At 69.1% G+C, this 57671-nt stretch carries 41 protein-coding genes and 1 pseudogene (1 of these 42 running past the window's edge); 20 read left to right on the forward strand and 22 right to left on the reverse strand.

Annotation, left to right across the window (positions count from 1 at the left end; all coding sequences use genetic code 11):
* Window positions 1–110: pseudogene (locus tag PROPJV5_RS10015) on the forward strand (IS481 family transposase); the annotation flags it as partial.
* A gap of 1102 nt (window positions 111–1212) precedes the next feature.
* Here the strand turns inward: PROPJV5_RS10015 and PROPJV5_RS10020 are convergent.
* Entirely contained in the window at window positions 1213–3021 is a 1809-nt protein-coding gene (locus PROPJV5_RS10020; protein WP_119716221.1) for a tetratricopeptide repeat protein, read from the reverse strand.
* Window positions 3014–4819 (reverse strand): HSP90 family protein, encoded by a 1806-nt coding sequence (locus tag PROPJV5_RS10025; protein ID WP_182858681.1) that lies wholly within the window; start codon window positions 4817–4819, stop codon window positions 3014–3016. Before PROPJV5_RS10025 ends, PROPJV5_RS10020 begins: the two co-directional genes overlap by 8 nt.
* Window positions 4820–5007: 188 nt before the next feature.
* On the opposite strand from PROPJV5_RS10025, the gene malQ reads away from it, so the two are divergent.
* Window positions 5008–6936, forward strand: a complete 1929-nt coding sequence (gene malQ / locus PROPJV5_RS10030; RefSeq protein WP_119716223.1) for a 4-alpha-glucanotransferase — start codon at window positions 5008–5010, stop codon at window positions 6934–6936.
* Window positions 6937–7109: 173 nt separating this feature from the next.
* Here the strand turns inward: malQ and PROPJV5_RS10035 are convergent, their stop codons facing one another.
* The 9 genes from PROPJV5_RS10035 to rpiB all read right to left on the reverse strand — a co-directional run bounded on the left by PROPJV5_RS10035 (window position 7110) and on the right by rpiB (window position 18856).
* Window positions 7110–7883 carry a hypothetical protein gene (locus PROPJV5_RS10035; protein WP_119716224.1) on the reverse strand — a complete coding sequence of 258 codons (774 nt, stop codon included), beginning with the start codon at window positions 7881–7883 and terminating at the stop codon, window positions 7110–7112.
* Window positions 7884–7895: 12 nt separating this feature from the next.
* Window positions 7896–9980 carry an alpha-amylase family protein gene (locus PROPJV5_RS10040; RefSeq protein ID WP_119716225.1) on the reverse strand — a complete coding sequence of 695 codons (2085 nt, stop codon included), beginning with the start codon at window positions 9978–9980 and terminating at the stop codon, window positions 7896–7898.
* Between the two features lie 20 nt (window positions 9981–10000).
* A complete protein-coding gene (locus tag PROPJV5_RS10045; RefSeq protein WP_119716226.1) occupies window positions 10001–10972 on the reverse strand; it encodes an ABC transporter permease in 972 nt (323 codons plus the stop codon).
* The gene (locus PROPJV5_RS10050; protein WP_239018468.1) at window positions 10969–12480 is read right to left on the reverse strand and encodes a sugar ABC transporter ATP-binding protein; all 1512 of its coding nucleotides are present in this window, start codon (window positions 12478–12480) and stop codon (window positions 10969–10971) included. The genes PROPJV5_RS10045 and PROPJV5_RS10050 overlap by 4 nt, the downstream gene beginning before the upstream one ends.
* Window positions 12477–13640 carry a substrate-binding domain-containing protein gene (locus PROPJV5_RS10055; RefSeq protein ID WP_182858682.1) on the reverse strand — a complete coding sequence of 388 codons (1164 nt, stop codon included), beginning with the start codon at window positions 13638–13640 and terminating at the stop codon, window positions 12477–12479. The genes PROPJV5_RS10050 and PROPJV5_RS10055 overlap by 4 nt, the downstream gene beginning before the upstream one ends.
* A 381-nt stretch (window positions 13641–14021) precedes the next feature.
* Window positions 14022–15041, reverse strand: a complete 1020-nt coding sequence (locus PROPJV5_RS10060) for a LacI family DNA-binding transcriptional regulator (RefSeq protein WP_119716228.1) — start codon at window positions 15039–15041, stop codon at window positions 14022–14024.
* A gap of 321 nt (window positions 15042–15362) precedes the next feature.
* Window positions 15363–16751: an NAD(P)(+) transhydrogenase (Re/Si-specific) subunit beta gene (locus PROPJV5_RS10065; RefSeq protein ID WP_119716229.1), complete on the reverse strand. Its 1389-nt coding sequence runs from the start codon at window positions 16749–16751 to the stop codon at window positions 15363–15365.
* Window positions 16751–18304 (reverse strand): Re/Si-specific NAD(P)(+) transhydrogenase subunit alpha, encoded by a 1554-nt coding sequence (locus PROPJV5_RS10070; RefSeq protein WP_119716280.1) that lies wholly within the window; start codon window positions 18302–18304, stop codon window positions 16751–16753. The genes PROPJV5_RS10065 and PROPJV5_RS10070 overlap by 1 nt, the downstream gene beginning before the upstream one ends.
* Window positions 18305–18412: 108 nt before the next feature.
* Window positions 18413–18856 (reverse strand): ribose 5-phosphate isomerase B, encoded by a 444-nt coding sequence (rpiB, locus tag PROPJV5_RS10075; RefSeq protein ID WP_119716230.1) that lies wholly within the window; start codon window positions 18854–18856, stop codon window positions 18413–18415.
* A 125-nt stretch (window positions 18857–18981) separates the two neighbouring features.
* On the opposite strand from rpiB, the gene PROPJV5_RS10080 reads away from it, so the two are divergent.
* The gene (locus tag PROPJV5_RS10080) at window positions 18982–20574 is read left to right on the forward strand and encodes an FAD-binding protein (RefSeq protein WP_119716231.1); all 1593 of its coding nucleotides are present in this window, start codon (window positions 18982–18984) and stop codon (window positions 20572–20574) included.
* 141 nt (window positions 20575–20715) lie between these two features.
* On the opposite strand, the gene PROPJV5_RS10085 is transcribed toward PROPJV5_RS10080, so the two are convergent.
* Window positions 20716–21120 carry a winged helix-turn-helix transcriptional regulator gene (locus tag PROPJV5_RS10085; RefSeq protein WP_239018469.1) on the reverse strand — a complete coding sequence of 135 codons (405 nt, stop codon included), beginning with the start codon at window positions 21118–21120 and terminating at the stop codon, window positions 20716–20718.
* A gap of 252 nt (window positions 21121–21372) precedes the next feature.
* Here PROPJV5_RS10085 and PROPJV5_RS10090 point away from each other — a divergent pair, with 252 nt between their 5' ends.
* From PROPJV5_RS10090 to PROPJV5_RS10100, 3 genes are read left to right on the forward strand one after another with little or no spacing between them, the layout of a single operon-like run.
* The gene (locus PROPJV5_RS10090; RefSeq protein WP_220474410.1) at window positions 21373–22248 is read left to right on the forward strand and encodes an alpha/beta hydrolase; all 876 of its coding nucleotides are present in this window, start codon (window positions 21373–21375) and stop codon (window positions 22246–22248) included.
* A 19-nt stretch (window positions 22249–22267) separates the two neighbouring features.
* Window positions 22268–22630, forward strand: coding sequence for a tautomerase family protein (locus PROPJV5_RS10095; RefSeq protein ID WP_119716233.1), 363 nt, complete (start codon window positions 22268–22270; stop codon window positions 22628–22630).
* Window positions 22627–23511: a DsbA family protein gene (locus PROPJV5_RS10100; protein WP_119716234.1), complete on the forward strand. Its 885-nt coding sequence runs from the start codon at window positions 22627–22629 to the stop codon at window positions 23509–23511. The genes PROPJV5_RS10095 and PROPJV5_RS10100 overlap by 4 nt, the downstream gene beginning before the upstream one ends.
* A 170-nt stretch (window positions 23512–23681) precedes the next feature.
* Here PROPJV5_RS10100 and PROPJV5_RS10105 read toward each other — a convergent pair whose 3' ends face one another.
* Window positions 23682–28085: an acyl-CoA dehydratase activase-related protein gene (locus PROPJV5_RS10105; protein ID WP_119716235.1), complete on the reverse strand. Its 4404-nt coding sequence runs from the start codon at window positions 28083–28085 to the stop codon at window positions 23682–23684.
* Window positions 28086–28327: 242 nt separating this feature from the next.
* Between PROPJV5_RS10105 and PROPJV5_RS10110 the strand changes: the two genes are divergently transcribed.
* Window positions 28328–29170 carry a serine hydrolase gene (locus PROPJV5_RS10110; RefSeq protein WP_147385427.1) on the forward strand — a complete coding sequence of 281 codons (843 nt, stop codon included), beginning with the start codon at window positions 28328–28330 and terminating at the stop codon, window positions 29168–29170.
* 59 nt (window positions 29171–29229) lie between these two features.
* On the opposite strand, the gene PROPJV5_RS10115 is transcribed toward PROPJV5_RS10110, so the two are convergent.
* Complete coding sequence (locus PROPJV5_RS10115) at window positions 29230–30312, reverse strand: FecCD family ABC transporter permease (RefSeq protein WP_119716237.1); 1083 nt, start codon at window positions 30310–30312, stop codon at window positions 29230–29232.
* Window positions 30309–31271, reverse strand: a complete 963-nt coding sequence (locus PROPJV5_RS10120) for a FecCD family ABC transporter permease (protein ID WP_239018470.1) — start codon at window positions 31269–31271, stop codon at window positions 30309–30311. Before PROPJV5_RS10120 ends, PROPJV5_RS10115 begins: the two co-directional genes overlap by 4 nt.
* 91 nt (window positions 31272–31362) lie before the next feature.
* Between PROPJV5_RS10120 and PROPJV5_RS10125 the strand changes: the two genes are divergently transcribed.
* The 4 genes from PROPJV5_RS10125 (at window position 31363) to PROPJV5_RS10140 (ending at window position 35631) form a co-directional block, all read left to right on the forward strand.
* Complete coding sequence (locus PROPJV5_RS10125) at window positions 31363–32403, forward strand: iron-siderophore ABC transporter substrate-binding protein (RefSeq protein ID WP_119716238.1); 1041 nt, start codon at window positions 31363–31365, stop codon at window positions 32401–32403.
* Entirely contained in the window at window positions 32400–33257 is an 858-nt protein-coding gene (locus tag PROPJV5_RS10130) for an ABC transporter ATP-binding protein (protein ID WP_119716239.1), read from the forward strand. The genes PROPJV5_RS10125 and PROPJV5_RS10130 overlap by 4 nt, the downstream gene beginning before the upstream one ends.
* Window positions 33258–33544: 287 nt before the next feature.
* Entirely contained in the window at window positions 33545–34510 is a 966-nt protein-coding gene (locus tag PROPJV5_RS12575; RefSeq protein ID WP_182858683.1) for an AMP-binding enzyme, read from the forward strand.
* Window positions 34507–35631, forward strand: coding sequence for a thiolase family protein (locus PROPJV5_RS10140; protein WP_119716241.1), 1125 nt, complete (start codon window positions 34507–34509; stop codon window positions 35629–35631). Before PROPJV5_RS12575 ends, PROPJV5_RS10140 begins: the two co-directional genes overlap by 4 nt.
* A 229-nt stretch (window positions 35632–35860) precedes the next feature.
* Here PROPJV5_RS10140 and PROPJV5_RS10145 read toward each other — a convergent pair whose 3' ends face one another.
* Window positions 35861–37249 carry an MFS transporter gene (locus PROPJV5_RS10145; protein WP_119716242.1) on the reverse strand — a complete coding sequence of 463 codons (1389 nt, stop codon included), beginning with the start codon at window positions 37247–37249 and terminating at the stop codon, window positions 35861–35863.
* Window positions 37250–37289: 40 nt separating this feature from the next.
* On the reverse strand, window positions 37290–40358 hold the full coding sequence (locus PROPJV5_RS10150) for a glycoside hydrolase family 2 TIM barrel-domain containing protein (protein WP_119716243.1): 3069 nt from the start codon (window positions 40356–40358) through the stop codon (window positions 37290–37292).
* A 249-nt stretch (window positions 40359–40607) separates the two neighbouring features.
* On the opposite strand from PROPJV5_RS10150, the gene PROPJV5_RS10155 reads away from it, so the two are divergent.
* Window positions 40608–41630 carry a LacI family DNA-binding transcriptional regulator gene (locus PROPJV5_RS10155; protein WP_119716244.1) on the forward strand — a complete coding sequence of 341 codons (1023 nt, stop codon included), beginning with the start codon at window positions 40608–40610 and terminating at the stop codon, window positions 41628–41630.
* Between the two features lie 54 nt (window positions 41631–41684).
* On the opposite strand, the gene PROPJV5_RS10160 is transcribed toward PROPJV5_RS10155, so the two are convergent.
* A complete protein-coding gene (locus PROPJV5_RS10160) occupies window positions 41685–42122 on the reverse strand; it encodes a hypothetical protein (protein WP_119716245.1) in 438 nt (145 codons plus the stop codon).
* 356 nt (window positions 42123–42478) lie between these two features.
* On the opposite strand from PROPJV5_RS10160, the gene PROPJV5_RS10165 reads away from it, so the two are divergent.
* From PROPJV5_RS10165 to PROPJV5_RS10180, 4 genes are all read left to right on the forward strand, one after another.
* Entirely contained in the window at window positions 42479–43666 is a 1188-nt protein-coding gene (locus PROPJV5_RS10165; protein WP_119716246.1) for an AAA family ATPase, read from the forward strand.
* Window positions 43667–44162: 496 nt separating this feature from the next.
* Complete coding sequence (locus PROPJV5_RS10170) at window positions 44163–45032, forward strand: helix-turn-helix domain-containing protein (RefSeq protein WP_220474412.1); 870 nt, start codon at window positions 44163–44165, stop codon at window positions 45030–45032.
* A complete protein-coding gene (locus tag PROPJV5_RS10175) occupies window positions 45029–45664 on the forward strand; it encodes an alpha/beta fold hydrolase (RefSeq protein WP_119716248.1) in 636 nt (211 codons plus the stop codon). Before PROPJV5_RS10170 ends, PROPJV5_RS10175 begins: the two co-directional genes overlap by 4 nt.
* 90 nt (window positions 45665–45754) lie before the next feature.
* Window positions 45755–46546, forward strand: coding sequence for a helical backbone metal receptor (locus PROPJV5_RS10180; protein ID WP_119716249.1), 792 nt, complete (start codon window positions 45755–45757; stop codon window positions 46544–46546).
* 34 nt (window positions 46547–46580) lie between these two features.
* Here the strand turns inward: PROPJV5_RS10180 and PROPJV5_RS10185 are convergent, their stop codons facing one another.
* From PROPJV5_RS10185 to PROPJV5_RS10195, 3 genes are read right to left on the reverse strand one after another with little or no spacing between them, the layout of a single operon-like run.
* Window positions 46581–47159 (reverse strand): TetR/AcrR family transcriptional regulator, encoded by a 579-nt coding sequence (locus PROPJV5_RS10185; RefSeq protein ID WP_119716250.1) that lies wholly within the window; start codon window positions 47157–47159, stop codon window positions 46581–46583.
* 9 nt (window positions 47160–47168) lie between these two features.
* Window positions 47169–49100 (reverse strand): AMP-dependent synthetase/ligase, encoded by a 1932-nt coding sequence (locus tag PROPJV5_RS10190; protein WP_119716251.1) that lies wholly within the window; start codon window positions 49098–49100, stop codon window positions 47169–47171.
* Between the two features lies 1 nt (window position 49101).
* A complete protein-coding gene (locus PROPJV5_RS10195; RefSeq protein WP_119716252.1) occupies window positions 49102–49896 on the reverse strand; it encodes a deoxyribonuclease IV in 795 nt (264 codons plus the stop codon).
* Window positions 49897–50169: 273 nt separating this feature from the next.
* Here PROPJV5_RS10195 and PROPJV5_RS10200 point away from each other — a divergent pair, with 273 nt between their 5' ends.
* A complete protein-coding gene (locus tag PROPJV5_RS10200; RefSeq protein ID WP_182858684.1) occupies window positions 50170–53457 on the forward strand; it encodes a DEAD/DEAH box helicase in 3288 nt (1095 codons plus the stop codon).
* Window positions 53458–53469: 12 nt separating this feature from the next.
* Here the strand turns inward: PROPJV5_RS10200 and PROPJV5_RS10205 are convergent, their stop codons facing one another.
* Window positions 53470–54159, reverse strand: a complete 690-nt coding sequence (locus tag PROPJV5_RS10205; RefSeq protein ID WP_119716254.1) for a response regulator — start codon at window positions 54157–54159, stop codon at window positions 53470–53472.
* 244 nt (window positions 54160–54403) lie between these two features.
* Between PROPJV5_RS10205 and PROPJV5_RS10210 the strand changes: the two genes are divergently transcribed.
* The 3 genes from PROPJV5_RS10210 to pta all read left to right on the forward strand — a co-directional run.
* Window positions 54404–55597 (forward strand): sensor histidine kinase, encoded by a 1194-nt coding sequence (locus PROPJV5_RS10210; protein ID WP_182858685.1) that lies wholly within the window; start codon window positions 54404–54406, stop codon window positions 55595–55597.
* An 86-nt stretch (window positions 55598–55683) separates the two neighbouring features.
* A complete protein-coding gene (locus PROPJV5_RS10215; protein ID WP_119716256.1) occupies window positions 55684–56313 on the forward strand; it encodes a hypothetical protein in 630 nt (209 codons plus the stop codon).
* A 97-nt stretch (window positions 56314–56410) separates the two neighbouring features.
* A protein-coding gene (gene pta / locus PROPJV5_RS10220) for a phosphate acetyltransferase (RefSeq protein ID WP_119716257.1) crosses the window boundary here: on the forward strand, window positions 56411–57671 show its 5' portion. It continues 302 nt past the right edge of the window; only the first 1261 of its 1563 coding nucleotides appear in the window; its start codon is at window positions 56411–56413; its stop codon lies off the right edge, out of view.

Raw genomic sequence — 57671 nt, forward strand, 5'->3', positions numbered from 1 at the left:
CATGGACCCACCACTACAACTACCATCGACCCCACACCGCCTGCGGCGACCAGCCCCCGGCCACACGCCTCCACACCCACGTCGACAACGTCATGACCAACTACAGTTAGGGGCCCCGCCTCCAGGTACCCCCTGCGCAGCGTGGTGCTCTCGAAATCGTTCCCGTTTCGTGCATCGAAGGCAGCGGCCAGGTCGAGGGCCTGGCCCGACAGCTCGTCGTAGAGGGCCTGGTCGATGACGATCTCCTCGCCGGTGCGGGTGAGCAGACACTGGCCGGCCATGCCCTCGGCGAGACAGGCGCCGACCAGGCGGGCGGTCGCTGCCCGCAGGTTCATGCTGACGCTGGGCACGTCGAAATCACGCACCTGCTCCCAGCGGTGGGCCATCAGTTCCAGACCCCGGGACAGGGCGCCGGTGCGGGCGCACAGCAGGATGTTCCTCGCCACGTCCGAGGCGCGCCCCTCTTCGTCGCGGATCTCACGCCAGGCGCGCAGATGGTAGTCGGCGGCCTCGTCCATCCGGCCCAGCTCGGCGGAGCACACCGCGGCCAGGCTCAGCGAGGAGCCCGGCTCCTGGGCGCACGTGGCGTCGCCGCGCAGGGCGGGGGCGAGAAGCTCCAGGGCCCGCTCGTACTGGCCCTGGTCGTACCAGTAGCCGGCCTGGCCGCGGGACGAGCAGACCTGGCAGTCGCTCAGGTCGCAGCGGGGCAGGGCGGTCCAGGCGGCGAACTCGTCCGCTGCGCTGTCGTTACCGCGAGTGGACGAGGCGAGCTTGTAGGCACAGTGGGCGACCGGTTCGGGGCCGATTCCGGCCGCCGCGTAGCGCCGCCGCATATCTGCCAGCAGCGCCTCGATCTGGTCGAGCGGGATCTGCGGGTAGGCCGTGGCGTGATCGACCATCCACTTGTTGCTCCACAGAATGCGGTGGCGGTAGCGGTCGGTGAGGGCGGGCGAGTCGGCGTCGTAGCGCTGGACGAGCCAGGCGAACGGCACGAAGGCCTCCGAGACGCGACCGCCGAAGACGAGGGCCGAGACGAACGCCAGGCGCATGGCGATACCCATACCCTCATCGCCGATATCATCTGCCATTTCGACGGCCTGCCGCAGCGGCGCGATCCGCTCTGCGTAGGGGCGCCGGATCACCGCGTCGTGCAGCTGGATGATCCGGTCGCGGATGTCCTCGTCGCTCATGGGCGTCCTCCTGGGGGGTGTGTTACGACGTCTGGTCGTCGTTCCAGTAGCGTATGGCCTCCTCGTGACGGCCGTGCTCGGCGAGCCAGTCGCGGCCTGCGGCCAGCACCTGTCGGCGTGTCCGCTCGTCACCGCCGTGTTCGGCCAGCTGCAGGCAGCGGCCAAGGGCGGTGAAGGCGTCCTGCTCCATGTCGAGCTGCAGACACAGCCGGGCGCGCAGCCAGAAGCCGTCCAGGGCCAGGGCCCGGTCGCCGTGCTCGGCGGCCTGCTCCGGCAGCCCGACGAGCCAGCCGATGGCGTTCTCGTAGGCCTTGGAGGCCGCAATCAGCTTGGCCTGCTCAATCTTGACGCTCAGGACGAGCATCTCCCCATCGACCCCGCTGCTGCGGGCCAGTTCCGGGTTCGTGGCGAGGGTGTCACGCAGCTGCTCGGCGATCTTCAGGGCCCGCTCCTGCATCTGGGCGGCCTCCTTCATGCCGGTGCAGATGGCGATGGCCCAGGCCCGCCGGCGGGTCATCTCAAGGACGCGCAGGCCATCCTGGTCCTGGTGGGCCAGCCTGGCGGCCCTCTCGAAGGCCCGGTCGGACTCGGCGGCGTCAGTGGGCATGATCGCCTCGCCGACGAGCTCCCACATGACGGAGGCGCGGCCGGGATCACCGAGCTGCTCGGCGTCCTGCGCCGCCCCGCGGGCCAGGGCGCAGGCCCGGTCGGCGTGCTCGAGCTCGTAGTGGACGCGCGCCCCCATGTCGCACAGGGCCCAGTGGGCCTCGATGAGGTCCTCGCCGATGATGAGGTGGCGGGGCCCGTCGACGGTTGCGAGCAGGGCCAGTGCCTCGTCCACGACCGCGGCGCCCTCCTCGGCCCGGTCCTGGTTGAGCAGGCGCAGGGCGAGGCCCTTGAGCGCGTCCACCTCGTACTTGGTGACCCCGGAGGAGTGGGCAGCGGCGACGGCCTCACGGATCGCCTGCTCGGCGCCGACCGGATCGCCCAAGTCCTCCAGCTGGTCGGAGAGCCGGTGCATGACCCTGGTCAGCTCCACCGTCTCGCCCATCGAGCGCTGGCGGTCCGCCTCGGCGCGCAGGACGGCGACGGCCTGGGCGCCCTGGCCGGTCTGCTGGGCCAGCACCGCGCGGCGCCGCACCTGCATGGAGCGCAGCATGGGGAACTCGTCGTCGAGCAGATAGGCGTCGACGATGTCGGGCAGGTCGAGAACGCTGTCGAAGGCCGGGCCGAGGCCGAGGATCGCAAACCCCATCCGCAGGCGGGTCATCGGCTCGCTCGTCACGTCCACGGCCAGGGCGCGCAGTTCGGCGAGGCGGGCGCGCACCGCGTCGAGGTCATCGGCGGCGATCCAGCTGCGCGAGATCGAGGTGACCAGGGCGCGCGGGTCGCCGGTGGCGCGGATCCGGTCAAGCAACTCGCCGCCGCGCACCGGGTCGTTGTCCAGTTCGACAGCGAGCATGTGCTCCAGGTCGAGCGCGCGGGCGGTGTCCCCGGCGCGGGTGAACAGGTCGATCGCGGTCTCGATACGCTCCAGGTCACGGGCGTCGGTGGCCGCGTAATCGGCGATCTCGGTGTCCATCTCGAGGCAGGCCAACGCATGGAGCAGCCCGGGGTCCCCGGTGACCCTGGCCCATTCGATGGCCCCGTCGCGCAGTTCCTCCCAGCGTGCGATGACGGCCTGCTGGACATCATGGCCGCCCCAGCGGGTTGCGGTGATGAACAGTTCTGCGAGACGGCCGGCATCGGCCTGCGCCACCGCATCGAGAGGCGGGGCGAAGCGGTGCCGCGACAGGCCGCTGACCGGCCGGTGTGGGGTGTTCTCAGCCATCTCGGGCTTCCAGGGCGCTGGTGAGCAGGGCGAGGAAGGAGTGGTCGACGGCCGCCAGGTCGGCGGCGCGCAGCCGGTGTCCGGCGGCCAGCAGGGCACGGGCGTAGAGCGACTCGGCGGCGGGCGCGACGAGTTCGTCATCGCCCAGGTCGAGCACCCTGCGCACCAGTTGGTTGTCGTCGTTGAGCAGCAGCCGGGGCCGGGTCGGGGCAGGACGCATCGTCGCCAGCAGGGCCGCCCAGGTCTCGTCGGCCCCGGCGGCGACCTCGTCGGAGGCGGCCGCGGCGCGGGACCGTTCGTCGTCGAGGTAGAGCGCGGGCATCGAGGCGGGCGCGAAGGCGCGCAACTCGACGTCGACGTCGAGCCGCGTCAGCACGTGGCGGACGCGTTCCAGGCCGGGGCCGGCGGCCCGCAGCCGCTCCTCGGGGACGGCGCGGATGCTGGCGTCCAGGTCGTTCACGGACAGGGGTTTGGTCTGCAGGCCCGACATGACCTGCGGGGCGCGCAGCGCGAGCTCGGTGTCGTAGACGTAGCCGCCGTTGAGGATGTCGATGCCCTGGGCCGCGCCGACCGCGGCCACCTGGTGGTAGTCCTCGACGGTGCGGGCGACGTGGACGACGTCGGTGCGGCCGGCCAGCTCGGGCAGGGTCGCCTCGCCGGTGTTCGTCTCGAAGCGGAAGGCCGGCAGCAGGGTCTCGAAGAGCTCGTCGTCGTCCAGGGCCATCGCCTTGGCCGCCACGGCGTGCACCGACAGGAACTGGCCGATACGGGCCCGGTCGGTGGCGGCCAGGCGCAGGAGCCAGCGGCGGATCTGCTCGCCGAGCGCGGCCCGGACCGTCTCGAGCAGGTCGTCCTCGTAGAGGCCCTCGCGGCTGGCGGTGGGCGTCAGGCGGGTGGAGTCGACGACGGCGCGGGCGAAGAAGGCCCAGTCGGGCAGCAGGCCCGGCACGTTCTCGGAGGCGAGCATGCCGTGCAGGTAGACGCGGTGGCCGCCGCGCGAGCCGGCCTGCGCCTGCTGGCCGAGGATGACGACGACACCATCCAGGCCGGCCTCGGGCACGGCCACGGGGAGGGTGGCGAAGGGTTCGACGCCCAGCTGCTGGCGGGCGAGGTTCTCGCACTCGCGCCGGCGGGCGCGCCCGGCCAGGCGCCACGGCGGCGTGGTGGGTGCGACCGGCGACGTCGCACCGGCGCCCCGGGCGCTGACGATGCGGTAGGGAAGATAGGAGCCGAAGGTCTTGGCCAGTTCGGTGACGCGGGCGGCGGTGAGCCAGTGCGCGGTGCCGGTGGTGGGACGCAGGGTGACGCAGGTGCCGGGGCCCTTCGCGAGCCAGGCGGCGCGTTCGTCGTCGGCGACGGGCGGGTCGGCCATTTCGTGGGTGCCGTCCTCGTGGCCGATCCAGCGGACCAGGTGCCCGTCACCCTTGCGCGTGAGCACCTCGACCTGGTCGGTGACGACGAAGCAGCTGAGCAGGCCGATGCCGAAGCGCCCCAGCATCGTCTCGTCGTGGCCGCGCTTGGAGGAACCCCCGATGGTCGCCAGGAAGGTGCGCACGTCGTCCTCGTCGAGCCCGACGCCCGAGTCGAGGCAGTGCATGCGGCCGTCGGCCGAGACGTCCGAGCCGACGAGCATGATGCCGGGGCGCCGGTCGCCGGGCCGTGGGTCGGCGGCCGTCAGGGCATCGACGCCGTTCTGCAGGAGCTCGCGCACGAAGATGCGCGGGCTCGAGTAGAGATTGTGGCTGAGCAGGTCGACCAGACCGTGCAGATCGACCCGGAAGGCGTCGTTGCTGGACACGCGACCAAGCCTATGACCTGCCTCAGCACCCCCGCCTGGCAAACCGGAACCCCCTGAGCCCGTGGTTCAGGGACACCCGGGGAATCTCCCCGTCCCAGGGGCCTGCCGGGGGGCTCCAGGCCGTCTGGGAACCAGCCTGTGACAAGGCCAGTCCTCCACCGGCCCGGCTGGGCTTATAGCCTAGAGACGTGAGTTGGAACGAGAATGCTCACGCCGGTGGTCCCAGCGGCCAGGGTGCGGGCGCGGAGAGCATCGGGACACGTCGGCGTCGTGATGACCTTCTGAGGCGTCTGGAACCGTTGGGCGTGGCCGGCAGCTACCTCAGCGCGCGCGGCACCGTCGTCGAGGTCCCCACCGCCACGCTCGAACTCGTCAACGACCACTTCCACGAGGGCCTGCCCCCCGGTATCGGTGAACCGCTCGTCTGCACCCCGGGCCGCTACCACCCCGAACTCTTCGGCGACCTCGTCCTCGAGAGCGGGCACCACTACCAGGCGCACGGGGTCGTCGACGTGCCCGGCTACCACGTCCTCCGCACCGACACCGGTCAGCGCCGCTTCGTGATCGCGGCCCCCGAGCACCTGCGCACACCGGAGCGCAGCTGGGGCTGGCAGGTTCAGCTGTACGCAGCCCGGTCGAGGGACTCCTGGGGCATCGGCGACTTCCGAGATCTGGGCCGCATCTGCCGCATCGCCCGCGCCCAGCACGCCTACTGCGTCCAGGTCTCGCCGGTGCACGCCATCGCCCCGGTCAGCCACCCGCAGGACTCCCCGTATTCACCGGCCAGCCGCCAGTTCCTCAATCTTCTGCACATCGCGCCCGGCAACGCCCCGGGCGCCGAACGCGTCGACCTGTCCGACCTGTCGGAGGCCGGGCGGGCCCTCAACGAGGACCGTCTCATCAACCGGTCCGCGGTGTGGTCTCTCAAGAAGGAGGCCCTGCTGCGCATCTGGAACGTCGTGCGCGCCGAGGAGGACATCGAGTACCTCGACTACTGCCGGCACCGGGGCCGGGCCCTTCACGAGTTCGCGGTCTGGTGCGCCATCGCCGACGAACTCGACAACTCCAACTGGCAGCAGTGGCCCGACGAACTGCACCGCCCGAGTTCACCGGCGGTGCGCCGCTGGGCAGACGAGCACGCCGACAAGGTCGCCTTCTACTCGTGGTGCCAGTGGGTCGCCGAGGTCCAGTACGCCGAGGCCTGCACCTGCGGGGTCGACGTCGTCGCGGACCTCGCGGTGGGCTTCGACCAGGGCAGCGAGGACGCCTGGGCCTTCCAGGACTCGCTGTGCTTCGACTTCGAGATCGGCTGCCCACCCGATACCTACAACATCGAGGGCCAGCGCTGGGGCCTGCCGCCGTTCAACCCCCAAAGACTCACCCGCGCCGACTTCGGGCCGTTCATCGAGATGGTCCACGAGGGGCTGCGCCACGCCAAGGCGCTGCGCATCGACCACGTCATGCAGCTGTGGCGGCTGTACTGGATACCGAAGGACAGCACGGCCGCCGACGGCGTCTACGTCGACTACCCGGTGCACGCGCTGCTCGCCATCCTCAGGCTAGAGGCCATGCGCGCCGGCGCCTGGATCGTCGGCGAGGACATGGGGACCGTCCCGCCCGGTGTGCGCGAGTCGATGGCCGACATCGGCATGCTCGCCAACCGCTCCGCCATGCGGGCCGACACCGACGACTTCCCCGAGCTGGGCGTCGGCACCTCATCGACCCACGACCAGGTCACCATCGCAGGTCTCATCACCGGCGCCGACGTCGAGGCCCTGCGGCACATCGGCAAGAACGCCGACTGGGACCAGATCGAACACACCCGCCGCTCCCTGGCCGCCGATGCCGGTATCGACCCCGACAAGCCCTGCCAGCAGATCGACGGGCAGGAGATCCATGACGCCGTCCTGGCCCGCTATCGCCGCCTCAGCTCCGCGCCGAGCAGGGTCGTGCTGGCCGTCCTGGACGACGCGGCCATGGTGCGCGAGCGCCCGAACATGCCCGGCACCGTCGGCGTCTACCCGAACTGGCGACTGGCCCTGCCCGAACCGGTCGGCGCCACGATGCTGAGCCCGATGACACGCGACCTCGTGCAGCTGCTCGGTGAGAACCGCTGAAGCGCCACGGTCCCGTCCCGCGGCTGGCTGTCACGATCGGTGTCCGCCGGTCACGGGCTCGTGGCGGCTCCGGGGAAAGAATCTAGCGTTGTGCCGACGACAGACGGGTGTTCCCGGGCAGTTCCTGCCCGGGAACACCCGCTCATCCGGTCTGTTGGACGATCACCGAGGATTCATGGCGTGCGGACGGTGACCTCACCGGGGTGGGCAGCGATCACCCGCGCCTTGTCCGTGGCGGCCAGGAGCTCGGGCGCCAGCTGATGTTCGACGGACAGCGCGAAGCCGACCCTTCCGCCCTGCTGCCTCACCAGATCGATCAGCCGTTCGAGTACTTCCTCACGTCCACCGATCAGGTCGATCCGCTCGGGAGCCGCCGTCGTGAACAAGTCGACCTCAAGGTCTTCGTCGAAGTGGATGAGAAGACTTGCCACGAGCCGGTCGACGTCGTGGCTGCCCAGGACCAGCCAGGAATCCGGCGATATCGTCGAGGTCACCTTGGTGACGATCTCCTCATGGCCCCAGCCGAGTCGCCATTGCAGTCCCAGCTGGCCGCTTGCCGGCCCGGGATGCACCACGATCCCCTCGGGATCGTCGTCGAGGGCGGCAAACATGATCGTCACGAAATCGTCCAGATCGGTGTCGATCGTCCATGCCCCTTGGACCCGGGCGAAGTAATCATCGACGGCATCGCGTTCCATGACCATGACGAATTCGACCCGCCCGCTGAACTCGGCGAACAGTTCCGCGGCCGTCCGCCGGGGATCGGTGATCGAGGTCGGGGCATTGGGGAGGGGTTCCCCGTCGGAGAAACGCGCCTTCTGAACTCGGCCATGGTCGTGGATGATGACCAACCGGGGAGCAGCCTTCCCGGAATGCAGGATGAGGTCCTGGGCGGCGCGCCATTGATCGACGTCGATGTCAAGCATCTGCGCATTCGCGTGCAACATTGATGGTTCCTTTCAGTCCAGGGCGATGCGGAAGGCGTGGACGGTGTAGGGCGGGAGTTCGCACATGAGGGGTCCCGTGCTGGACAGCTGTTCACCCGACCACGCATCCTGGCATGCCACGATGGGGCTCTCGGCCGTGACCGTAGCGGTCTGCGGCTCGTCCGTCGGGTTCGCGATGAAGACGACGACATCCTTCGGGTTCGTCGAATTCAGATGGATCGTCGAGCGCAGCAGCGGGTTGTCGACTGTCACCGGGGTTTCCCCGAGATCGGCCAGGACCTGGCCCAGTACAGCTGCCATGTCACCGGGCGACACGACGACGTGAACGCTTCCCTCGCCGAGCCTCGCCGATCCCGCCGAATTGCCGCCCAGGGCGTCGGAAAGGATCGTGCACGGCTCCATGTCGGCGCCAAGAGTCGGGATCGTGGGGCCGAGGATCAGCGTCCCACCTTGGCGAACGTAATCGACAAGGGTCTGCTGGGTCTGCGCAGAGAGGAACTCGAAGGTGGTGAGGACAACGATCCTGCGCTGCGCGAGCTGCTCGAGATCTGCCTCCGTGTCGCTGATGACGAAGCCGGCACGTGACTGCTCCAAGTTCTCGTACCATGCCCCGAACCAGTCGCGCTTCGCCAGCTGGACGGGCTGCTGGAATCCGATGTCGCTCTCATCGACGGTGAGAATGTTCGGGTACTCGCTGAACGTGCAGGGGGTCTCCAGGAAATCGCCCGGGAACGACACGAGTACGCTGGCGGCCTCCAGCCTGTCATAGTCACGATTCGCCAGCAGGACGACCGGGGCGAGAAGATCCATGTGCTGCCAGTCGAGGCGGTCGAGCATTCTGTTGGCCTGCCCGAAGACGTGGGCCTTGTCCTCGCGCACGGTGCCGTCACGACGGATCGGGGAGTCGAGCCACCTGTCGCGTTCGACGAGCATGTACCTGCTGAACCCCTTGATGCCATGCATCAGTGCAGCCTTGGTGACGAATTCCTCATCGCGCAGGTCCCCGGGGTTCAGGTACCAGGCCCAGACACCTGCGATGAACTCCGGGATGTATGGGTACCGGCTCGACCCGGACACATAGCTCGTGACCGTTTTTACGTGCTGGAAGAGTTCCTTGCGGGAATAGACATCGAAGCCGACGAAGTCGACAACTCGCTCCAAGGCGATGAGATTGAATGGCGTCGTGAAGTTGGACGAGGCACCGCCCGGCCCAAGCGGGTGCGGGTAGTTGTGGAAGAGCGGGATCGAGGCCAGGCCACGCTCACGGAGCATGTCGGCGAGCCGGGCAATCGAGTCGACCAGATAGCTCTCCCGGTACTCCGCCCAGTCCAAGTAGACCGGCAAGTCGCCGGGCTGCCGTGCGCAGAACTTGCGCGGCGGATCCACGTCCTCCAAGGCGTCGTACCGGGTACGGTGGGCCTTGGAGATCTCGGCCAGGGAACCGTACTTCTCGGCGAGGAACGCGCGATACTTCTCGATCGAGGTCTCGGAGTAGTCCGACGAATAGTAGTTGAGTCCGAAGAAATAGGCCATCTCGTTGTCAACCTGGCAGGCGACGAGCCCGCCCTTCGGGTAGGCGTGCCGGGCGAGGATGGGGCAGATCGCGTCATACCACAACGCGGTCTCCTCGAAGAACTTGTCAGCGGCGTAGCTCAGGGCCGGGATCGGGCGGGGCGCCTGGGTGAGGACCACTCGCGTACCGCGTGCATTGCGGGCGTGCAGCGACTCATCAGCGAGGATACGCTGCGGGTACCCGAATCCGGTGAGCTCGGAATTGATTTGCGGCCCCGGCCGCACGACGATGCGAAGACCCTTCTCCTCACAAAGACTCAGGAAGGCATCAATGTCGTTCGCGGGGTTTACCTCACCGAAATCAAACCTGCCCCGTTCCAGCTCATGGACCTCCCACGGGATGTAGATGGAGATCATGCGATAACCCATGGCCACGACGGTGTCAAGAATCTCTGACCATTTCTCGGGGTCAAGCCGCCAGTAGTGGACGGCACCGCCGTAGAGCGCCCCGGGCTCACCCTCGATCCAGAATCTCTGGTTCGCCACCCCGAGCTGAGGCGTCTTTTCCAATGGAACGGTTCCCATGTTATTTCCTTTCACTTCTCTTATTTCTTGCTGCCCAGCGCCACGGCAAGGATGATGATGATCCCCCGGACGACCTGCTGCTGCGGGGAACTGAGACCCGCCAGAATCAGCCCATTGTTGATGAGGCCCATGAAGAGTGCACCGAACACGGTCCCGAGGACTGAGCCACGACCGCCTGCCAGGGCCGTGCCGCCAAGGATGACGGCCGCGATGGCATTCATCTCGTCACCCTGACCCCACTGATACCGCCCGGATTGCAGCCGCCCGGCGTACAGCATTCCGCCGAGCGCAGCGACGACCGAGGAGATCAGCATGACCAAGAATTTTGTTCGGACAACACTGATCCCGGTGTAAATCGAAGCAGTCGGATTGGCACCGACCGAGATGACATGACGTCCGAAGCGGGTCTTCTTGAGAACAAATGCACCGCAGCCCGCTATGATGAGGAACCAGATCACCAGACCCGGCACCGGGCCGATGTCACCGGAGCCGAAAGCCATGTTGTAGCCCTGCTTCAGGATGGGCTGGGGCGCAGAATCAGTGACCCATTGGGCCAGGCCGAACGCGATCCCCATCATTGCCAGAGTCACCAGGAATGACGGGATCTTCACGAAGGCCACCAGACTTCCGTTGACGAGACCGATGAGCATCCCGACCATGAGCCCCGCGACGATTCCGGCAAGAATGCCCCAGTGGGAAATCGCCATGGCAGTGACCACGGAAACGAGTCCGGCAACCGAGCCGACCGACAAATCGATTTCGGCATCGGCGATGACGAAAGTCATCCCCACCGCGATCACGCCGACGATGGCGCTCTGCCGGAGGATGTTCATGAGGTTTCCACTGGTGAGAAAACCTCGGTCGTCAAGCGCGACAGCGAACAGGATGAAGGTGACGGCGAACGCCAGGTATATGATGTACTGCCCAAGGTTCACCCGGCTCAACAGGCCCTTGGCCCGGGAATGCGTTCCCTCGATTCGTAATTCGGTCATTGCTCAACTCCTTGCACCCACATCTCCAATGTGGTTTCGTCCCGCACCGCATCCGCCGGAAGACTCCGGATGATGGAGCCACCTCGCATGATGAGATACCGATCACTCATGGCGATGAGTTCCTGGTATTCACTCGAAACAACAAGGACGGCACCGCCGTTTCGAGCAAACTCCCTCACCTGTTTGACAATTTCTGATTTCGTTCCGATGTCCACACCCGCGGTCGGCTCGTCCATGAGCAGCAGACGGGGACCGACCCCCAGCCACTTGCCGATCACCACTTTCTGCTGGTTGCCACCCGACAGCACCTCGACTGGCAGGTTCGGACCGGCGCCCCTGATGCCGTAGGAACCGATCAGCTGAACTGCGCGATCCCGTTCGGCGGCCGCGGAGAGCAGACCGCCGCGCAGCACCGCCGAGAGATCCGGAAGAACGAGGTTCTCCTGGACGGAGTGCTTGAGTATGAGCCCTTGACGGCGCCGGTCCTCGGGAATCAGCACAACGCCTGCTGCGATGGCATCCCTCGGACTCCTCGGCGACATGGGTTGACCGTCGAGGACGATACTGCCCCTGGTTGTCAGATTGATTCCGAACAAGGCCTCCAAGAGCTCGGTCCGGCCGGATCCCATGAGCCCTGCCACCCCGATGACCTCGCCGGCGTGCACCTCGAAGGAGACATCGTGCAGCTTGCGCTGCGCACTCACGCCGGTGGCTTTCAGCAACACGTCGCCGCATTGTCCCGAGGAACCAGCAGCGGTGAGGGCCACGGCTTTCCCTGCAATCCCCCGGACGATCTCCTCCTGGGTGATCTCGGAGATCTGCTTGGTGAGCAGATTCGATCCATTGCGAAGAATCGTTATCCGATCCGCTATCTCGTAGATCTCCTCCATGCGGTGGGATATGTAAATGATGCCGATGCCCTGCTCTCGCAGGTTCCGCAGCAGCTCAAAAAGCCGATCGGCCTCCTTCCTGGCCAATGACGCGGTGGGCTCGTCCATGATGAGCACCCGAGCTTCCCCCCGTAAGGCCTTGGCGATTTCGGTGAGCTGCCAGTAGGCCGTGCTCAGACTCGCCAGCTCGGCACGCGGGTCCAGGTCGACCTGCATCCGCCCCAATATCTCCCGGGCGCCGGAAATCATCTCGGCATCCCGGATGAGCATTGCCGAACGCGGCTCATCGTTGAGGTAGATGTTCTGCGCAACCGTCAGGGAAGGGACTAGGGAGAACTCTTGGAAGACCATCCCGATGCCCTGACGCCGCGCATCGGCGTATGTGTTCAGTTGGGCCGGCCTCCCCTGGATCTCGATCGTTCCAGCATCTTTCTGGTAGACGCCTTGGAGGATCTTCATGAGTGTTGATTTACCGGCCCCATTCCCACCCGCCAGCGCGTGTATCTCCCCTGCTCTCACCTCAAAGCCGGCATCATTGAGGACCTGCACGCCGTTGAAACTCTTGCAGATGCCTGACATCCTGATCAAGGCCGGCTCGGTGCAACCGGACACGGTCATGCTTCCAGCGCCTGCCGGACTTCTTCGGGGGGATCGGTGTGATAGACGCTCCGCCACGCATCAGCAACGTTGTCCTTGGTCACCGCCAGCGGGCTCAGCGCGATGAAGGCCGGAATTGACTGACCAAGCAGGGCCTTGGCCGCTGCATTTGCCTCAGTGACCCCGGCGTCATAGGGACGCTGTGCTCCGAGTCCGCAGACATACTGACCCTGGGCCATTGCGATGGCAACGTTCTTGCCAAGATCCTCGGAGGCCAGTCCAAGATCTGTCCGGCTTGCCGAGCGCGCCGCAGCGATGACCCCCTCAGCAGGGACGTCCCACACGGCCCAGATGCCGTTCAGATCGGCGTTCTGGTTGAGGAGGGCATCTGCTTGTTTCTGAGCCGAGCCCGCGAGATCTGAACCACTGATGCCTCGCTCCGCAATGATCTGGATGTCCGGGTAATTGCTCGTGAGCGTCTCCTTGAACCCCTGGTAACGCTGGTTCGTCACGAAGTAATCGGCTTCGTAGTAGATGGCCGCGATCTTCCCCTGCCCACCGAGGGCCTTCGCCATGAGATGCGCCGAGATCGCTCCGTTCCCGTAGTTGTCAGATGAGACGACACAGGCATAGTCCGGACCTGCGGTGAAACCGTCCGGACAGTTGTCCATGAACACGACCTTGACGCCTTGGTCCACGGCCATTCGATATGCCGACGCGGTCGCGACAGGATCGGTGGGAATGGAGATCAGAATATCCGGTTTCTGGGCCAGGATCGTCTCGACGTCGGACACCTGCTTGCTGGGGTCCATGTTCGCATCCGTGGTCGACGTGATCTTGATGCCGAGCTCGTTGAATCGTGACGTGAGGCCGGCGATCTGCGCCGCCGACCAGTCATCACCGCTCGTGTGCATCGCGATTGCAGCAGTCGCCCCCATCGCCTTCACATTGGCGATGTCGTCCTCGGTGAGGTCAACCTCCGAAGCGGCAGCGGCACTCTCGCCATGCGGCCCCGTTGCGCTCACCGCCGATTCCAGCTGACGGATCGCCTCGTCGGCCTTCGCGTTGATCTCCGCATTCGTCGCCGCTGCCGTGCTCTCACCCGAAGACGTACATCCTTGCAGGAACAACGCGCTGATCGGAATACCAGCCGCAGCAAGCAGGACAGTTCGTCGTTGCATCGTCAATCTCCTTCGATCCACGTTGACTCACGGTTGACGTTCCCGTCCCAATCCCATGGTTGTGAACGTTTCGTCATCACATAGTGTGAACGTTTCGCATACCCGTGTCAAGCGCTGCTCCCGCTCTGATCAGTGCCGCTGATGCGGGTCCAGATCGACCCCGGGCGAGGCATCGCATCCTCTCCCCTGGTGGGCAGCGGGATCGGACAAGAAGGGGCGCGGTACGTGACGTGAACCCCACCCGGCACCCGGCGCAGTGGTGTGATGCCTGGTTACCGGCGGGCACCACGCCCGCCCCGTCAACCCGGCTCGCTCAGCGGGCTTCCCGTTGCTGTACGCAGGCGGACCGTAACGCGGTGCCCCGGGTCACCGACCGGGAACTCACCCAGCGGCGCCGGACCGGGCGACAGCGACGCGAGGTCGTGTGACAGAACTCCGCACCGTCAGCACCGGCGGTATGACGACCGTGCCGGCTGGTTCGCCCTGGATGAGGCGCAGGAGCATGTGAACAGCTTCCTGTCCCAGACGGTCGAAATCCTGCCGGACGCTGTCGAGCGGGGGATGGAACTGGGCGGCGAACTCACTGTCGTCGAAGGAGACCACGCTGATGTCGTCCGGCACGCGCACCCCGGCCTCGTAGAAGGCCCTCAGCATCCCCAGGCACATGAGATCACTCGCAACGAAGATCGAGGAGGGCAGGCCCTCGTCCAGCATGCGCCTGCCCGCGGCATAGCCGCTCTCACCGGTCCAGTCGCCCTGGATGTGAGGTGGTGGCTCGATACCCGCTGCGCGCAGCTCGGACTGCCATCCGCGCAACCGCACCCGGCCATCCAGCCAGCTGAGGTCCCCCGCAAGATGAGCCACTTCACGATGTCCCTGGTCGAGCAGGTGACGTGTCGCGAGCCGCGCACCGTATTCCTGGTCCTCCGAGACGACGGCGACCCCTGGGACGCTTGACTCCCCGGCAGCGACCATGACGACCGGCACTGAGAACTTCGTCTCGCGGACTGCCTCCGCCAGAGGCAGCTTGGGGGCGATGACCACGATGCCGGCAACACCCTGATCGATGAAGTGCTGGTACGCGCGAACCGTGCCACGCGAGTCGGCCTCGGCAAGCACCAGGACATTCGCGGCGTATCCCTCGTCCCTGGCCGCGTTCTCGACAGCAGCGAGAATGCCGGCCGGCCCGTAGCGCGTCGATCCATCGGTGAGGATCCCGATGAGGCTCGACCTCTGCATGACCAGTGCCCGGGCTGCTGGGTTCGGGACGAAACCCGTCGACTGGATGATCTGCCACACGTGATCGCGGGTATGATCGCTCACCCGTGGGTCATCATTGATCACGCGTGAGACGGTCTGGTAGGACACATCTGCCAGGCGGGCAACGTCTTTGATGCTCATACGGTCCGAACGGTGGCCCCGCGCGCCTGTCGTACTGGTCTTCTTGGGGTTGCTCACCTCGAAATTGTCCCACTTCAGTCGTGAGAACTGGCCGACTCGACCCAGATCTCCTCGCCGTTGCGCGGCGCTCCTGCCCCGACGCCCGGCTCTTCAGGCGATCACCCATGCGCAACGGTCGCATGAACTGGGCCGGTGCGGTACGCGCCCCGACGACACCGGCAGCCAGCTGTTCACGCCAGGACGAACGCCCGCCTGCACGCCTGACACGGACGGGGCCGGTCACCACTGAGGTGACCGGCCCCGCTCAGCACCGGAGGCTCGTCACAGTGCGGCGTTGATGGCGTTGATCGACTCCTTCGCGTCACCGAAGCACATCACCGTGTTCTCGTTGTAGAACAGCGGGTTCTGCACGCCCGCGTAGCCGGCGCTCATGCCTCGCTTGAAGACGACGACCCTGCCGGCCTCCCAGACGTGCAGGACGGGCATGCCGGAGATCGGGGTGCCCTGCTCCATGGCGGCGGGGTTGACGGTGTCGTTGGCGCCGATGACGAGCACGACGTCGGTCGTGTCGAAGTCGTCGTTGATCTCGTCCATCTCCAGGACGATGTCGTACGGTACGTGGGCCTCGGCCAGCAGCACGTTCATGTGGCCGGGCAGGCGGCCCGCCACCGGGTGAATGCCGAACCGCACCTCGACGTCGTGGCTCTGCAGCTTGCGGATGAGTTCGGCGACCGGGGCCTGCGCCTGCGAGACCGCCATGCCGTAGCCGGGCGTGATGATGACCGACGTGGAGCCCTTGAGCAGGTCGGCGACACCGGTCGTGTCGAGCTCGGTGATCTCGCCCTCGGGCCCCTCGCCCGCCCCGGCGCTGCTCTGGCCGAAACCGCCCAGGATGACCGAGACGAAGTTGCGGTTCATCGCCTTGCACATGATGTACGACAGGATGGCACCGGATGCGCCGACCAGGGCGCCGGTGACGATGAGGACCGGCAGCTGGAGGCTGAAGCCGCTGAAGGCGGCGGCCCAACCGGAGTAGCTGTTCAGCATCGAGATGACCACCGGCATGTCGGCGCCACCGATCGCCGCGACCAGGTGGACGCCGAGCAGCAGCGACAGGATCGTCAGCATGATGAGCGGGAACCAGCCGCCGCCGTTGGCGAACCAGACGCCGAAGGCGATGATCGCGATGAGGCCGCCCAGGTTGAGCCAGTTGCGTCCGGGCAGGGTCAGCGGCGCCGACTTGATCTTGCCGGCCAGCTTGCCCCAGGCGACGATCGAGCCGGTGAAGGTGACGGCGCCGATGAAGACGCCGATCCACATCTCGTACATCTGGAAGGCCGGGGCGTCCGGTTCCTCGATGAACGCGTTGATGCCCACCAGCACGGCGGCCAGGCCGACGAAGCTGTGCAGCTGGGCGACCAGCTCGGGCATGCCGGTCATCTCGACCTTGGCGGCCTTCCACAGGCCGATCGCGGCACCGATGATCATGGCGATGACGAGGAGCACCCAGGCGATGGCCTTCGTGTCGCCGCTCGCCACCGAGACGATCGAGGCGATGAGCGCGAGGGTCATGCCGAGGATGCCGAAGATGTTGCCGCGTTTGGCCGTCTCGTGCTTACTCAGCCCGACGAGGGCGAGAATGAAAAGCAGGCCCGAGATGATGTAGGTGGCCTGTGTGAAATTGGCGACGCTCGCTTCGAGGAGAGTCATCAGCGATCACCCTTCCTGAACATGTTGAGCATCCGGCGTGTGACCGAGAAGCCGCCGAAGATGTTGATCGACGCGATGAGCACGCCCAGGGCGGCGATGATCGTGATCGCCATGTTGTCCTTGGGCAGCTGCATCAGCGCGCCGACGATGATGATGCCGCTGATGGCGTTGGTGACGCTCATCAGCGGGGTGTGCAGTGCGTGCGAGACGTTCCACACCACGTAGTAGCCCACGACGCAGGCCAGGGCGAAGGTGCCGAACAGGCTGACGAAGCTGCCGGGGGCGAAGGTCAGCAGGGCGATGAGCGCCACCGACAGCAGGCCGACGACGAGCAGCAGGAACCACCAGGGCCGTTCCTTCTTGGGTTTCTCGGGTTCGGGTGCCGCAGCGGCCTTCGCGGCGGGTGCGGTCGGGGCGGCGGAGACCTGGATCGGGGGCGGTGGGAAGGTGATCTCGCCGTCGCGGGTCACCGTCATATTGCGCAGCACCTCGTCGTCGAAGTCGATGACGAACTGGCCGTCCTTGCCCGGGGTGGCCAGCTTGGCCAGGTTCACCATGTTCATGGCGTACATCTGGCTGGACTGGGTGGGCAGCCGGCTGGCCATGTCGGTGTAACCGATGATGTGGATGCCGTCGTCGGTGGTGTACTCCTCGCCCGGGTGGGTGAGCACGCAGTTGCCGCCACCGAGAGCGGCCATGTCGACGATGACAGAGCCGGGCTTCATCGAGGCGACCATGTCGGCCGTGATGAGTTTCGGGCTGGGTTTGCCGGGGATGGCGGCCGTCAGGATGATGATGTCGACCTTCTGGCACTGTTCGGCGTAGAGCTCGGCGGCCCGCTTGTTGTAGTCATCGGAGGTCTCCTTGGCGTAGCCGTCGGCGCTGACGCCCTGGTCGCCGGCCGCCGAGCGGACGTGCAGGAAGGTGCCGCCCATCGACTCGACCTGCTCGGCCGTCTCGGGCCGGACGTCGGTGGCGAAGACCTCGGCGCCCATGGACTTGGCCGCGCCGACCGCCGCCAGGCCGGCGACGCCGGTGCCGACGACGAGGACCTTGGCCGGCGCCGTCTTGCCCGCCGCGGTGACCTGGCCGGCGAAGGTCTTGCCGTACGCGTAGGCGGCCTCGACGACGGCCCGGTAACCGCCGATGCTGGCGGTGGAACTCAGGGCGTCCATGGCCTGGGCGCGCGAGATGCGTGGCACCATGTCCATGCTCATGCCGGTGACACCGGCCTTCTGGAGGGCCTCGACCAGGCCGGGATTGGCGCGCGGGTGGAGGAAGGTGATGAGTATCGAGCCAGGGCGCATCATGCCCAGTTCCTCAACGCTCGGCTCGTTGACCGCCATGACGATGTCACTGCCCCACACCGTGCTGGTGTCGGCGAGGTCGGCGCCCGCCGCCGCGTAGTCATCGTCCGGGTAGGAGGCGCGCTCGCCCGCGCCCTGCTCGACTACGACGCTGTAACCCAGCTTGATGAGCTGTGGAACCGTCCTGGGTGTTGCCGCGACTCGTTGTTCACCGGGCAGCGACTCCCTTGGTATACCAATTCTCATGGCCTTGACCATAGCCTGTGCGCATTGTCCTCGCGGCAGGGGGTCGCGTCCAATCGGGGAATGGTTTCCGACCAGTCAACGCCGGTTTTGGTCAAGGAGGCGCGGCGGTCAGCTCTCGTCGGCGGGCTGCTCGATCATGCCCACCCGGCGGGCGTGGCGGCCCCCCTCGAACGGTGTCTGGAGGAATTCGTCGACGATCATCTCGGCCAGGCCCGGGCCGAGGACGCGCGCGCCGAGGGCCAGCGCATTGGCGTCGTTGTGCTGGCGTGCCAGGTGCGCGGAGTAGGGCTCGGAGACCATCGCGCACCGGATGCCCGGCATCTTGCCGGCGCTCATCCCGATGCCGATGCCGGTGCCGCACACGAGGACGGCGAGGTCGGCCTCGCCGTCGAGGACACGCTGGGCCGCCGCCTTACCGAACGACGGGTAGTCGACGCTGTCCAGGCTGTGGGTGCCCACGTCGATGGTCTCGTGACCCCTGGAGCGCACGTACTCGACGAGACGCTCCTTCAGCTCGTAGCCGGCATGATCGGCGCCGAAGGCGATGCGCATGAGAACTCCTGATGGTCGTCGAGGACTCTACGGTGAACCCATTGTGACACCGCTGGTGTCGCCGCCCCGCCAACGGGTTCTCGTGGCATGCTGAGCAGCACCGGCACTTCTCCAGGAGCACACCCATGGCGACGACGATCCGAACAGCACGGCAGCTCGGCACCGACGCGCCCGAGCGGGTGCGACGGACACGGGTCGTGGTCGTCGGCGCCGGCGCCGCCGGGCTGACCGCCGCCATGCAACTGGCCGCCGCCGGCGTCGACACGATCCTGCTGACCGCGGGAACACTGCTCGACTCGGCCACCGCGATCTCCACCGGCCGCATCGCCGCGTGGTCCGGGCCCAGGGACCACGAGGAGGCGCTGGCCAGGGGCTTCGGGGTGGCGGACGAGGAAGCGCTGCGGCACCTGCTGGCTGCCGCACCACTCGTCCACGACAAGGTCATGGAGTTCATCGAGCGCGCCGACGCGCTGCACGCCGGGCGCTACGAGACCAACGGGTACCGGGTGCAGCGCAGCCTCGCGTCGGTGGTGCGCACCATGGCGGGGCGCCTGGGCTCGAGCCTGCGGGTCGAGACCGGCGCTCGCGGCATCGACGTCCTGACCGACGACTCCGGCCGTGTCGCCGGCCTTCGCACGGTGTGCCTCGACGGTTCGATCGTCGACATCTCTGCCCCCGCCGTCGTTCTGGCCGGCGGCGGCGCTGAACGGTTCTGGGCGCGCACGACGGCCCCGGCGACCGCCACCGGCGATGCCGTGGCGATGGCGTTGCGCGCCGGCGCCGAGCTGCGTGACATGGAGTTCACCGCCTTCGCCCCGGCCGCCGTCGACCTCCCGGCCGAGCTGACCCTCCCCCTCGATCCTGCGGTCACGCTGGGCCGTGAGCTGCGGCAGGCGGGCGCCAGGATCATCGACCAGCAGGGCCGCCCCGCCCTGGCCGGGCTCGGCGAGGACGAGACGAAGCCCTCGGACGAACTGGCGATGGCGATCCACGACTGGCTGACCGGGCACGTCGGCCAGCAGCTCTTCCTGGACGGCACCCTCATCGGGGAGACGAGCTGGGCGGCCCCGCCCCTGTCCGCCACGCTGGCCGCCTGCCGTGCCCGCGGGATCGACCCGACACGTGCGCCGGTGCCGATCCGCCCCGCCCCGCAGACGATGATCGGCGGCATCAGCGTCACCCCGAACGGCGCGAGCACCGTCCCGGGCCTGTACGCGGCCGGTGAGGCCGCCTGCACCGGCGCCCGCGGCGCGGCGGGCCCGTCGAACACCGGCCTGGTCGAGGCCCTCGTCGGCGGCTTCACCGTCGGGGCGCACCTGGCCCGCACGGTCGGCTCGTTCGGTGAGCCCGGTGAACCGGCAGCCCGGGAGACGGGCGGTTGCGTCCCCGCCGCCGCCAGACCCCGCATCACCGGCGCCGGGCAGGCCGCCGGCCTGATGCGCGAGCACACCGAGCTGACACGGGCCGCCGAGGGACTCGTCGCCCTGCCCACCGGGGCCCCGTTCAGCGGACCCGCGCTGTCGGCGACGAATCTTCGCCTGGTCGGAGCGGCCGTCCTCGCGGCCGCCAAGGCCCGCCCCGAATCACGCGGCTGGCATCGCCGCGCCGACCACCCGGACAGCAGCGAGAAGTGGGCGCGCACCATCCGCGTCGACCTGGACGACGAGGGCCGCCTGCGTGTGCGGAGCAGCGCCGTCGGGAACCGGGCCGGCCGGTAGCGCCGGCCCGGCACCGCCGGCGCCAAGACTCCCGGGAGGTCCGGGCCCAAGGGCATGGCGTCGTGCCGGACGCACAGGCACCGCGCCGGTCCCGGCGCGGTGGAGCGACGCCGGTGCCGTCTCCCGGCCGCTCCGCCGCGCTCAGCGGGCCGGCCGGTCCGCAGCCGGGGCACCCGCCTCGTCCGCCCCCAGGCGCATCTGCTCCACGCCCCAGGAGTAGAGCTCGTTGAGCGCGGGCAGCAGCGCCTCGCCGCGGGCGGTGAGCGAGTACTCCACATGCGGCGGCACCGTGTCGCGCTGATCCCGCAGCACGAGCCCTGCGCCCTCCAGTTCGCGCAGGCTCTTGGTGAGCATGAGATTCGATATGCCCGGCACTCGGCGCTTCAGCTCGTTGAAGCGCGTGGTCGGTCTCTCGTGCAGGTACCACAACAACGGCAGCTTCCACTTCTGCCCGATGATGCTGAGCGCATAGAGGATGGGACACCCCTGCCCGCTGACATTCCCCTCGGGCGTACCCATCGGGTAGCTCACTGCCGTATCCGTCACCTCTGCCCCACCACCAATCCAGGTAAGGAAAAACTGCGTACTTTAAATTAACTTATCTTCGTCGTTGAATGCACCACAGCGAGGAACACTCCGGAAGGAACACCGTGGCACAACAGACGAAGCGATCCGGGCCGGGCGACGCACGGCCGGGGAACGCGCCGGTGGACGCGCTCGCCGGCCCGAGCGGACCCGTGCGGAACGGCGCAGCGGCGGTCGAGTCCCCGGCCCCGTACGTGGGGACGGGACGCTGAGATGGTGGACAGGGTCCAGATTCCGGTTCCGACCGAACGCGGCACCGTGCTCCCCGGGACGCTCTTCCGCGAGGGCGAGCACCGTACGGCGAGCACGTGCGTCGTGGCGATCACCGGCATCCACGGCAACTTCTGGTCGAACCCCTTCTACTTCCCCATGGGCGACACGCTTGCGACGACGGGCATCGACTTCGTCTACGCCGAGACGAGCGACGCCCGGGGCGAGGTGGAGACCGTGAACGTGCGCACGGGCAGGCGCGAGATCATGGGTTCGTTCAACGAGGACTTCGCCCACATCGATGACGACGTCGGCGCCTACGTGGAGTGGGCCCGGCGCGAGGGCTACGACCGCGTCGTACTGGCCGGGCACTCGCTCGGCGCGAACAAGGTCATCCACTACCTGTCGACCCACCGCGCACCCCTCGTCAGCCATTTCGTGCTGCTGAGCCCAGCGAACATGGATTTCCTGCTCAACCAGGTGGACGCCCGGCAGCGCGATCTCATCGACGCGATGGTCGCCGAGGGACGCGGGGGCGACATGCTCCCCTTCGCCCTCTTCGGCTGGGCACCCATGCTGGCCTCCACGGCCTACCAGTGGACGCACGACAACCCGCTCGACAGCGTGCACCTGACGGAGGAACGCGACTTCTCACAGGTCGAGAGGGTCGAGCAACCGGGGCCCTGTTCATCGGCACCTACGACGCGTTCGCGCTGGGAACCCCCACCACGCTCGTGGAGACGACGAACGCGCACTTCCCGAGGGCCGACGAGAACCGCATCATCATCATCCCGCGGACCGGGCACACCTACCAGGACAAGGAGCAGTACACCGCCGACGCGCTGCGCGACGTGGTGCTGTCGTGGCAGGACGAGCTGACCGGCGAGGAGACGACGACATGCCGTTCGTGATCGTCAGGACGAACGCGGAACTGACCTGGGCGCAGGAGTCCGAGCTCGCGGCATCCATGGGCCGGGCGATGTCGCACGTCCCCGGCAAGTCGGAGGCCGACCTGCTCCTGGCCATCGACAGCGGGCAGCGCCTGTGGCTGGCCGGACGCGACGACGTCCCGGCGGCCTATGTCGACGCGGCGCTGTTCGGCACCGAGAACCACCTGGGCTATCCGGAGTTCTCCACCGCGGTGGCAAGGGCGTTCGCCGATGTGGCGGGAATCGACGCGCGGAACGTGTTCGTGCAGCTCTCCGAGATCGGTGCGTTCAGCGCGGGCCCGGCGTTCTTCGACAGGGGGTTGTTCACATGAGCACAGCGGTGACCGTCACGACCTTCACCGACCCCATGATGGGGCTCTCCTACGAGCAGGAGCCGGTCTACCGCGCGCTGGAGACCCACTTCGGGGAGCAGCTGCAGTTCCGCTACCGCATGGGGCTGCTCGTACCGGACGTGATGCGTCTGGTCGACCCGCACGACCTGCCTCTCGGCGAGGACGAGGCGATCAGGCGGTACAACACGCGGCTCGCGCAGGTCTACCTCGACGAGGAGCCGATCGGCGGGCTCCCCATCGTGATGGACGGCTTCGCGCTCTTCTCGGCCGAGGAACGCAGCACACTCAACCTGTGCCTGGCCTACGAGGCGGCGCTCATCGTCGAGCCGGAGCGCGCGGACGCCTACCTCTACGCCCTCCGCTTCGCGACCATCGTGATGGCACGGCGCACGACACGTCTGGCCGTGGCGATGGACGTCGCCCGCGAGGAGGGCCTCGACGCAGGGGCCCTGGAGAACTGCGTCGCTGACGGGCGGGCGGGAGTCGCGCTCGCCGACGACCTGGCACGCGCCCGTGGCCTCGGCATCCGGGGCCTGCCCGCCGTGCACGTGCGGTGCGGCGAGCGCTCGGAACCGGTCCACGGGCTTGCGGACCGTGCCGCCTTCGTGGCGTCGATCGACCGGGTCTCGGACGGCGCCGTCAAACCATCAGTGCCGGACGCCACTGCCGAGGGGCTGAGTTCGCTGCTCGGCTCCCATCCCCTCATGTCGGCGCAGGAGATCACGGCCGCCTTCGACCTGGACGGCATCGACGCCGCGGAAGAACTCGCCGCCCCGCTCGTGGCGAGTGGGACGGCCGACATGGTGCACGTCAAGGACGGCTGGTTCCTTCGCCGACAACCACGACCAGCCCAGCTCTGACACGGATCGGACCGGCGCCGGGGGCGGACTCGTCCCGCCCCGCGGGCATCGCGCCGCTCCCAGAGGTGTCACCGAGCATCGGCCGGCCCCGCGTATGCCACCGGGCCGGCCGGTTCTCACTCCAGACCGCGATCGGGCGCCGTCGCCGTGCGCCCCGCGTACCGCCCGGCTCAGGCGTGGGACCTCACTGTGCCGTCGTCGACGCGGACGTCCGGGCTCGCCGGGGACGCCGCGTCGAGCGGGGAGGCCGTGTCGAAGTCGGACTGCCACTGCTTCAGGCCGACGGTCTTCTCGTTCTTGAAGGCCGTGGCGATCATCAGCTTGATGCGGTTGAGCTGGTTGACCTCGGAGGCGCCCGGATCGTAGTCGATCGAGGTGATGTTGGCCTGCGGGTACAGCTCGCGCAGCGCCTTGAACATGCCGCGCCCGACCACGTGGTTGGGCAGGCAGGCGAACGGCTGGGCGCAGATGATGTTCGGCGTGCCGTGCTCGATGAGGTGCATCATCTCGGCGACGAGCAACCAGCCCTCACCGGCCTGGGTGCCGAGCGAGATGAGCCTCTGGGCGCGCATGGCCATGTCGTGGATCCGCTCGGGCACCTCGAACTTGCCGTTCGCGCTCGCCAGGGCCTTGTTGGCCGTCTTCTGGGTCTGCTCGATGTACCACAGCATCATCTTCTTGACGTGGCGTCCGGTCTTGTCGAGCCCGAAGTTCTCGTACCGCCACTGGCCGGTCTCGAGGGACTGCAGGAAGAAGCCCATGAGGCCCGGCATGACGGCCTCGCAGCCCTCGTCCTCGATGACGCCGATGACGTTGTTGTTGGCGTCCGGCTGGAACTTCACGAGGATCTCGCCGACGACGCCCACGCGCGGCTTGCGCGGGATGTCGAGCAGCGGCAACTCGTCGAACTCCTTGACCATCTGACGGCACAGCCACTTGAACCCGACCTTGCGGCCCTCGGTGGGCGAGTACGACGGGTCGGCCATGAACTCGCGCACCAGCGTGTTCCAGCGCTCGTAGAGCCGCATCGCCGAGCCCTCCTCGCGCTCGTAGGGGCGCACGCGCAGCAGTACCTCCTGGAGCAGGTCCATGAGGACCAGCCCCTGGATGGCCGAGTGGATGAGGGTCGGGGTCAGCTTGAAGCCGGGGTTGGACTCCAGGCCCTGGGCCGAGACCGCCAGCACCGGCACCTGCTCGTAGCCGGCGGCCTTCAGACCGCGGCGGAGCATGCCGACGTAGTTCGTCGCGCGGCACATGCCGCCGGTCTGGGAGATCGCCACGACCGAGGCGTCGGGGTCGGCTCCGCCGGTGATGAACTTGTTGATGAGCTGGCCGATGACCATGATCGCCGGGAAGCAGGCGTCGTTGTTGACGTACTTCAGGCCGCACTCCATGTCCTCGCGCGAGGCGTGCTCGAGCAGTTCCATCTTGTAGCCGGCGCGCCGGAACAGCGGCTCGATGGCCTGGAAGTGGATCGGGGACATCTGCGGCAGGTAGACCGTGTGGGTCTTGCGCATCTGCTTGGTGTAGGGCGGGGTCGTGCTCGCCGGCACCGTGATGAGCTCGTCCGGTTCCTCGGGGCCCACCGTCGTGTCGACCTCGCGCGAGACCTCCTCGCGCTCGGCGGCCGCGGCGCGCAGCGAACGCAGCCGGATCCGGGCGGCGCCGAGGTTGGAGACCTCGTCGATCTTCAGGACGGTGTAGATGTCGCCGGCCTGCTCCAGGATGTCCTGGACCTGGTCGGTGGTGACGGCGTCGACGCCGCAGCCGAAGGAGTTCAGCTGCACCAGGTTGAGCTTCGGGTTGGCGCGCACCTGGGCGGCGGCCTCGTAGAGGCGGGTGTGGTACACCCACTGGTCGCGAACCCGCAGGGGGCGGTTGAAACCGGTGATGCGCATGCCGTTGGTGAGCGCGTCCTCGGAGAGGACGACCATGCCCAGCTGCGTGATCTGGTCGGGAATGCCGTGGTTGATCTCGGGGTCGACGTGGTAGGGCCGGCCGGCCAGCACGATGCCGCGCATGTCGTGCTCGATCATGTACTGCATGGCACGGTCGCCCTCGGCGCGGATGTCGGCCTTGGCCTTGTCGAGCTCCTCGAAACCGGCCGCGACGGCGGCCTTCATCTCGGGCAGGTCGATGTGCCAGTCGGACAGGATGTCGACCATGCGTTCGGCCAGCTTGTCGGGATCGTCCAGGTTGAGGAACGGGTCCATGAAGGTGACGCCGGGTTCGCGCAGCCGCTCGACGTTCTTCTCGATGACCTGCGGGTAGAAGGCGACGATCGGGCAGTTGAAGTTGTTGTCGGCCTCGGCGATCTCCTTGCGCTCGTAGTTGACGCAGGGCATCCAGATGTTCTTGACGCCGTGGTCGAGCAGCCACTCGATGTGGCCGTGGGCCAGCTTGGCCGGGTAGCAGACGTTCTCGGAGGCGATCGACTCCATGCCCGACTCGAACAGGTCGTGGTTGGAGCGCCCCGAGATGAGCACCTTGAAGCCGAGCTGAGTGAAGATCGTGAACCACAGCGGGTAGTCCTCGTACATGCCCAGCGCGCGGGGAATGCCGATCTCGCCGCGGGTGACCTTCTTGTCGGTGAGCCTGCGGTAGGCGAACATCCGCTTGTACTTGTAGTCGTACAGGTTCGGGATCTCGCTCTTCTTCGGCTTGGCCTCGAGGCTGGCGCCGCGCTCGCAGCGGTTGCCGGAGACCTGGCGCGAACCGTCGTCGAAGGTCGTGATGGTGAGCTTGCAGTGGTTCTGGCACAGCTTGCAGATGCGCTGGCTGGACTCCACCGAGAAGCCCTCGAGGTCGCGGCTCATCATGGCCGAGACGTCGCCGGGGGCGGCGTGGGCCTTCGCGATGAGGGCGGCCCCGTAGGCGCCCATGTGGCCGGAGATGTTGGGGCGCTTGACCTTGACGCCGGTCAGCAGCTCGAAGGCGCGCAGCACGGCGTTGTTGAGGAAGGTGCCGCCCTGGGCCACGACCTTGTCGCCGAGCTCGCCGGTGTCGCGCAGCTTCATCACCTTGTAGAGGGCGTTGCGCACGACCGAGTAGGACAGGCCGGCGGAGATGTCGGCCATGCCGGCGCCCTCCTTCTGGGCCTGCTTGACCGAGGAGTTCATGAACACGGTGCAGCGGCTGCCGAGGTCGACCGGGGCCTGGGCCTGCATGCCGACCGTGGCGAAGTTCCGCACGTCGGTGCCCATCGTCTCGGCGAAGGTCTGCAGGAAGGAGCCGCAGCCGGCCGAACAGGCCTCGTTGACCGCGATGGAGTCGACGACGCCCTCGCGGATCCGGACGAACTTCATGTCCTGGCCGCCGATGTCGATGACGCTCGTCACGCCGGGGCACACGACCTGGGCGGCGCGGAAGTGAGCCATCGTCTCGATCTCGCCCTCGTCGGCGTGCAGAGCCGTCTTGACGAGGTCCTCGCCGTAGCCGGTGACACACGACCGGGCGATCGTGGAGCCCTCGGGCAGGGCCGCGATGACGTCCTTGGCGATACCGACGGCCGCCTTCACCGGGTCGCCCTGGTTGGAGTCGTAGCTGGAGTGGACGATCTTGCCGTCGTCGTCGATGAGGACCGACTTGATGGTCGTCGAACCGGCGTCGATGCCCAGGTAGAGGTCGCCGACGGCCTGGCTCATGTCGGCCTGCTCGACGTCGATCACCGAGTGCCGCTCGTCGAACTCGGCGCGCTCGGCCTCGTCGAGGAACAGCGGGCGCATCGTCTTGGACGCCACGGAGGCGTCGCCCGCACCGTCGAGCATCTCGGCGAGGTGCCGCAGCGAGAGCGCCGGGCCGTCGGCGAGGAAGGCGGCGCCGACGGCGACGTACAGCTGGCCGTCGTCGGGGGTGACGTAGTCCTGGACATGGTCACCCAGGACCCGCCGGAAGGCCTCGCGGAGCTCGGGCAGGAAGTGCAGCGGGCCGCCGAGGAAGATGACCTTGCCGCGGATCGGCCTCCCGCAGGCCAGGCCGGCGACGGTCTGGGTGGCGACGGCCTGGAAGACCGAGGCGGAGATGTCCTCGTGGCGGGCGCCCTGGTTGATGAGCGGCTGCACGTCGGTCTTGGCGAACACGCCGCACCGGGAGGCGATCGGGTAGATGTTCTCGTACCGGCTGGCGAGCTCGTTGAGGCCCCCCGCGTCGGTGCGCAGCAACGAGGCCATCTGGTCGATGAAGGCGCCGGTGCCGCCGGCGCAGGAGCCGTTCATGCGCTGCTCGGGGGTCGGGTGGAGGTAGGTGATCTTGGCGTCCTCACCGCCGAGCTCGATGACGACGTCGACGTCCGGGTTGAGCTGCTCGATCGCCTCGGTGGCGGCGATGACCTCCTGGATGAAGCTGACGTTCATCATGCGGGCGACGCCCAGACCGCCCGAACCGGTCATGGCGACCTTGAGGGTGTCCTCCGGGAACTGCTCGCCGATGTCGAGCAGCAGCCGTTTCATCTCTCCGCGAACATCGGCATTGTGACGGCGGTAGTCGCTGAAGAGCATCTCGTGGCCACGCATGACGGCGGCCTTCACCGTCGTCGAGCCGACGTCGAGGCCGAGGCGCAGGACTTCGTCAGTCATCCGTCTGTTCTCCTTCGGGTTCGGGCGAGCACCATCCAAAAACAGAACGTTCGCTCTGTTTCATAGTAGGTCAATTTCCGGCCCTGCCACACCCCGATCCGGCACCGGAGCGGCCGGCCCCCGCGCCACGACCGGACGAGGTGTCGCGGATTCGCCGGGCCGTGGCGCACCGAGAACCGGTCCGGTTCTCGGTGGATAATGTGGGGCGCTGCCCCGTGAAGACCAACTTCGGGAGATCCCCCATGTCACCTCATCTGCCCAGCCGTGTCCGCTCGGTCGTCACGACGCTCGCGGCCGCCCTCAGCTGTTCCCTCGTGCTCAGTGGATGCGGCGCAGCCGACCCCTCGGCCGAGTCCTCCGACGGAACGGTGCGGGGCATCCTCGAGGAGCTCGTGGCGGCCTTCCCCGATGACGCCCAGGTGTCCGTCATGGCCGCCGACGGCGACATCATCACGGTCGGCGAGGTGCCCGAGAGCATCGCGTGGTCGACGATCAAGGTGCCGATCGTCATCGAGGCCCTGCGCGAGGGCGAGGACGATCTCGGCGAGCAGGCGAAACTGGCGATCACCGAGTCGGACAACGATGCGGCGAGTGCGTTGTTCGACACGCTCGGCGGCGGCTACCAGGCCAGCACGAAGGTCGACAACCTGCTGCGCGAGGCGGACGACACGACGACGCTGACCCTGCCCAATGCCGCGCTCGGCGGCGACACCGGCTTCGGCATGACCCAGTGGTCGAGCGCGGACCAGGCCAGGTTCGCCGCCTGGATGGCCTGCTCCGACGAGGACGCCGTGCAACACGTCTACCGGCTCATGTCCGACCTGGTCGACTCGCAGGCGGTCGGCATCGAGACGACCGACGGCGGTCACGCCAAATCCGGCTGGGGCACCAACGAACACACCGGCGTCTCGACGATGCGTCAGATGGGCACCATCGACACGGACGCGGGCCTGGTCGCGATGAGCATCGTCATCACCGGCGACCGGCTCGATGACGTCACCGAGGAGATCGACGTGCTGGATGACTGGCTGGCCGACCATGCCGGCGAGCTGCCCCGCACCCAGTGCGACGCCGAGGGGCAGTGACGCCGATCACGTCAGGGCCCGCCGCACGATGCGATGCGGGCACGGGAGGGAACCGGTGTTCAGGCGTCCTGCCTGCTGAAGCCGAGCAGCCACAGCAGGTAGAGACCACCGATCGCCGAGCTCACCAGGCCGACGGGGATCTGGAAGGGGGCGAGCAGGCGCTGGGCCAGCAGGTCCGCGGCGCCGAGCAGGGCCCCGCCCATCGCGACGGCGGGCCAGAAGGCGATACCGGGCGTGCCGGCCAGGCGGCGGGCCAACTGGGGGGCGGCCAGGGCGAGGAAACCGATCGGGCCGGTGACGGCCACGACGACCGCGACGAGCAGGACGCCGTAGACGAGCATGGCCAGGCGTTGGCGTCCGGGACGCACCCCGAGCCCGGCGGCCGTGTCGTCGCCGAGTTCGAGGATGCGCGAGGGACGAGCCAGCCAGACCAGCTGCGGCAGCAGGGCGGCGAGCCCGGCAGCCAGCACGCCGGTCTGGGCCCACCCGATCGTGTTGAGGCTGCCGAACTGCCAGGCCTTCGCCGCCTCGGCCGACTCCAGCGGGGCCCGGCTGATGAGGTACTCGTTGACCGCCGAGATCATGGCGGCGATGGCGATGCCGGCCAGGACGAGGTTCTCGCCGGCCATGCCGCGGCGGACCGTCGCCGTGATGACGAGGGCCGCGGTGAGGAAGCCGCCGGCCGCCGTGCCGAGAGCCAGCGAGGCGACACCGGGGGCGCCCATGCAGATGATGAGGATCAGACCGCCCGCGCTGGCGCCCGTGGTGAACCCGACGATGTCGGGGCTGCCCAGCGGGTTGCGCGAGAGCGACTGGAAGACGGCGCCCGACAGGCCCAGGCCGGCTCCGGCCAGCCATGCCGCGATGGCGCGGGGCAGCCGCTGGTCCAGCACGATGAACCGGTCGGTCTCGGAGCCGCCGCCGCGCAGGACCTCGATGACGCCGGCGAGGTCGAGGTCGTAGGAGCCGGTCGCGACGGCCAGCACGGCGATGAGTCCCGCGACGACGACCAGGGCCGCGGTGACGGCGGCGGCTCGCGGCCGCACCGGCAGGCGGGCGCCGCCCGGCAGGGGCAGTGACGCCGTCGACGATTCGTCGTGCCAGAGGCCCGCCTGCGTGCGGGAAGCCGATGGCGTGCTCATCGTCCCCTCCTGAGAATGACCAGGGCGAGCAGCACCGGCGCGCCGACGAAGGCCGTGACGACGCCCGCCTCGATCTCGTCGGGCCGGGTCAGGACGCGCCCGACGATGTCGGCGGCGAGCACCAGGATCGGACCGCCGACGATCGACAGGGGCAGCAGACGGCGCTGGTCGGGGCCGACGACGAGCCTGAGGACGTGGGGCACGACGAGGCCGACGAAGCTGATCGGCCCGGCCGCCGCGGTCGCCGCGCCGCACAGCAGGGTGATGGCGGCCAGCGAGGCGACCCGCACGACACCAAGACGCGCGCCGAGGGCGGTGGCCTGCTCGTCGCCGAGGGCCAGGACGTTGAGACTGCGCCCGCAGGCCAGCGCGAGGAGCAGACCGGACACCACGAACGGCGTGGTCCAGGCGACCGTGGCCATGTCGCGGTCGGCGAAGGACCCGAGGGTCCAGAACCGGTACGAGTCGAAGGCCGCGGTGTCGTACATGGTGACGGTGCCGGTCACCGAGTTGAGGGCCGCGGCGAGCGCGACGCCCGCGAGAACCAGGCGCGCGTGCCCCGCGCCGGGGCGGCGCCTGGCCATGGTCTGTACGAGGACGGCTGCCGCCGCCGACCCGATGAACGAGAACCAGACGTAGCCGGAGACCGCGCTCACGTGTCCGACGGAGATGGCCAGGACGACGGCGAAGGAGGCTCCCGCGTTGACGCCCAGGATGCCGGGCTCGGCGAGCGGGTTGCGGGTGAGTGCCTGCATGACGACGCCCGCCGCGCCGAGCGCGGCGCCGACGACGACGGCCACCACCGTGCGGGGCAGGCGCAGCTGCCAGACGATGATCGACGCGGCGCTCCGATCGCGCGCGACGAGCCCCTCCCACGCCTGGACGAGCGTGAGCTGACGCGACCCGATGGACATGCTGACGAGTGCCAGAAAGATGATGACGATGAGCCCGAGCAGCACGCCGAAAGCCGTTTGGCAACGTTTTTCAGCTGACGGCGCAAGGAACTGAGACACGCAATGAGGCTATCCGATCCAACCTTAGGCTTACCTTATGAACACGCACATTCAGCGCCGCACGTTCGGTCTCGGCGCCCTCGCCGCGATCGCCGCCCTCGCCGGCTGCTCCTCCGATAACTCCGACGGCTCCGCGTCGTCCGGCTCGGGATCGTCCGCGTCCTCGGCCGCCGCGCAGGCCAGTTACCTCGTGCCCCGCGGTATGGCCGAGGGCATGGGCAGTGGCGTCGCCGACGGCGTCTGGCCGCGCACCGTCACCCACCACAAGGGGGAGACGACGATCGAGGCCGAGCCGCAGCGGATCGTCGTCATCTCGACCGGCCAGCTCGACGTCGCCCTCACGATGGGGGTCGTGCCCGTCGGTTCCACCGGCGTCGACGGCTCCAGTGTGGTGCCGCAGTACCTCTACGACGCCTTCCCCGACGAGGCGTCCGGCCTGGACGCCATCACCTACGTCGGAAGCCGCACCGAGCCGAGCGTCGAGTCGATCGCGAACCTCGACGCCGATCTCATTCTCGTCAATTCCGCCGGCAAGAACATCGACACCCTCTACGAGAGCCTCACGGCCCTGGCACCGACCATCGTCACGCAGGGCACCGGCCTGTACTGGAAGCAGGACTTCCAGCTCATCGCCGACGCCCTCGGCAAGCTCGGCCAGGCGCAGGACTGGCTCACGACCTACCAGGACGATGCCGCCGACTGGGGCGCCGGCTTGTCGAGCACGCCGACCGTCTCGTTCCTCTACAAGACCTCGGACCGGACCCGCGTCTACGGCCTCGCCTCGTTCCCCGGCTCACTGGCCGAGGACGCCGGCCTGGCCCGCCCCGACAGCCAGAACTTCGAGGACACCTCCCAGGACATCGACGACGAGAGTCTCGACCAGGCCGACGCGGACTGGATCTTCTACGGCGTCCAGTCCGGCGACGGCGGTGAGGTCACCTCCTTGGCGCTGTGGAACACTCTCGGCGCGGTGTCGAACGACCAGGCGGTGCAGGTCGACAACGAGCCCTTCTACCTGAATGCCGGACCCACCGCGGCGGCCACCGCGCTGGCCGCACTGAAGGAGCACATCGGATGAGCCAGGTCCTGCGGGGCGACAGGCCCGCCGGTGGTCCGGCCCCGCAGGACGGGCCGCCGGCCGCCCCCGAGCTGGGCGCGCGGGAGCTGGTCATGAGCTACCCGCGCGGCGCCCCGGTGATCGAGCAGCTCACCGTGGACATCACGCCCGATGCGTTCACCGTGATCCTCGGCCCGAACGCCTGTGGCAAGTCGACCCTGCTGCGTGCCCTGAGCAGGGTGCTCGCCCCTGCCGGCGGTCAGGTGCTGCTGGACGGGCGCGACGTGTTCTCGTACTCGCCGAAGGCGTTGGCCCGCCGGGTCGGTTTCCTGGCCCAGTCCTCGCTGGCCCCGGACGGCATCACCGTGCGCGAACTGGTGGCGCGCGGCCGCTACCCCCATCAGGGCCTGCTGCGGCCCTGGTCGGTCGAGGACGAGAAGCAGGTGCGCACCGCAATGGAGCGCACCCATGTGGCCGCCCTGGCGAAACGGCCGGTGACGACCCTGTCGGGCGGTCAGCGCCAGCGGGTGTGGATCGCCATGGCCCTCGCCCAGCAGACGGACGTCCTGCTGCTCGACGAGCCGACCACCTACCTCGATCTCGCCCACCAGGTGGACGTCCTCGACCTGTGCCGCGAGCTCAACCAGGAGCTCGGCACGACGATCGTCGCCGTGCTGCACGACCTCAACCAGGCCTGCCGATACGCCGACGAGCTCATCGTCATGCGCGACGGCGCGATCCTGGCGAGTGGCGCCCCGGCCGAGGTCGTCACACCCGATCTGGTGGAGCAGGCCTACGGGCTTCCGGTCAGCGTCTTCACCGACCCGATCACCGGCACTCCCCTGGTTCTGCCGCAGGCACCGGGACGGAGCTGAGCGGGCGGCCGGGCAACACGCCGACCCGGGCGGCTCGGCAGGCGGGCAGCTCCCGGGACCGCAGCGGGTCCGGGCATCGACTCGCCCACGTGGCCGGGAATGACGCCGCAGCCGCCCTCGCAGCGCAGCGTTCCCGACCTGCACGCCGCGTGGCCTGGGACCCCACCCCTCGTGGGCGCCCTCATCGGCGAGGACGCAGTGCTCGTCCACGTGGTCGAGGATTACACTGCACAGTGTTGAACAACGTTCAACCCTGTGGAATCGGTTTCCGGGACGAGGTGAACCAGGTGAGGACGGCACGACCGCTCGACGGCCCCGAGCCGACGGCCGCATTCTGGCGCGCCCACCGCGAGGGGGCGCCGATCGCGCTGCGCACCTCGGGCACCACCGGCGGGGCGCGCACCATCGTGCGCAGCACGTCCTCGTGGACCGGCTCCTTCGGGCCGCTGATCGAGCACCTGGGCCTGCATGCCGACGACAGGATGTGGGTGCCGGGGCCGCTCGACTCGACCATGAACCTCTTCTCGGCCTGCCTGAGCGAGGCCGCCGGGGCCGCCTGGAGCCCTCGCCCCGAAGAAGCGAGCTGGGCGACGCTGACCCCGTCCGCGCTGGCGAGGGCGCTGGGCACCCGTCCGCCGATGAAGGTCCTCGTCGCCGGGGACGGGCTGCCCCCGGCGCTCTGGGAACGGGCCACCGGCCTGGGCTGGAGCGTGGTGCACTACTACGGCGCCGCCGAACTCTCGCTCGTCGCGCTGGGCCGACACGGGCAGGACCTGCGCCCCTTCGAGTCCGTGGAGATCGACACCGTCGACGACCGCATCTGGGTGCGCTCGCCCTGGCTGGCCGACGGTTACCTCGACGCGGACGGACCGGGCGCGCTCCGGCGGCGCGAGGACGGCTTCGCCACCGTGGGCGACCGCGGCCGGCTCGACGCCGGGCTGCTGCGCGTGTGGGGCAGGGCCGGGGCGATCACCACCGCCGGTGCAACCGTCGAGCTGGCGCCACTGCAGGCCGCGCTCGCCGCGCACGCGCGCGGCGAAGTGGTGCTGCTCGGCCTCCCGCACCCCGAGCTGGGCCAGGTACTGGCCGCTGCCACGACCAGCCGAGATGACCTGGTCACTGTCAGGGGCTGGGCCCGCCGGAATCTGTCCGGCCCCCGGCGGCCCCGCGTCTGGCGCGTCGTCCCCCGCCTGCCCAGAACGGCAGCCGGGAAGGTCGACCTGCACCGGCTGGCCGAGGAGCTGGCCCGGTGACCGTGTACATCGTCGACGCCCGGCGCACCGCGATCGGCTCGGCCCGCGGCATGTGGCGCAGCGTGGACACCACCGGCCTGGCCGCCCCGGTGCTCGCCGAGCTGGCGCGGACCTGCCCCGCGCCGGAGCTGATCCGGCAGATCGTCATGGGCACCGTACGGGGCCCCGGCGGCAACATCGCCCGGGTCGCCGCCCTCGCCGCCGGGCTGGACGGGGTGCCCGCGCTGAGCGTCGACCGCCAGTGCGGCTCGGGGCTGGCCGCCGTCGAGGTGGGCCATCACTGGCTGGCGGCCGAGCCCGGATACGTCATCGCCGGGGGCGTCCAGTCCGTCTCGACCGAGCCGCTGACCTACTGGCCGCCGACCGCCGGGGAGCCGGCCCGGCGCTACGAGCGGGCTCCCTTCGCCCCGCCGGGATGGGCGGACCCCGAGATGGGTGAGGCGGCCGATGCGCTGGCCGCCGAGCGCGGTGTGGGGCGGGAGCGTCAGGACGCCTACGCGGCGGGCTCCCACCGGCGGGCCGTCGCCGCGCAGGAGGCCGGGCTGTTCACCGCCGAGATCGTTCCCGTCCACGGCAGGAGCCGCGACGAGCGGCCCCGGTCCGGTTTCACCCCTGAACGGCTGGCCCGTTTCCGGCCCGCCTTCCGCGCCGGCGGCACGGTCACCGCGGCGAACTCGTGCGGCATCAACGACGGCGCGGCCGCCGTGCTCATGGCCGACGAGGACACCTGGCGCCGTCACCGGGGCCCGGGGCTGCGCGTCCTGGCGCTCTGCTCGGCCACCTGCGACCCGGCCCGCCCGGGCTGGGGAATCGTCCCGGCCTGCCGGCTGGCCCTTGAGCGCGGCGGCGTCAGCGCAGACCAGCTCGACGTCGTCGAGTTCAACGAGGCGTTCGCCGGGCAGGTGCTCGCCTGCCTGGACGCCCTGGGCATCGACCAGGGGCGCAACTGCCGGCAGGGCGGCGCCATCGCGCTGGGGCACCCGTGGGCCGCGTCCGGGGCGATCCTGTTGACCCGGCTGTTCAGCCAGCTGGTCCGCCAGGGCCGGGGACGATACGGCCTGGCGGCCATCGCCATCGGGGGCGGCCAGGGCACGGCCGCGGTCGTCGAGGCGGTGCGCTGAGCAGACGCCCGGCAGCGCCCCGACGATCGGCTCGTGGTGACGCGGGCCCTGCCGGGTGCCCCCGACAGATCGGATGGCACCCGGTATGAACCATCGGCGGGTTCGCGCCCCCTGACGTCAGCGTGGGTGGACGAGTCACCGCGCTCTCGGCCCGGCGCCGCCTGGACCGGTAGGCGTGAGGCCCGGACCCCTCCCATCGCTCAGGGGCCGGGCCTCACTGCGCCCCGGGTCAGGCCGGGGCGCCCTCGGGTGCGGCCGAGGCCGCCCGGAGCTCCTTGTTGGCCTTCTCGACGTCGAGCCGCCACAGCAGGAACAGGATGATCGCATTGGCGGCGGCCGGGATCCACAGGTACATGACGTAGAGCATGGTGATCACCGACTGCGCCTGTTCCGCGGCGTTGGCGATGTAGCCGCTGGCCGACAGCAGCCACCCTGCCAGCGCCGTGCCGAGGCCGCCGCCGATCTTCACGCCGAGTGAGGTGCACGAGAACATGAGGCCGTCGATGCGCTTGCCGGAGCGCAGGAAGGTGTTCTCGGAGGCCTCGGCGATGAGGGCGTTGAGGGTGCCCTGCAGCGGGCTCATGCCGAGCGAGGCGACGCCCGAGAAGAACATCATGAGCGGGACGTTGCCGAGGTAGGCGGCGCCCGCCACGCCAAGCCGCCCGAGCACGGCGATGATGTAGCCGATGATGTTCACCTTGTACATGCCGCCGAACTTGGCGACGACCGCGGGCGCGAAGAGCAGCCCGACGATGAGCGGAATGTTGATGGCCCAGGCGAAGGGGCCCAGCAGGTTGGCATTGCCCAGGATGTACGTCATGAAGTAGATGCCCATGTTGAGGGTCGCGGTGAACATCTGGGTCATGATGAAGACGACGAGGATGACCAGGTAGTACTTGTTGTGCGCCAGGAGCTTGAAGGACTCGGCGACCGAGACCTTCTCGGCCTCCCGGGCGGCCTCGGCGTCGTCGATCTCGGTGAGTTCCTCGGGCGAGAGCTCCTTGACCGACAGCACGGAGATCGTGTTCACCGCCAGGCCGACGAGGGCGTAGATGATGGCGATGGTCCGCCAGCCCTCCGCGCCGCCGCCGAGCATCTTGACGCCCTCGACGGTGATCGTCTGGATCGTCAGGCTGGTGCCGAAGGCGAACATGAACCTGATGGACCCCATCTGGACGCGCTCGGCGCTGTTCTTGGTGATGAGCGCGGTCAGCGAGGAGTAGGCGATGTTGTTCGCGGTGTAGAAGACGGCGTTGAGCAGCGTGTAGGCGATGAAGAACCAGGCGTACTTGGCGGTCTCGCCCAGGCCCACCGGGATCGCGAAGATGGCGATGATCATCGCGGCGCAGCCGAAGAAGGCCCACAGCATCCACGGGCGGGCCTTGCCCATCCTGGTCTGGGTCTTGTCGAGGAGGGTGCCGAAGACGAAGTCGGAGAAGCCGTCGAACAGTTTCGAGACCATCATCAGGGTGCCGACGATGCCCGCGTTGAGACCGACGGTGTCGGTCAGGAAGATCATGACGAACGCCGACAGCAGGGCGTACACGACGTTCCCGGCGACGTCGCCGGATCCGTAGCCGACCTTGTTGTACCACCTCAGGTACTTCTTCTCTGGCATGAGTTCACCTTTCTCCAGGGAACGAGTGGTTGGCGGATGGTCAGTTGGTGTGAGCGGGGATGAGCAGCAGGTTGAGGTTCAGTTCCGTGTCGTCGGCGCGGTAACGCTCCAGCAGCGCCGGGCCGCAGCTGTTGGAGCCGATGCCCGACATCGCCGCGTCGAGGCACAGAACGGTGGAGCCGCAGGGCTCCAGTTCGGTGTCGTGCCGGGCCCGGGTCAGGTCCTCCTGCGTCCAGGTCGAGGCGTTGAACGAGAACCGGTGCGCGCCGACGGCGGTCAGGGCGAGACCGGGCCCGGACAGTTCGACCAGATCGCAGTCGGCGCGGCTGCCGTTCTCCTGGGGGCGGATGTAGTCGTGGCCCAGGCCCGCGACCGGGCTGGTGAACATGCCGTGGTGGCATGCGCGGTGCTTGTCGATGTAGCTCTCCTGGGGGCCGAGACCGAAGTAGCGCACGGCGTCCATCCGCCGGGGCAGGAACAGGCGCAGGCCGAAGCGGGGCAGGAAGGGGAACTCGGGGTCGCGCCGCGCGGTCAGGTCGAGGGCCAGTGAGCCGTCGGGGCCGATCGTCCACCGCGCGTCCATCCGGGCGATGGGCTGGACGGTGGGGGCGACGAGGGCCATCGTGGCGTCGACGACCACTCGCCCGGCGGGGTCGGCCGACACGGCGGTGGTGTAGGCGCGGGTGCTCGTCTGGTCGTAGCGGGCCCGCAGCCAGTCCAGCCGGACGGAGCGGTCGTTGTCGGTGGGGGCGCGCCAGATGTTGACCTCGGCCGGGCGGTCGAGCAGCCGCTCGCCGCCGACCGTCATGGCGCACGGCAGGCCGGTGCGCCGGTCGAAGCGGTACTCGAAGCCCTCGCCGCGCACGACGATGGACTCGTCGTCCTGCTCGGTGCGCGGCGCCGGCCCCTCGGCGGTGCGGTCGAGCAGCGCCGCGGCCTCACGCAGCCGGGGTTCGGCGGTGGGCACCTCGATCTCGTCGAAGCCCAGCTCGTGTCCGACCGCCAGCAGGGGCCTCGGCGCGGCCAGCCGGTAGCGCACCACGAGGAAGCAGCGGCCGTCGGCCGGGGCCGTGACGCGCAGCGGCACCGTCGCGGTCGCATGGGGCGGCACCGAGGCGGGAAGCTCGACGGGTCCCTCGTCGATGACCTCGCCGTCGCGGGTCAGCGTGTACGAGACCACGACGTGGCCGACCAGGTCGGTGAAGTCCAGGTCGTTGCGCAGGGTGATCGTGCCGTGCGCGAGGTCGGCGTCGACGACCCGCACCGGGCGCTGGACGTTGGCGAGCTCCAGCAGCCCCGGGTGGGGCGTCCGGTCGGGGGCGACGAGCCCGTCGACGCAGAAGTTGCCGTCGTGGACCCGTTCGCCGTGGTCGCCGCCGTAGAGATAGCGCGGCCGCCCGTCGGCGGTGGTTCCGGCGCGCACCGCGTGGTCGCACCACTCCCAGACGAATCCGCCGCACAGGCGCTCGTCGGAGTTAATGAGCCGCCAGTAGTCCTCCAGGTCGCCGGGGCCGTTGCCCATGGAGTGGCAGTACTCGACGAGGATCAGCGGCTTGTCGGGGTCGGCGTCCAGGTAGGCGCGGATCTCGTCCAGGCCCGGGTACATGCGGCTGTACAGGTCGATGCTCGAGTAGTCGTAGCGCCGGTCGCCCGAGCGGTAGTAGGCGCTCTCGTAGTGGGTGACGCGGCCGGGGTCGAACTGTTTGATCCACAGCAGCGCGGCCTCGAAGGTCCAGCCGTAGGCGCACTCGTTGCCGGCCGACCAGGAGATGATGCACGGGCGGTTCTTCTCGCGTTCGACGCACAGCCGGACGCGGTCGAGGGTGGGTTCGATCCAGGCGGGGTTGTTGGCGATCCGCCGGTTCCAGTGCTCGACGACGTTGGGCCAGGAGTCGTCGGCCAGGAACTGCGTCTGGGTGCCGTGACTCTCGTTGTCGGCCTCCGACATGACGTAGAAGCCGTACTCGTCGCACAGCTGGTAGAACTGCGGGCAATTGGGGTAGTGCGAGGAGCGGATCGCATTGACGTTGTGCTCCTTCATGAGCCGCAGATCGCGGCGGATGTGGTCCAAATCAACGGTGGGGCCGGTGACCGGGTCGCTGTCGTGCCGGTTGACGCCGCGCAGCGTGACCGGTGCCCCGTTGACGCGCAGGACGGGGCCGTCGGTGCACACCTCGCGCAGGCCGACCCGATCCCGGATGACCTCGTCGGGGCAGCCGAGGGTGAGCGTGTAGAGATAGGGGTCCTCGGCGCTCCACGGGTGCGGGGCGGGCACGGTCATGACGGCCCGGTGCGTGAACCGGGGGTCGGCGCCGCTGGGTTCGAGGATCGCATCGGCGACAGGGGCGCCGCCGGCGTCGGCCAGCTCGAGCCGGACGGGAACCTCGCCGCCGCGGAAGGATGCCCGCACGGTGACGGTCGCCTCCTCGTCGCCCAGCCGGGTGGTCGTGAAGTAGTCGAAGAGTACGGCCGACGGACGCCTGAGCAGGTAGACGTCGCGGAAGATGCCGCTGGTGCGGAACTTGTCCTGGTCCTCCAGGTAGGTGCCGTCGCACCACTTCAGGACGAGGACGGCCAGCCGGTTGCGGCCGGGGACGATCTGCTCGGTGACGTCGAACTCGGCGGTGGCGTGCGAGACCTGGCTGTAGCCGATGTAGGCGCCGTTGAGCCAGACGTAGAAGCACGAGTCCACGCCCTCGAAGACGAGGCTCACCGCCGGGGCGGTCTCGTCGGGCACGTGGTCGAAGTCAGTCAGGTAGGCGCCGGCCGGGTTGTCCTGGGGAACGTACGGCGGGTCAAGCGGGATCGGGTAGCGCACGTTCGTGTACTGGTGCCGGTCATGGCCCTGGTGCTGCCAGCTGCCCGGCACCCGGATCGACCCGAAGCCCTGCGGCTCGTGGTCCGTGGCGTAGAAGGCGTCGGTGAGCTCGTGGACGCTGCCGTAGTAGCGGAAGTCCCAGTCGCCGTTGAGCAGCTGGAAGCGGTCGGAGGACTCCCGGTCGAGCGGGTCGTGGCCGCTGCGGGGCGAGCCGGGGACGTAGTAGGCGCGGGTGGGCAGGGTGTTCTCGTGCAGCACCGAGAGGTCCTCGTAGTGCCTGGGAACGATCATCGTCGGCGTTCCTTCCCGTGAGGGGTCTGCCCCGGCGGTCTCAGCTCCGAGACGGGCGCCAGGGTTTTCCGAGGGGATACGACCCACTGGGGCCGTACCTTTGAATGATAACGTTAACATCATGCAATATGGAGCGTGATACGTCAAGTTAACGCTGAACTGATCGTCGAAATCCCTGACTGATGTCCTATAAATGTCGACGTCGACATAGTCCCGGGGCGGTCTTCGCGCCCTGATAGGGTCCGGTTCATGAGGAACCCCCGGTCAGCCACGGCGGGCTCGCCGTCGATCAACGACGTCGCGCGGCTCGCGGGCGTCTCCTCCCAGACGGTGTCGAGGGTCTCCCGCGGCGCGCCGAACGTGAGCGCCGGGACCAGGCAGCGGGTCCTGCAGGCGATGGACAAGCTCGGTTACTCACCGAACCGGGCCGCCCAGGTGCTGCGCAGTGGCGCCTTCCGCACGATCGGCGTGCTCACCCAGCAGATCCAGCGCACCGGCGAGGCCTGGACGACCAGCGGCGTCCTGGAGGCCGCGGCACGGGCCGGGTACACGGTGGTCATGGCGCAGGTCGCCCAGCCCGGCGCCGAGGAGATGGGCCGGGCGGTGCACCGGCTCGCCCAGCAGGCGATCGACGGCCTGGTGATCGTCCAGGCCGGGACGGCCACGGCCGAGCACCTGGCGCTGCCGGCCGGCATGCCGGTGGCCTCCTCCGACTCGGCGCTCGTCGAGCGCTACCCGTCGGCGTCGGCCGATCAGGTGCAGGGCGTGCGCGACGCGGTGAGTCATCTTCTGGGTCTGGGGCACCGCACGGTGCACCACATCGCGGGCCCCGCGGACTCCCGCTCCGCGCACGTCCGGTCGGCTGCGTGGGCGCACTGCCTGGCCGAGGCGGGGATCGCGGCGCCCGATCCGATCCCGGGCGGCTGGGAGGCCGGTGACGGCTACGCGGCCGGGCTCGAGCTGGCCCGGGACCCGGAGGTCACCGCGGTGCTGTGCGCCAACGACGAGGTGGCGCTCGGCCTGGTGCGGGCCCTGCACGAGTCTGGCAGGCGGGTGCCCGAGGACGTCTCCGTCGTGGGCTTCGACGGGCTGCCGCTGGGCGAGTACGCCTTTCCCCCGCTGACGACCGTCCAGCAGGACTTCCGCCGGGCCGGCGCCGAGATGGTCCGGCTGGTACTCGCCCAGGCCCAGGGGCAGCCGCTGGAGGAGAGCCATGTCATCATCCCGACCAGGCTCGTCGTGCGGGCCAGTACGGCGGCGCCGGCGGCGTGACACGCCGGCCCTCCACGGGCCCGAACGGCGCCATGACGGCGAGTGGGCCGACGGTCAGATGTCGGTGTCGACCCTCGTGGCGCCCAGGGTGTGAAGGGTGGCCTCCAGAACCCCGACCGGGCAGGGCCGTTCGGACAGGACGATGCTCACCCAGCCGCGGTCCTCGTCCAGGACGTCGGCGTCCCACCAGCGCCAGGGGCGCTCGTCGGGGTCGGCCCAGGAAAGCCAGGCGTCGACGTCCCAGATCCGGTCGGAACCGGCCGGGCGGCGCCGGCAGGCCCTGCGGAACCAGCCGGGCAGGGTTGCCCGCGCCCGCCCGTCGGTGAAGGCCTCGTGGTCGAGGCCGACCACCGTCAGCCAGACCTGCCGGGAGCCGTCGATGACGTCCTTGGCCAGGCCCGGCACGACGAAGTCGATGCGGCCGAGACCGAGCCCGCCGGGCCGCTCTCCGGCGTCGGGTCCGGATCTGAGCCGTGACACCTCAGTTGACATGGCAGACCTCCTGCGAAATGGGATTGCGGTAGGCCCATCATCGCGTACCGGCCAGCATCCCAGCGCTCCGGGGAGACCGTACGGGGAGACGAGCCGGCCCCGCGCAGCTGTCGTAACGATCACCCGGGAGGGCCCATCGGATCCCGCGATGGCTTGCACAGTCCTGCCCCGTCATGGGCCGGGGAACACGGGGTCATCGTGGTCACACGAAGACGCGGCGCATTGGACAGCAACTGTCTGGCGAGGCATCGCACCGGCCTTCGCGAGCCATGGATGAGTCGGGCGGCGCGGGGAGCCTCCGCTGTGATGAGCCGCGACTCCAATCGTTGCCACACTGGATCATCTAAGCTTGTCGCATGGTGGTTCGTCTGGGCCGTCTCGTCGTCGAGGGGCTGGGGTCGATACGTCATCTCGAGCTGGACCTGACCTCGGACGTCACTGTGCTCATCGGCGCCAATGGTTCCGGCAAATCGAACCTCGTCAGTGCCTTGGAGCTCGTCTCCCGCATTTGGGACGACTCCTTCCAGGAGTACCTGAGGCAACGCGGTGGGGTGGGCAGCCTGCTCTACGCCGGCGATGACGGCCGTGCCGAGCAGATCCTCATCGAGCTGCTGTCCGAGGTGGGCACAGCGGATTCGGACAGTGTGGCCATGCGCAATGGCTACCGAGTGACACTCCGGCCAGACGAGGTGGGCGACACGGAGCGGGTCGAGATCCGTGAGTGGCTGCTCTTCTGCGATATGGAAAATGACAAAGAGCCCTACGCGGAAGACATGGGTTCTGGGATTCACAGCATTATCCGCGACGTCACCGACCCCGGGCCTGCTGGCAAGTTCCGGAACTTCGCCGGCAACGTCCGCCCCATCGGAGCCGACTGCCGGGTCTTCCACTTCGATGACGTCTCAGCCAACGCCCCTGTCCAGGGCTGGTCAACGATCGGGGACGACGCGGCCCTCCATTCTGACGCAGAGAATATAGCCGCCTATCTGTACCGGCTCCGCGAAGAGCACCCGAAGAACTACCAGAGAATTGTATCCGTAGTACGTCATGTCACGCCCTTCTTCGATGACTTCGTCCTCAAACCCGACTCTGCGGAACGAATTCGCCTGCAGTGGAAGCAACGAGGCTTGGACCGCACCTTCCGGGCATCCGAGGCCAGCGATGGCACCCTGCGCTTCATCTGCCTGACCACCTTGCTGCTGAGCCCAGACCTGCCGGCTACTGTCATCCTCGACGAACCCGAACTCGGACTCCACCCAGCAGCTATCGGACTCCTCGCGGAGCTGACCCGCATCGCGGGAAGAACCGGCCACAAGGTCATTCTGGCCACTCAGTCGGTACCATTGGTCTCTCATTTCGAGCTGGGTGAGATCGCGGTCCTCGACAGAGTCAATGGCACCACTCAGGCGACCCGCCCCAACGAGGAATTCCTGAAACCCTTCTTGGACGACTATTCCACCGGAAACCTCTGGGAGATGAATCTTCTCGGTGGACATCCCTCCGCGGGAGAGGCACCTAATGAAGGAGAGCATCGTTTTCGCTGAAGGATAAACAGAGGAGACCATCGGCACGAATGCTCTCGCACCAGCAGCACTGGGGCGCGGTCTCCTCCTCCAGCCATCCGAGGCAAAAACCTCACCAAACCCATCTGGAGCACGTCGCAGAATGTCACCCCAGCAAGACTCGGAGCTATTCTTGAACGCCCCCTCACTTTCGCTTCGTGGGCATTCCGCCCTAATCGAGTAACCACAGGACGCACACGACTTGCCCTATATTATGCTCATTTCCGACATGACCAGGCCAGAACAACGGCAGCCGCACCAGCCAAAAAGACAAATCGGACTCGAACCATCGATTCATCATTGACGTTGCTGATGCGATGAGCCTCGTAACGATCAGCGATCCGGGCTGAGAACTGTCACGGCCCTCATGACATGGGTGAAACAAGGTCGGCGAGCAGTCGAGTCCACCCGCCCCGAACGGGAGCGTTCTGCACACGAGAGGCGCCGCAACGGATCGTTGCGCCCATTCCTGTGAGGGTTGGCGGCCGATCCGTGGCCCGCTGGCTACTGTTGCCCCAGACCCGTGGAACAGGAGGCGAGCGGCATGACCCCCGGTGAGAAGATACAGCGACTACGAAAACAGCAGGGGCTCTCCCAGGAGGCCCTGGCCGAGCGGATCACAGTCACCAGGCAGACCATCTCGAAATGGGAATTGAACCAGTCATCACCGGACCTGTTCTTCATCGCCCAGCTCAGCGACATCTTCAACGTGTCCTCCGATTATCTGATCAAGGATGACATGGTCGAACCCGATGAGCTGCCCGTCATGAAGCGGAGCTACAGGCTGTCCGAGCGGAGCAGGCGCATTCTGCTGGTGAGTTTTTCGGCCGCGGCGTTGACCGCCATGTGCGTATGCCTGATCTGTGATTACTTCACTGCGGACGGGCTGTCCTGGTCCCTGACCGCCGCCGTCTCCATCGTCGCGGGGTGGCTCGTGCTGCTCCCGAGCCTGACGGCCAGGTCACGACCGGTCGTGAAGACCCTGCTCATGGCCAGTATCATTCCCATTCCCCTGCTCGCACTGCTGTCGCTCCTCCTGGCTGAACCCGTCGTCCTCACCCTGGGCGCCTGCGTCTCGCTGGTCTCTATCGCGGCCCTGTGGGCGGTGTACGGGATCTTCCGCAGGTTCTGGCCGAACTGGTATCGGGCGGCCGGCTTCTCCCTCCTCGTCATGATCCCCGTTCCGGTGGCAATCACTCACCTGGCGGCCGCGTTCCTGCAACAGGGCACCCGGGATCTCTCATCAGATGTCTTCAACAGCGCCATCACCCTCGTCCTCGCCCTTTCCTGCTTCGGGCTGGACTTCGTCCGCCACCGCGGGAAAGACGATGCGGTGGACCCGGCATGAGAACCGTTCTGCTGCACGGACTGGGCCAGACCGCCAAGGACTGGGAGGATGTGGTCTCGCGGATTCCTGCCGGTGAGGTGGACTGCCCGGAATTGTTCGCCGAGATGACCGGCGAGGTCAGCTATTCCCGGCTGCTGGCCGACTTGGAGCACCGATATGCGGGCACGGCGGAGCCGCTTCGCCTCTGCGGTCTCTCACTGGGGGCACTGCTCGCCATGGACTACACGATCCGGCATCCGGACGAAGTGGCTTCGCTGGTCCTCATCGCGACGCAGTACAAGGCGCCCCGCCTACTCATCGATTGCCAGAACCTCCTGTTCCGGTGCATGCCGGGCCGGTCGTTCAGTGGCATGGGGATCTCCAAGAGCGATGCGATCGCACTGGCCCGGTCCATGCGGTCCCTGGATTTCACGGCACGGTTGGGCGAGATCGTGTGTCCGGTGGTGATCCTGTGTGGCGAACGCGACCGAGTGAATCTGAGAGCGTCGCGCAGGCTGCAAGAGCTCCTACCGGATGCGACGCTCCATGTCGTGCCCGGGGCGGGCCACGAGCTCAACCGGGCCGCGCCGGATGCCATCGCTGACGCTCTCGACCCTGGAACGCCCGGGGCGCCGACGGGTCTCCTCGGGTGAGCATGGACCGGCACCAGCAGCCGGCCGGCGCCCTGCGGCGCGTGGCCACTCGGTGTGCCAGAGTGGAAACTGGCAGAACGGGGAGGGACCATGGCGACCGATGACCTCGGCCACACCATCGGGCCGGCCGCGCCCCCTCGGCGTGTGGTCAGCCTCGTGCCCTCGCTCACCGAGGCCCTCGCGCTGAGCTGCCCCGAACGCATCGTCGGGGCCACCGATTTCTGCGTCCGCCCGGCCGACCTGGCCGAACGGGCCGGGCACCCCGTCATCCGGGTGCGCGGCCCGAAGAACCCCGACCTGGCGGCCATCACCGCCCTGGCGCCCGACCTGGTCGTCGCGGCGAAGGAGGAGAACCGCCGAGCCGACGTCGAGGCCCTGCGGGCGGCCGGCGTGGACGTGTGGGTCACCGACGTGGACAGTGTCGACGGCGCCCTGGCGCGCATGCGCCGGCTCCTCACCGAGGCGCTCGGTCTCGCCCCGGAGCCCACGTGGCTCGCGGCGGCCGGCCGAGCCTGGAGCGCACCGGACGAGGAGCCCGGCGCGCACGTCGTCGTGTGCATCTGGCGCGACCCGTGGATGGTCATCGGCCCCCGCACCTACGCCGCCGACCTGCTGCGCCGCGCCGGTTTCCCGCTGGCCCCGCTCGACGTCGAGGACTGGCGGTCGGCGCGCTACCCGGCCGTCACCGTCGAGACGATCACGAGGGCCGTGGCCGACGTCATCGTGCTGCTCGACGCGCCCTACCCCTTCACCCCCGGCGACGGGCCCGAGTGCTTCCCCGGCCGCGACGTGCGGGTCCTTCCCGAACGGCCGGTGGTCTGGTACGGCCCGGCCATGGTCGACGCCCGTGCACGGATCCGCCGGCTGATGGGCGGCGAATGAGAGGGCCGGGCCTCGCCCGGCGTCTGGAGCCCGGTCAGCCGGCGACCGCGGCCATGAGCATCGCGCGGCCCTGGGCCTCGTAGGCGGCCTCGTCGAAGTCGTCGACGAGGGCCCGCTGGGTGGCGAAGCCGAGGATCAGCCCGACGAGCATCTGCGCCAGGCCCCGCACCCGCTCCTGGGGCAGGTTCTGGTTGCGCGCCCACGAGCCGAGCGTCAGGTCGAGCCCGTCACGCAGCTGGCTGAACTCGGCGCGCAGCGCCCTGCCCAGTTCGTCGTCGCTGAGGCCGCCCGCGCCGAGCTGGACGAGCAGTTCACCCAGCTCCGGGCCGAAGCGCAGGGCCTCGACCGCGTAGCCGAACAGGTCCGCCGGGGACGCGGGGTTGTCGAAGTACTCGGCGATGGCGGTCATCGGCCAGTGGAGCGCCTGCCTGGCGGTCTCGACGATGATCTCCTGCTTGCTGCCGAAGTGGTGGTAGATCGCCCCGGTCGAGGTGCCCGAGGCCTTGATGATGTCCGACACCGAGGTGCCGCTGACGCCTTGCCTGCCGATGAGGTCGGCGGTCGCCTCGATGATCGCCTGGCGGCTGCGGATACTTCGAGGTTGTTCGGGCACGCCGCCAGTTTACGCAGCAGGCCCCGGGCCGGCCTCGGCCGCGACGCGGCCCTGGGCGGCCCCGGAAACCTTGTCTCGCCGCTCGGAGAAGCGGGCGTACATCTGGTCGATGACGTCGGCGAACCGGCGCTCGACCTCCCGGCGTTTCACCTTCAACGTCGGCGTGAGAAGGCCGTTCGCGATGGAGAACTCCTCGGGGGACAGGTGCATCTCCCTGAACTGCTCGTGCTTGGGCAGCGACCCGGTGAGCCGTGCCGCTCGGGCCTTGACCTCTTCGACGACGCGGGGGTTGGTGAAGAGCTCGTTGACGTGGCCGTACTGGATCTGCAGTTTCTCGGCGATCTCGCTCATCGTGGGAAGCGAGGGCTTCACCAGGAGTGTCAGGAACGGCCTGTCGTTGCCGAGCAGGACCGCCTGCTCGAACAGGGGGTCGGCCTGCAGCAGCGCCTCGATGGGTTGAGGCGCGATGTTCTTGCCGCCCTTGGTGACGATGATGTCCTTCAACCGGTCGGTGATGAACAGGTAGCCCTTGTGGTTGATCCTGCCGGCGTCGCCGGTGCGCAGCCAGCGGGTGCCGTCCTCGTCGGTCCAGAAGGCCTCGTCGGTGGCCTCCTGGTCGCCCCAGTAGCCGTCCATGAGGTTGGGCCCGGTGTAGAGGATCTCGTTCTCGGGCCCGATGCGCAGCCGCCCGCCGGTCATGACCCGGCCGACGCTGCCGCGCTGCCAGTGGGAGTGGGAGTTGAAGGAGATGAGCGGGGCCGCCTCGGTCATGCCGTAGCCGTTGAGGATCTGCAGCCCGGCCGCGCCGAAGAACAGTGCGGCCTCGCGCGACAGGGGCGCGCCGCCGCTCACGAGCATCTTCTTCTGGCCGCCGATGGCTCCCCGGATCTTGCTCAGGACGAGCCGGTCGGCCGCGAGCAGCATCACGCGGTCGCCCGGCGAGGGGCGCTCGCCGTTGTTGTACGCGGCCTGCACCCTGGCGCCGACCCCGATCGACCAGTCGAAGATGCGTTTGCGCAGCCGTGAATCGGCGGCCTGGGCGCGGGCCATCGTCATGATCGTCTCGTAGAGCTTGGGGACGGCGACCACCATGGTCGGGCGCGCCAGGGGCATCAGCTCGGCGATGCTGCGGGTGTCGGTGACGTAGGTGTTCATGCAGCCGAGCGACCACAGATAGGCCGTCCAGGCGCGTTCGAGGGCGTGCGACAGGGGCAGGAAGCACAGCGAGTGCTCGGCCGGGCCGATGTCGAACATCTCGTCGAGGGCCCGGAACTCGGCGATCATCGCGCGGTGGGCGAGCATGACGCCCTTCGGCTCGCCGGTGGTGCCCGAGGTGTAGATGATGCTGTACAGGTCGTCGCCGGTGGCCGAGGCCAGGCGCGCGTCGACCTCGGCGGCCAGGGCCGGGTCGGCCGCCTCGTCGGCGGGTGCGAAATCGGCGAGGTGGCGCAGCTCGCCGCCCCAGGTGGGGCCGGCCGGCAGGTCGTCGCCGCAGGGGTCCATCGAGACGACCAGGCGCAGGCTCGGCGCAGCGGCGGCAGCCTCGATCATGGTGGCGGTCTCGGTCGGGCCGCCGGTGAAGGCGGCGACCATCTGGCAGTCGTTGGCGATGTGCGCGGTCTGTTCGGCGGTGTTCGTCGCGTAGACCGGCACCGGGACGGCGCCGAGGTACTGGCAGGCCAGGTCGGCCTGGGTCCACTCGGGGCGGTTGCGTGCGTAGATGCCGACGCGGTCCCCCGTGGCGATGCCCGCCCCGAGGAGGGCGCAGGCGATCTGGGTGGCGCGTTCGTCCAGCTCGCGGTAGGTGGCGATGTCCCAGACCGCGCCCTCGTCGCCGACGCGCACCCGGGTGGCCGGGCGGTGGCTGTAGCGGGCGGCGGCGGCCTTGAACATGAGGGCGACGTTGTCCTGCGCGTAGTGCAGCGGGCGGTGGTGGGACATGTCAGCTCCTCGCTCTCAGCCAGGCGATGTCGGCGGCCTGGGCCTCTGCACCGCCGGGGGTCTCGACGACGGCGGGTGCTCCGGCCGTGGCGACGATGTGGGCGATGGCCTCGGCGTCGGCCCGCCCCTGGCCGAGATTGGCGTGCCGGTCGGCTCCGGTGCCCGGTTCGTCGCGGGAGTCGTTGGCGTGCACCAGGTCGATGCGTCCGGTGATCGCCATGACCCGTTCGACGAGGCCGTCGAGCCCCAGCCCGGCGCCGTGGGCGTGGCAGGTGTCGAGGCAGAAACCGACCTTGCCGTCGGCGTCGACCTCGCTGATCGCCGTCCACAGCCGGTCGAGCGACTCCAGCCGGCGGGCCATGGCGTGCTGCCCGCCCGCCGTGTTCTCGATGAGGACCGGCACCGCGGCATCCAGCCCGTCCACGGCCTTGGCCCAGTTCGTGTAGCCGGCCTCGGGATCGTCCTTCGCCGTGACGTGCCCGCCGTGGACGACGACACCGATCGCGCCGAGTTCGGCGGCCATGTCGACGTGCTTCTGCAGCAGGCGGCGGCTCGGCACCCGGATGCGGTTGTTGGTGCTGGCCACGTTGATGACGAAGGGGGCGTGGACGACGAGTGCCAGACCCGCGGCCTCGGCCGCGGCGCGCAGGGCCTGCGGACCGCCCTCGTAGGCGAGGGCCGGCCCCTTCCAGCTCTGCGGATCGCCCAGGCTGATCTGGGCGATCTCGGCGCCGCGCGCGGCAGCCTCACCAACGGGGTCTTTCTCGTCGACGTGAGAACCGATCAGGACTGACATACCGAGAGCCTAGTTGGATGCGGCGCGATTCCCCCCACTGCACGGGCCGCGCCCCTCCGATGAGGGGAACAGGCCGGGGCCGGTGTCTGCGCCAGGAACGACTCCACGTCGCCGCCCGCCGGAGCCGGGTCGCAGGGCATCGGGCCACGAGTCGTCCCGCGGTGGCCCCTGCCGTCCGCCATGGCGCTGCCCGCGCCCTGCCCGGTGTCCACTGCCGTCTGGCGACCCTGTTCCTGTTCGCCCCGTCCGGCGGCGGCGCCTAAGATTGCCCGGATGAATGCGCACCTCGACTACGATCCCGCGGCCTCGGTCCAGCTGCGCTGGCTGGCGCGGTTGAGCGATGAGATCCTGCTCAACCACTACCCGCAGCGTTCGTTCGAGCGGGGTGCCGCCTACGCCGCCCGGGCCGGTGTCGTCACCGACGTCCGGCTGGACACCGAGACGCTGTCGGGGCATGTGCAGGGCACCCTGTCGTCCCCGTACGACACCTCGATCCGGTTCATCAGCGCGGGCCGGCGGGTCGTCACCTGGTCGGACGCGTGCACGTGCCCGAAGGGCAAGGACTGCAAGCACGCCGCCGCGCTGCTCATGAGCACCCGCTCGGCCGCGCAGCTCGTCCTCGAGGGCAGGGCCGCCGACGCGACACCGGCGCCGACCAGCTCGTGGGAGCGGGCCATGGCACGGCTGGCACCCGAGCAGGGCGGCTCGCGCAAACTGGCCGTCGTCTTCGAGAGCGCCGGCATGGCCGGCTACGACTACTCCTCGTCGGGGCGCTGGCACATGCACCTGCTGCGCACCGGCGTGGACGGCGACTGGGTGAGCAAGCGCGTGCGCTGGCGCGACCTCATCGACTCCCCCGCCGCGGTGCAGGCCCGTTCGGACCAGCGCGCCGCCGCCCTGGGCCTGGCGCAGTTGCTGAGCGCCGGAGACACCTACGCGATGAACCGGATGACGCTCGAGTCGCTGCCGGCCGAGGTCTGGGCGCAGCTGCGCAGGGCCGTCGGCGCGGGCGTCGAGCTGCTGCACGACCTGGGTGATCGCCGCCACGCCCGCGTGCACCTCGACCAGGCGAAGGCCTCGCTCGGTCTCGACCTCACCGCGTCCGGCGACGACTACGAGCTTCAGGTGCAGCTGCAGCACGACGGGCGCGCCGAGCCCTTCCGCCCCGGCTGGACCCTGCTCGGCGACCCGGCCCACGGCATCCTGCGCACCGAGCCGCGCGGTGAGCTGCGCCTGACCGAGCTCGACCACTCCGTCGACCAGGCGGTCCGTCCGCTGCTCGACGCGGCCCCCTCACTGACGCTGCCGGCCGCCGACCTGCCTCGTTTCCTGAGCCTGTACGCCCCGCAGCTGCGCGGGCACATGCGGTTGACGAGCAGTGACGAGGCGGTTGACATCAGCGAGCCGCCGGTCAGCGGCGTGTGGGTGCAGATCGACTTCAGCCAGATCGGCCGGGCTTCGCTGCGCAGCGGGGTCACGCTCGCCTCGGCCGGGCACAGCACCCGTCTCGAGCTGGAGCGCTGCCCCGCCGGCCTCATCAGCGACGAGACGCGCGAGCTGCTCGACCGGGTGCACGGCCTCGTCGGGGGCTCGTCCGCCGAGCTGTCCGGGCGGGCCCTGCTCGACTTCGTCGCCCACGGGCTGCCGGTGCTGGAGGCCGACCCCGGCGTGCTCGTCGAGTCCATCGGCGCACGGCCCGGCTACACCGAACTCACCGCGGCCCCGCAGTTGAGCATCGAGATCTTCGACGACGACCCCGACGGCCCCCTCGAGGCCACCTCGGCCATCGAGGACGCCACGCTGGCCCACTCGACGGACTGGTTCGGCCTGTCGGTCAGTGTCCGCGTCGGTGACCGGGAGGTGCCGGTGACGTTGCTGCTGACGGCCATGGCGGCCGGTGACGACCACGTCATGCTCGATGACGGGGCCTGGATCGACCTCGAACGGCCCGAGCTGGACCCGCTGCGCCACCTCGCCGACGAGGCGTCCCGGCTCGTCGACCCCGACACCGGCCGGATGCGGCTGAGTCGCTGGGACCTGGGCGTGTGGCAGGACCTGCAGGCCTCCGGCGTCATCGCCGCGTCCTCGGCGCGCTGGCAGCGTTCGGTGGCCGCGCTCCTGAGCCTCGACGAGGCCGCCCCGCCGGCCGTGCCGGACACGATCGGGGCCGAGCTGCGCCCCTACCAGGTCGAGGGCTACCAGTGGCTGAGCGCCCTGTGGACTGCCGGGCTCGGCGGCATCCTCGCCGACGACATGGGCCTGGGCAAGACGCTGCAGACCCTGGCGCTCATCGCGCGGGCCAGGCAGGACGGCGAGCTGACGCACCCGGCGCTGGTCATCGCCCCCACCTCGGTCATGGCCGCGTGGACGGGCGAGGCCCGCAAGTTCGCGCCATCGCTGCGGATCGTCGTCATCGACCAGACGGCCAGCAAGTCCGGTGTCCCCCTCGCCCGGGCGGTCGAGGGCGCCGACGTCGTCGTGGCCTCGTACACGCTCGTGCGGCTGGACGAGGCGAGCTTCACCTCGCTGGAGTGGGGCCTGCTCGTGCTCGACGAGGCGCAGTTCGTCAAGAACCACACCGCCAAGACCTACTCCATCGTGCGGCGCCTGCTGGCGCGCATGCGGCTGGTCATCACCGGCACCCCGCTCGAGAACTCCCTCATGGACCTGTGGAGCCTGCTGTCGATCGCCGCGCCGGGCCTGTTCCCCGAGCCGAAGCGCTTCCAGACCGGTTTCGCCCGCCCGATCGAGTCGGGCGAGCAGCCCGACCGGCTCGACGTGCTGCACCGCCGCACCCGCCCGCTCATGCTGCGCCGCACCAAGGAGCAGGTGGCGGCCGAGCTGCCGCCCAAGCAGGAGTTCGTCGTGCCGATCGCGCTCAGCCGCGCCCACCGCCGCATCTACGACCGCGAGCTGGCCGCCACGAGGATGCGCGTCCTGGGCCTGCTCGACGACAACTCGCGCACGCACCGCATCGAGATCCTCGCCGCCCTCACCCGGCTGCGCCAGCTGAGCCTGCACCCGGGTCTGCTGGACACCGACGACCTGGCGGTCGGCTCGGAGAAGATCGACTCGCTGGTCGAGCAGCTGCACTCGCTCGCCCAGGCCGGGCACCGGGCCCTCGTGTTCAGCCAGTTCACCAGCTTCCTGCGGCTGGTCCGCGACCGGCTCAGTGAGGAGCAGATCGGCTGGGAGTACCTGGACGGGCGCACCCGACGCCGCGAGGAGCGGGTGCGGGCCTTCAAGGAGGGCGACGCGACGGCCTTCCTCATCTCGCTGAAGGCCGGCGGCTTCGGCCTGACCCTCACCGAGGCCGACTACGTCTTCGTCCTCGACCCGTGGTGGAACCCGGCGGCCGAACGCCAGGCCATCGACCGCACCCACCGCATCGGCCAGGACAAGCAGGTGATGGTCTATCGTCTCGTGTCGGCCGACACCGTCGAGGAGAAGGTCGTGGAGCTGCAGCAGCGCAAACGCGACCTGTTCGACCAGGTGGTGGGCGACGAGGCACTGAGCAGCGGCGCCCTCACCCTCGACGACATCCGCGGGCTGCTGGCCTGAGACTGGCCCGGCTCAGAGCCGGTGGTCGTGGGCCCAGATGGCGACCTGCACTCGGTTCGTCATGTCCAGGCGGGTGAGGATCGAGCCGATGTGGGCCTTCACCGTGGTCACCTCGAGCCCCAGGCGGCGGGCGATCTGCTGGTTGCTCAGCCCCTCGGCCACCAGGGCGGCCACCTGACGCTCCCGGGGCGTGAGGGTCCGGGGGTCGGCACCACCCGAGGCGCGGGCCGGCCGGCGCCGGGCGAACTCGCCGGCGAGCCGGGCAGCGACCCCCGGTGACAGCCAGCAGCCGCCGCCGGCGACGGTGCGTACCGCCTCGGCCAGCTCGTCCAGGTCGAGGTCCTTGTTCGCGAAGCCGGCCGCGCCCAGGTCCATGGCCGCGAACAGGTACTCGTCGAGGTCGAAGGTGGTCAGGACGAGGATTCTCGCCGGGTCGGGTGACGCCAGGATCTGCTCGCCGGCCCACAGCCCATCGCCGTCCGGCATGCGCAGGTCCATGAGAACGACGTCGGGTCCGAGACGCGCGGCGAGTCGCACCGCTTCACGACCCGTACCGGCCTGACCGATCACCCGGAGCCCGGGGGCATCGGACAGGAAATCGCTCAGCCCTCGCCTGACGATCTCCTGGTCGTCCGCGATGAGCACGGTGATCGGCTCTGTGGCGTCGGGATCCGACTGGTCGTTGGCCGGGTCGCGCAGCATCGTCCCTCCCGTCCGTGCGACATGCCCTTGGCCCGCCCCGGTGCAGGGGCGGTGATCAGGTCCACGATAGGGCCGACCGGCCCGGTCCGGGAGGTGGGTTCACCGGCCAGGGGGCTCCCGGCCACGAACGACGGCACCCGTCACCGGCCACGATTCGACACCGATCCTGCGTATGGTTCCGGTTGTAGGGTCCGCAGGGCTGCCAGCGGACCCGGACACGCGATCACGACGAGGGGTGGGGCGCATGGTCATGACCCGGGCGTGCCACGCCGACCCGGCCGCGCGCCACGTCGCGCTGGCGACGATGCTCGCCGGCGCGCTCACCGCACTCGCCGTGGTCGGCGGGTCGACCGGCCAGATCCTGGCCTGCGGCGGCGCGGCGCTCCTCGGCGTCATCTGCGCCCTGGCGCTGCCGGCCCACCCTCTGCTGGCACTCACCGTCTGCCATGCGACCTGCCTGACGATGGCATTCGTGCAACACAACCCCTTTGCGACGCAGGCCCTGATCTACCTGCCAGTGGCCTACTGGGCAGGGCGCCGCGCACCGGCCCGGGTCGCCTGGGGCGTCGCGGGCCTGTTCACCGCGACCACGGTCCTCGTCTTCGTCCTCACCCTGCGGGGCAGCGACTCCACGTCGGTCGGTGTGCGCGCGGTGATGGGGCTCGGCTCGGGAACCCTCTTCATCGCGGCGCCCCTCCTCGCTGGGGCGTGGCTGCGCGTCGCGGACGAGCGGGCATCCGGGGCGCAGGCGCTGTTGCGGGCCGAACGCGCCGAACGCGAGGCGCGGATCGCCAAGGCCCTCGAGACCGAGCGCGGCCTCATGGCCGGCGAGTTGCACGACGTGGCATCCCACCACATGACCGCCGTGCTGCTCGACGCCCGGCTCGCCCGGCGCAAGTTGGCCGAGGACCCCGAGCGGGCAGGTGAGCTGCTCGACGAGCTGACCCGTGAGGCGACGGTCGCCAGCGAGAACCTGCACGAGGTGGTCGGCATCCTCCGGGCCGGCGCGCTGGCAGCCGTGACGCCCCAGCCGACACTCACCGATCTGCCCGAGCTGTTGCACACGGCCAGGACCATCAACCCGGACATCAGCCTCGACATCCCCGCCGTCCCGGACGTCTCGCCCGCCGTGGGGCTGGCCCTGTACCGGGTCATCCAGGAATCACTGACCAACGCCCACCGCCACGCCCCCGGGGCGCGCATCGACGTGCGTCTCACCGAGGCGGACGGCTGGGTGAGCCTGTCGATCACCAACACCCGTGCCACCAGGCCCGCCCCGGGCCTGGGCGGGTCGGGGCTGGGCGTCGAGGGCATGCGCATGCGCTGCGAGCTGCTCGGCGGGCAGCTGACGGCGGGCCCGAACCAGGACGGCTGGCAGGTCCTGGCCCGGCTGCCGCAGCGCTCCGGGCAGGACGGTCACCGCCCGGGTGGGACTTAAGGAGGAGGTCCTCGGTGCCCTGATGGACGATGACACGCCGACGTGCCGCCGGGCATCGTGGGAGCAGTCCCACGAAGGAGCCCGTGATGAACACCCGGCACCGCACCGTCCACCCCGCCGTCGGCTACGCCGTCACCGCGATCAGCCTGGCCGCGATGGTCTGCTACAGCCTGTGGTCCTGGGATGACATGCCCGCGCAGATCCTCACCCGGCAGGCCGCGGGACGCCACGGCGCCTCGGTGGTCTCGCGCGCCGTGGCGGCCGCGGCGATGCCCGTCGCGCTCGCGGCCAGTGCCCTGCTGCTCCTGCTCATGCCCGTGTGGAACCGCCTCACCCGGCCCCTGGCGCCGCGCACCGTAGCGGGCCGGCGACACGAACGGCTGGTCTGGACCGTCGTCTTGGTGATGCTCTCGGTGCTCATGCTCGCCCTGCACATCGGAATCATCGACATGTTCACCGGCAAGGGCCCGCAGCTGCCCCAGCTGGCCGCCTGGGCCATGGCCGCCCTGCTCATCGGCCTGGCGGTCATCTACCAAGTGCAGCGGGTGAGGGCCCGCCGGGCGATCACCGGCGTCCTCGTGACCGGCGGGGCGCTCGTGGCGGCGCTGGCCCACCCGCTGCCCGTGGCGGCCCTGATCGTGGGAGCAGTAGTCATGCTGGGCGCGATCGTGGCCGTCGCCGCGGCCCAGGTGCGCGACAGCGGCCTGCTGGGCTGACGCCGCCGGGCCGGGCAACCAGCACACATCCTTGTTGACTGTCAACCTTTTCTCGCCCGGTTCGGCCGGAACCGCCCTTGTGGCGTAACTTTGTTCCGTGAGCACACGTGTATATGTTGCGTCCCCCGATGCCCAGGCCGATCTGAGCGCCGTTGCTCAGGCCATCGCCGAGGCCGCGGGCCGCCAGTCCGATCCCGTCGCAGTTTTCCACCCGCTGTCCACGCAGGCCGCCTCCGACGGTCTCGTCGGCGCCTCCTTCGAGGAATTCGCCAAGAATCCCGATGAGGCCAGCGCCGGCATCATCGAACGTTTCGAGGCCCTCGCCGCGAAGGGCCACGTCGTCGCCGTGGGCACCGACTACACCGGCGTCACCGCCCCCACCGAGCTGGCCCTCAACGGCCGGCTGGCCGCCGACCTGGCCGCCCCTGTGGTGCTGGCCATCGACGCATCCAAGGGGCCCGATCACACGCTCGGCGCGGCCCGCGTCGCACTCGACGGGCTGGCCGGCGAGTGCGCCACCGTTGCGGCGATCGTCGCCACCAACCCCTCGCACACCGACGCCACCCGCACACTGCTGGCCTCGCTCGGCGTGCCGGCCGCCGTGCTCGGCGACGACCTCGCCGCCGTGCTCGCTGCCGCCTCGGAGCCGGTCGCCACCCGCACCCCGGCCCGCTTCAGCTACGAACTCATGGCCCAGGCCAGGTCCGACCTGAAGACCATCGTGCTGCCCGAGAGCGAGGACCCCCGCATTCTCGAGGCCGCCTCGATCGTCGCGGCCCGCGGTGTCGCCAAGGTCGTGCTGCTCGGCGAGGCCGACGAGGTGCGGGCCGAGGCCGCCAGGCTTGGCTTCAACCTTGACGGCGTCGAGATCGTCTCGATGAACGACCCGGAGCGGATCGAGACCTACGCCGCCAAGTTCGCCGAACTGCGCGCCAAGAAGGGCGTCACCATCGAACAGGCCCGCGAGACCATGACCGACGGCGCCTACTTCGGCACGATGATGGTCTACATGGGCGGAGCCGACGGCCTCGTGTCGGGCGCCAACCACACCACGGCCAACACCATCCGCCCGGCCCTGCAGCTCATCAAGACCAACCCGGGCATGAAGACCGTCTCGGGCGCCTTCCTCATGAGCCTCAAGGATCGTGTGCTGCTGTTCGCCGACTGCGCCGTCACCCCGAACCCGGAACCGGCCCAGCTCGCCGACATCGCCGTGGCCAGCGCCGAGACGGCCCGCATGTTCAACATCGACCCGAAGGTCGCCATGCTGACCTACTCCACGGGCACCTCCGGCAGCGGCCCGGACGTCGACCGGGTCCGCGCCGGCTACGAGGACGCCATCTCGCGCGTCCCGGACG

It is taken from the genome of Propionibacterium ruminifibrarum (assembly GCF_900289195.1).
GTDB classification, from domain to species: Bacteria; Actinomycetota; Actinomycetes; order Propionibacteriales; family Propionibacteriaceae; genus Propionibacterium; species Propionibacterium ruminifibrarum.

Excerpts from the sequence above, each read along its gene's own strand:
- PROPJV5_RS10020 (WP_119716221.1), bottom strand. The coding sequence starts at position 3,021 with ATGGCTGAGAACACCCCACACCGGCCGGTCAGCGGCCTGTCGCGGCAC.
- PROPJV5_RS10035 (WP_119716224.1), bottom strand. The coding sequence starts at position 7,883 with ATGTTGCACGCGAATGCGCAGATGCTTGACATCGACGTCGATCAATGG.
- PROPJV5_RS10040 (WP_119716225.1), bottom strand. The coding sequence starts at position 9,980 with ATGGGAACCGTTCCATTGGAAAAGACGCCTCAGCTCGGGGTGGCGAAC.
- PROPJV5_RS10045 (WP_119716226.1), bottom strand. The coding sequence starts at position 10,972 with ATGACCGAATTACGAATCGAGGGAACGCATTCCCGGGCCAAGGGCCTG.
- PROPJV5_RS10050 (WP_239018468.1), bottom strand. The coding sequence starts at position 12,480 with ATGACCGTGTCCGGTTGCACCGAGCCGGCCTTGATCAGGATGTCAGGC.
- PROPJV5_RS10055 (WP_182858682.1), bottom strand. The coding sequence starts at position 13,640 with ATGCAACGACGAACTGTCCTGCTTGCTGCGGCTGGTATTCCGATCAGC.
- PROPJV5_RS10060 (WP_119716228.1), bottom strand. The coding sequence starts at position 15,041 with ATGAGCATCAAAGACGTTGCCCGCCTGGCAGATGTGTCCTACCAGACC.
- PROPJV5_RS10065 (WP_119716229.1), bottom strand. The coding sequence starts at position 16,751 with ATGACTCTCCTCGAAGCGAGCGTCGCCAATTTCACACAGGCCACCTAC.
- PROPJV5_RS10070 (WP_119716280.1), bottom strand. The coding sequence starts at position 18,304 with ATGAGAATTGGTATACCAAGGGAGTCGCTGCCCGGTGAACAACGAGTC.
- rpiB (WP_119716230.1), bottom strand. The coding sequence starts at position 18,856 with ATGCGCATCGCCTTCGGCGCCGATCATGCCGGCTACGAGCTGAAGGAG.
- PROPJV5_RS10080 (WP_119716231.1), top strand. The coding sequence starts at position 18,982 with ATGGCGACGACGATCCGAACAGCACGGCAGCTCGGCACCGACGCGCCC.
- PROPJV5_RS10090 (WP_220474410.1), top strand. The coding sequence starts at position 21,373 with ATGGTGGACAGGGTCCAGATTCCGGTTCCGACCGAACGCGGCACCGTG.
- PROPJV5_RS10095 (WP_119716233.1), top strand. The coding sequence starts at position 22,268 with ATGCCGTTCGTGATCGTCAGGACGAACGCGGAACTGACCTGGGCGCAG.
- PROPJV5_RS10100 (WP_119716234.1), top strand. The coding sequence starts at position 22,627 with ATGAGCACAGCGGTGACCGTCACGACCTTCACCGACCCCATGATGGGG.
- PROPJV5_RS10105 (WP_119716235.1), bottom strand. The coding sequence starts at position 28,085 with ATGACTGACGAAGTCCTGCGCCTCGGCCTCGACGTCGGCTCGACGACG.
- PROPJV5_RS10110 (WP_147385427.1), top strand. The coding sequence starts at position 28,328 with ATGTCACCTCATCTGCCCAGCCGTGTCCGCTCGGTCGTCACGACGCTC.
- PROPJV5_RS10115 (WP_119716237.1), bottom strand. The coding sequence starts at position 30,312 with ATGAGCACGCCATCGGCTTCCCGCACGCAGGCGGGCCTCTGGCACGAC.
- PROPJV5_RS10125 (WP_119716238.1), top strand. The coding sequence starts at position 31,363 with ATGAACACGCACATTCAGCGCCGCACGTTCGGTCTCGGCGCCCTCGCC.
- PROPJV5_RS10130 (WP_119716239.1), top strand. The coding sequence starts at position 32,400 with ATGAGCCAGGTCCTGCGGGGCGACAGGCCCGCCGGTGGTCCGGCCCCG.
- PROPJV5_RS10145 (WP_119716242.1), bottom strand. The coding sequence starts at position 37,249 with ATGCCAGAGAAGAAGTACCTGAGGTGGTACAACAAGGTCGGCTACGGA.
- PROPJV5_RS10150 (WP_119716243.1), bottom strand. The coding sequence starts at position 40,358 with ATGATCGTTCCCAGGCACTACGAGGACCTCTCGGTGCTGCACGAGAAC.
- PROPJV5_RS10155 (WP_119716244.1), top strand. The coding sequence starts at position 40,608 with ATGAGGAACCCCCGGTCAGCCACGGCGGGCTCGCCGTCGATCAACGAC.
- PROPJV5_RS10160 (WP_119716245.1), bottom strand. The coding sequence starts at position 42,122 with ATGTCAACTGAGGTGTCACGGCTCAGATCCGGACCCGACGCCGGAGAG.
- PROPJV5_RS10165 (WP_119716246.1), top strand. The coding sequence starts at position 42,479 with ATGGTGGTTCGTCTGGGCCGTCTCGTCGTCGAGGGGCTGGGGTCGATA.
- PROPJV5_RS10175 (WP_119716248.1), top strand. The coding sequence starts at position 45,029 with ATGAGAACCGTTCTGCTGCACGGACTGGGCCAGACCGCCAAGGACTGG.
- PROPJV5_RS10180 (WP_119716249.1), top strand. The coding sequence starts at position 45,755 with ATGGCGACCGATGACCTCGGCCACACCATCGGGCCGGCCGCGCCCCCT.
- PROPJV5_RS10190 (WP_119716251.1), bottom strand. The coding sequence starts at position 49,100 with ATGTCCCACCACCGCCCGCTGCACTACGCGCAGGACAACGTCGCCCTC.
- PROPJV5_RS10195 (WP_119716252.1), bottom strand. The coding sequence starts at position 49,896 with ATGTCAGTCCTGATCGGTTCTCACGTCGACGAGAAAGACCCCGTTGGT.
- PROPJV5_RS10200 (WP_182858684.1), top strand. The coding sequence starts at position 50,170 with ATGAATGCGCACCTCGACTACGATCCCGCGGCCTCGGTCCAGCTGCGC.
- PROPJV5_RS10205 (WP_119716254.1), bottom strand. The coding sequence starts at position 54,159 with ATGCTGCGCGACCCGGCCAACGACCAGTCGGATCCCGACGCCACAGAG.
- PROPJV5_RS10210 (WP_182858685.1), top strand. The coding sequence starts at position 54,404 with ATGGTCATGACCCGGGCGTGCCACGCCGACCCGGCCGCGCGCCACGTC.
- PROPJV5_RS10215 (WP_119716256.1), top strand. The coding sequence starts at position 55,684 with ATGAACACCCGGCACCGCACCGTCCACCCCGCCGTCGGCTACGCCGTC.